Below are 57,671 nucleotides of genomic sequence, written 5' to 3' on the forward strand. Positions count from 1 at the left end.
GAGGGCGGCCTTTCTGCGGTGCAGCAGCTTACTCGGCCAGGCGCCAGGTGGTGCCGCCCTTGCCATCTTCCAGCACCACGCCCATGGCGGTGAGCTGGTCGCGGATGCGGTCGGACTCAGCCCAGTTCTTGTCGGCGCGAGCCTGCAGGCGCGCGGCGATCAACGCCTCGACTTCGGCGGTATCGACCTTGCCGGCGGCGCCGGCCTGGAGGAAGGCCTCCGGCTCCAGCTGCAGCACGCCGAGCACACCGGCCAGCTGCTTGAGCTGGGCGGCCAGGCCGGCGGCAGCCTGTTCATCCGACTCGCGCAGGCGGTTGACCTCGCGGATCATCTCGAACAGCACGGCGCAGGCTTCCGGCGAGTTGAAGTCGTCGTCCATGGCCGCGCCGAAGCGCTCGACGTATTCCTCACCGCCAGCCGGCGCCACTTCCGGCAGACCTTTCAGGCCGTTGTAGAAGCGCTCCAGGGCGCTCTTGGCTTCCTTGAGGCTGTCTTCGGAGTAGTTGATCGGGCTGCGGTAGTGGCTGGACACCAGCAGGTAGCGCACCACTTCCGGGTGGTACTTCTCCAGCACTTCGCGGATGGTGAAGAAGTTGCCCAGGCTCTTGGACATCTTCTCGCCGTCCACACGCACCGCGCCGGCGTGCATCCAGGCCTTGGCGTAGAGCTTGCCGGTGGCGGCCTCGCTCTGGGCGATCTCGTTCTCGTGGTGCGGGAACACCAGATCCGGGCCACCGCCGTGGATGTCGAAGGTTTCACCCAGGCAGCAGGTGGACATCACCGAGCACTCGATATGCCAGCCCGGCCGGCCCTTGCCCCAGGGCGAATCCCAGCTCGGCTCGCCCGGCTTGGCGCCCTTCCACAGGACGAAGTCCAGCGGGTCTTCCTTGATCTCGTCGACCTCGATGCGCGCGCCGATCTTCAGCTCGTCGATCTTGCGCCGGGACAGCTTGCCGTAACCCTCGAACTTGGTGACGCGGTAGTACACGTCGCCATTGCCCGGGGCGTAGGCGTAGCCCTTGTCGATCAGGGTCTGGATCATCTGGTGCATGCCGGCGATATGGCCGGTGGCACGCGGCTCGATATCCGGGCGCAGCACGGACAGGCGCGCCTCATCCTCGTGCATGGCGGCGATCATGCGCTCGACCAAGGCCTCGAAGGGCTCGCCGTTCTCCTGGGCGCGCTTGATGATCTTGTCGTCGATGTCGGTGATGTTGCGCACGTAGGTCACGTCATAGCCTCGCTGGCGCAGCCAGCGGGTGACCACGTCGAAGGCGACCATCACCCGGGCGTGGCCGATGTGGCAGAAGTCGTAGACGGTCATGCCGCACACGTACAGGCGCACGCTGTTGCCTTCCAGCGGCTGGAAGACATCCTTGGTCTTGCTCAGGGTGTTGTAGATGGACAACGCCATGGATCAGGCTCCCCAGGAATCGCGCAGGGTGACAGTGCGGTTGAAGACTGGAGCGCCCGGCTTGGAGTCCTTCAGGTCGGCAACGAAGTAACCTTCGCGCTCGAACTGGAAGCGCTCTTCCGGCGCGGCGTTGGCCAGCGACGGTTCGGCGCGGCAGCCGGTGAGGACGACCAGCGAATCCGGGTTGATGTTGTCGAGGAAAGTCTGGCCCTCCTCGGCCTTCTCCGGGTTGGCCGAGCGGAACAGGCGGTCGTACAGGCGCACTTCGCAATCCACGCTCTCGGCGGCCGGCACCCAGTGGATCACGCCCTTGACCTTGCGGCCTTCCGGGTTCTTGCCCAGGGTGTTCTCGTCGTAGCTGCAGTGCAGCTCGATGACGTTGCCAGCGGCGTCTTTCACGGCCTCGTCGGCACGGATCACATAGCTGCCGCGCAGGCGCACTTCGCCGCCCGGGATCAGGCGCTTGAAGCCATCCGGCGGGGTTTCCTCGAAGTCGCTGGCATCGATGTAGATCTCGCGGCTGAACGGCAGCACGCGCACGCCCATGTCCTGCTTGGGGTGGCGCGGCAGTTCGAGGTTCTCGACCTTGCCTTCCGGGTAGTTGGTGATCACCACTTTCAGCGGCTTGAGCACGCACATGGCACGGGCGGCGTTGGCGTCGAGGTCCTCGCGAATGGCGAACTCGAGCATGCCGATATCGACCACGCCGCCGGCGCGGTTGACGCCGATCATGTCGCAGAAGGTGCGGATCGAAGCCGGGGTGTAGCCACGGCGACGATAGCCGGACAGGGTCGACATGCGCGGATCGTCCCAGCCGGCCACGTGCTGTTCATCCACCAGTTGCTTGAGCTTGCGCTTGCTGGTGATGGTGTAGTTCAGGTTGAGACGGGCGAATTCGTACTGGCGCGGGGTGGCCGGCACCGGCAGGTTGGCCAGGAACCATTCGTACAGCGGGCGATGGTCCTCGAACTCCAGGGTGCAGATGGAGTGGGTGATGCCCTCGATGGCGTCGGACTGGCCGTGGGTAAAGTCGTAGCTCGGGTAGATGCACCACTTGTCGCCGGTCTGGTGATGATGTGCGTGGCGGATGCGATAGAGGATCGGGTCGCGCAGGTTGATGTTCGGCGAAGCCATGTCGATCTTGGCACGCAGCGAGCGGGCACCGTCCGGGAACTCGCCGGCCTTCATGCGGGCGAACAGGTCCAGGTTCTCTTCCACCGAGCGATCGCGGAACGGGCTGTTCTTGCCCGGCTCGGTCAGGCTGCCGCGATAGGCGCGCATCTCTTCCGCGTTAAGGTCGCAGACGAAGGCCTTGCCGGCCTTGATCAGCTCGACGGCCCAGGCATGCAGTTGATCGAAATAATTGGAGGCATAACGCTCCTCGCCGGCCCATTTGAAGCCCAGCCACTCGACATCGGCCTTGATCGCATCGATGTATTCCTGGTCTTCCTTGGCCGGGTTGGTGTCGTCGAAACGCAGGTTGCACTCGCCGCCGAATTCCTGGGCCAAGCCGAAGTTCAGACAGATGCTCTTGGCATGGCCGATGTGCAGGTAACCATTGGGCTCCGGCGGGAAGCGGGTGATGACTTTGGCGTGCTTGCCGCTGTCCAGGTCGGCCTGGACGATGGGGCGCAGGAAGTTGGCGGCTTTTTCGACGGTGGGCTTGCTCATGATGTCCTTAAGCTAAAGGCGGCGACGGCCGAGACAGTAGGCCGGTCAAGACAAAGCCCGTATGATACCCAACCCGTCAACCCCCTGACAGCCGCAAAGCGACCGGGAGTGGCCTTTTGGCGCGAATGCGCCGCCGCCCTGCCCGCTTTGCCCGAAATCGAGAGCGCACCTGCCATGATCAAGCTGCACACCAACTACGGCGTCATCACTCTGGAACTGTTCGCCGACAAGGCCCCGGAAACCGTTGCCAACTTCGAGCAGTATGTACGTGACGGCCACTACAACGGCACTGTGTTCCACCGTGTGATCAGCAACTTCATGATCCAGGGTGGCGGTTTCGAGCCGGGCATGAAGCAGAAATCCACCCGTGCCCCGATCAAGAACGAAGCCAATAACGGAGTTTCCAACAAGGTCGGCACCGTCGCCATGGCCCGCACCATGGACCCGCACTCGGCCTCCGCGCAGTTCTTCATCAACGTCGCCGACAACGGCTTCCTCGACCACACCGCGCCGACCATGCAGGGCTGGGGCTACGCCGTATTCGGCCAGGTAACCGAGGGCATGGACGTGGTCGAGAAGATCAAGGGCGTGGCCACCACCATGAAGTCCGGTCACCAGGACGTGCCGGTGGATGACGTGATCATCGAGAAAGCCGAAATCGTCGAGTGATTCGATGATCCTGCTGATCTCCGATCTGCACCTGGAAGAGAAACGCCCGGACATTACCCGGGCGTTTCTGCATTTCCTGCAGACCCGCGCCCGCCAGGCCGAGGCCCTGTACATCCTGGGTGATTTCTTCGAGGCCTGGGTGGGTGATGACGGCATGTCAGCCTTCCAGCACGACATCGCTCGCGCCCTGCGCGCACTGAGCGATGCCGGCACGCGCATCTTCCTGATGCACGGCAACCGCGACTTCATGATTGGCCGAGCCTTCTGCCGTGAGGCAGGTTGCACCCTGCTGAAAGACCCGAGCATCGCGCACTTCAATGGCGAGCCGGTGCTGCTGATGCACGGCGATAGCCTCTGTACGCTAGATGTGGGCTACATGAAGCTGCGTCGCCTGCTGCGCAACCCGCTGAGCCTGTTCATCCTGCGTAACCTGCCATTGGCTGCCCGCCGCAAGCTGGCGCGCAAGCTACGCAACGAGAGCCGCACGCAGACCCGCATGAAGGCTAGCGACATCATCGACGTGACCCCGGACGAAGTGGCACGGGTCATGGCCGAGCATGGTGTGCGCACGCTGATCCACGGCCACACCCACCGTCCTGCCGTGCATGAGCTTGAAGTCAACGGCCAACCGGCCAGGCGCATCGTCCTCGGCGACTGGGACCAGCAGGGCTGGGCCCTGCAAGTCGACGCATCCGGCTTGTACCAGGCGCCCTTCACGCTCAGCTAGAGCTCCTTGACCACATCCAGCCAATGCTGGATGTCCACCTCGTCGATCTGTTCTGGTCTGAGGAAGCGCTCACCATACTCGCGGTAAACGCCGCTGGTGAGGAACAGGCGGAACAACTCCACATCGATGTGCTGATCGCGTGCCATGAAGCTGAGGATCTTCACCGACTCGGAGAGGGTCTTCGGTGCCTTGTAGGGGCGATCAGCAGCGGTCAGTGCCTCGAAAATATCGGCAATGGCCATTACCCGCTCGGGAATACTCATGTCTTCCGCACCTACGCGCCGCGGGTAGCCGGTACCGTCCATTTTCTCGTGGTGACTACCGGCGATGGTCGGCACCCGCTTCAAGTGCTTGGGTAGCGGCAAGGTGCTGAGCATGATGATGGTCTGCACGATGTGCTCGTTGATCTTGAAGCGTTCCTCTTCACTCAGGGTGCCGCGGCGAATGCCGAGGTTGTACAGCTCACCGTAGTTATAGGCGTAGGCCGGCAGACGCATGTCGAAGCCCCACAGGTTACGTGGATCGTCCTTGACCACCGGCGGCTTGCGCTCGCCCCAGTGCACCAGGTGTTCCGGCCTATCAGCCAGTAACGGCTCTTCGACCGGCAACTGCACGTGCGGCACACCCTCGAAACGCTCGGCTTCGTCATGGGAGATGCCAATGCGATTGTCAAAATGGCGCATCCAACGGCGCTGGCCGATATGCTGCAGACGCTCGACATCCTCGTCCTTCATGAACTCGCCACCGACGTTGGCATTGGCGACAAAGGCGAACTCCTCCTGCAACTCCGCCCTGACCCGCTCCAGGGTCAACTGCAGCGCCTCCTGATCCCCCCCTGAAGCCAGCCCCTGCCAGTAGTGAATTTCGGCATCGCGCCAGAGTACCTCGAAGCGCATGCGCACCTCATGGATGCGGTTGTAGAGCGTCTCCAGCTTGGTCGCCTTATCGACCACGTATTCCGGACTGGTGACCTTACCGCAGTCGTGCAGCCAGGCGGCGATACGAAACTCGTACAGCTCCACCTCATTCATATCGAAGTTGGCATAGGGGCCTTCGCGCTTGGCCACGACCTGTTCGAGCAGCATCTGTGCCAGCTGCGGCACCCGCTCGCAATGCCCCCCGGTGTAGGGACTCTTGGCGTCGATAGCGTCGGCCAAGAGTTTGATGATGGCGTCCAGCAAGCGTTGCTGAGCCTCGATCAACTGGCGCGTTTCGATGGCCACGGCGGCGGCGCCGGACAACTCCTCGACGAAACGGCGGAACGGCTGGCGCACTTCGTCCAGCTCATGCTCTTCGTCCAGTTGCAGCACCAGGACACCGAGCAGTTCATGGCCTCGGTCATTGAGCGCCACCGCCATGCAGTGGCCGCGCAACTCCAACACCCTGGCGACTGCTGCGGCCAGGTCTTCATGACTGTCAGCAGCCAGCTGCAACTGTTGCGGATAGCCCAGTCCATGGCACTCAGCCGCCAAACGCAACACGCCGCTCTCATCATCATGTAGATAGACTGCGCCGCCGGGCACCCCGGTGGCTTCGACCAGCTGCTCCAGCACCCCACCCAGCATGCTGTCCAGCCTGGTTTCACGGCTCAGGGTCAGGGTCATCGACTGGAAGTTACGGATGGTGCCGGACATTCGCGTCAGGACATGGCCAAGCTCACTGACCTCCCTGACCCGCGAGCGCACTCCGACTTCGTGACCGAAGTTGAAATTGGCCAGGGCCTGCACCTGATCGGCCAGCATCCGCAAGGGCTGGCCAATGCGCTGCCCCAACGCCCAGCCGATCAACAGCAGTAAAGCAATCAGGGCCGCAGCCCAGAGCGTTTGCTCGAGCAACACCCTGCGAGCGCCCGCCAAAAGCTCGGCAGCCGGGATGGCAATCAGTACATGCATGTCCTGCTCGGCGAAGGTGGAAAGCGGCACACGCACGCCGTACCAGTCCTTACCGTCAGCCTGAAACAGCTGTGGTGCAGTCCCCAGACCACGCTCACCGAACATCTGCGCCAGGATGGGGACGCCCAGTTCTTCAATCTTTGACAGCCGTAAACCATCACCCTCCTCGACAATCACCCGCTGCAGATCCGGATAAGCCACCACTGAACCCTGGCCATCCAGCACAGCGATTTCAGTACCCTCGGTCATCCGTAGATCCTGGGTTTCACTGGCAAGATCATCAACAGCAGCATCCACTCCGAGCACAGCAGCACCGTCGACCGTGCGCTGAGCCAGCGTCAGACCGATCTGGCGCGTGGTGAAAAACACATAAGGACTGGTTATTACGGTGGTGGCGCGCTGCATGGCGCTTGAAAACCAGGGGCGAGTACGTGGATCAAAACGATAGTCGGGCTTGATTTCAGACTTCAGCAGGGCCAAGTCACGGTTATAGAAACGCCACTCGCCCACATAGTTGCCCGCCTCAGCCAGGGTGATGCTCTGCACCATGAAAGCAGACCCTTTGGGCGCGGCAAAGCGCTCACGCAGCGTGTCATCACGCATGCGCCGCACCAGCAGGAACTCGCCGTTGGGATAGCCAACGTATGCCGCACTGAGCATTTTGTTCGCAACCAACCCCTCCACCAACAGCGGTAAACGCTCCAGACGCTGTGGCAAATTGTCGGCTGCTGAAACTGGGTCATAGGCCAACAGGCGGATAGAGCTCTGCGCGGGATCGATCAGCCGCCTGGCCCGCTCATTGACTGATTGACTGAGCTGCTTCGCGGAATCGCCAGCCGCAGCCACCAGAGCCTGTTGAACCCCCCGATAGCCTTGCCAGGCCAGTGCACCGCCAAGGGACAGGGTGCTGATCATGATCGCCAACGCGATCAGCAACTGCAGGGGGATGCCACGTCGCTCTGCCATCATGGTGTGCCGCTCCTTTTGCTCACGTCATAACGATAGCCACTGCGCAAAAACTCTTGTTCAAGATGGGCCGGCATGTGAGTACGCACCAGGCCCGCCAGGCTTCCATCCAGACGCATAGCCTCGATGAGACGAAGCCATTCAGCCGCCTGGGCTGAATTGAAGGAGCGCCGCGATAGCATCAGACCCGCCCCCAGGGACGGCCCTGGATTTAGATCGAGGATACGAAAATCAAGACGCTCCTCAGCCGGAATCAGTTGTGCCAGGTTGATATCGTGACTGATCAGCGCCTGCACCTCGTTGCGCCGTAATGCGGCATAACGTTCGGCATCGCTGGTGAAGGCATCAACCCGCCCCATGCCGGCCAGCATGCGCACGCCCCCTTCAAAATAAGGGCCTCGCCAGTAACCGGGGATCACTCCGAGACGAAGCTCCGGCATGGCCTGAAAGTCGGCAAAACGGCTGATCTTCGGCGCCAGCTCAGCACGCACGATCAGCTTGTTGCGGTAATAGATGGTCGGGACGAAGTAGCTGAAACGCTGCCGCTCATTATTGGGAATACCGCTGGGCAGCATATCCAGAGTGCCCTCTGCAAGACGCTTCCATACTTCCCCCCGCGGCACAATCTGAGCATCGAATCGGCAACCGGTACGCTGCCGAAATTCCGCAACCAGGCCAGGATCGAACCCCTGGCCGTCACGGTACACCATGCTATTGAGCAGCCAGGCAAGGCGGATCGGTCGCTCACAACCGTAACGCTGAGCGGCGTCATTGGCCTGAGCACTCCCCAGCGCCCCGACCAGAAGCATGCCCACCAGCCAGCGCGGGCAACGCAGATAGGACCAGATCATTCCATGTGCTCCAGCCGATAAACCTGCCAAGAAGGCAGCGACAGCACATCAGTGTAATAGGCGCTGGCTAATCTGCCGGGCGATTCAAGGCGGATTCGGGTTTTCTGCGCACACAATCAGGGCTATGTGATCTGGCAAAGGGCCGATCTACGCCAGTGTTGAGCTACGGCCTCGCCAGTGTTTCCCGCTCCAATTAGAGCGACTGGAAAACCAGTGCCTTGAGCCCGGCCTCGGAGTCGATATCGGCGAACTCGGGGGGATTGTCCAGACGTTCGACGAAGCGCAGCTGCGGCGCCTCGCGGGCCATTTCCTCGATCAGGAACGCCGGGCCGATGGCCGGGTCGTTGACACAGGCCAGCACGCGGCCCCGCTCGCTCAGCAACTCCGGCAGGCGGCGCAGGACCTTGGCGTAATCCTGGGTCAGCACGAAGCTGCCCTTCTGAAAGCTCGGCGGATCAATGATCACCAGGTCGTAGGGCCCGCCCCGCTTCACCTTGCCCCAGCTCTTGAACAGCTCGTGGCCGAGAAATTCCACCCGGCCGAGGTCATGACCGTTCAGGCGGTGGTTGTCTCGACCACGGCTCAGCGCGGCGCGCGCCATGTCCAGGTTGACCACCTTGTGCGCACCGCCGGCCAGCGCCGCTACCGAGAACCCGCAGGTATAGGCGAACAGGTTGAGTACATGCTGACCCGCCGCCTGTTCACGCACCCAGTCGCGCCCCAGACGCATGTCGAGGAACAGGCCGCTGTTCTGCTTGCGGCCGAAATCAAGCTGATAGCGCAGGCCGCTCTCGACGATCTGCCAGCTGTCGATGGGCTCGCCGACCAGGTAATCGGTACCGCTGTCCGGGCGATAGCGATGCTGCAACAGCAGGTGCCGGGCGCCACTGGCCTGCCAGACATCGGTCACCACCAGGCGCAGCAGCATGGCCTGCACTGCCGCCAGGTCCTGCGGCTCGCGGAACAGGCTGACCAGCACCACGCCCGACAGCCAGTCCACGGTCACCTGCTCCAGCCCCGGCCATTGCCGGCCACGCCCATGAAACAGGCGGCGGGCCTCCTGGGGCGGCGCCTGCAGGCTCGCCGTCAGGTGCTGGTACAGGGTCTCAAGGGCAGCGGGGGTCATTGGGGCAACCGTGGCAAAAGGGGCAGGCATTCTACCCGGCGCAAAAAAAACGGCCCATCGCCGGGAGGACGTGGGCCGCAAAGCACTAAAGGTCGTACGTGGTACCCCGCGGGTAGCGGATGAGGGAATCGCCGCCGCGGGGCATCGGCAACTGGCGGGACGACCGGCCCGCCAGCGCACAGGCTCAGATATGAGCGTCCTGGTATTCCTTCTCGGCCAGGTCGAAGCGCTGCTGCATGTTCAGGCTCGGGGCGTTGCCGATGCGGCTGAACACCAGAATGGCAATGGTCGCGAGGATGAAGCCCGGGATGATTTCGTACAGGCCCAGACCGATCCAGTTCTTCCACACCACCACGGTGACGGCACCGACGATCATGCCGGCCAGAGCGCCGTTGCGGGTCATGCCCTTCCACAGCACGGACAGCAGCACCACCGGACCGAAGGCAGCACCGAAGCCGGCCCAGGCGTAGGACACCAGGCCCAGCACGCGGTTGTTCGGATCAGCGGCCAGGGCGATGGCGACCAGGGCCACCAGCAGCACCATGGCACGGCCGACCCAGACCAGTTCGGTCTGCGAAGCGCCCTTGCGCAGGAAGGCCTTGTAGAAGTCCTCGGTCAGGGCACTGGAGCACACCAGCAGCTGGCAGCTCAGGGTGGACATCACCGCGGCCAGGATGGCGGACAGCAGGATGCCGGCGATCCACGGGTTGAACAGGATCTTCGACAGCTCGATGAACACGCGCTCCGGGTTCTCGCCGACAGGGCCGGCCAGGTCCGGGTTGGCGGAGAAGTAGGCGATGCCGAAGAAGCCTACGGCCACGGCGCCGGCCAGGGTCAGGATCATCCAGGTCATGGAGATGCGACGGGCAGCCGGGATCGATTTGACCGAATCCGCAGCCATGAAGCGCGCCAGGATGTGCGGCTGGCCGAAGTAACCCAGACCCCAGGCCATCAGCGAGATTACGCCGATGAAGGTGGCGCCCTTGAGCATGTCGAAGTGGCTCGGGTCGACGGCCTCGATGGCAGTCATGGCCGGATCGAAGCCACCGGTGCCGATCAGCACGAATACCGGGGTGAGGATCAGGGCGAAGATCATCAGGGTGGCCTGCACGGTATCGGTCCAGCTCACCGCCAGGAAGCCACCGATGAAGGTGTAGGCGATGGTGGCCGCAGCGCCGGCCCACAGGGCGGTACCGTAGCTCATGCCGAAGGTGCTCTCGAACAGACGGGCACCAGCGACCACGCCGGAAGCGCAGTAGATGGTGAAGAACACCAGGATCACCACGGCGGAGAAGATGCGCAGGATACGGCTGTTGTCTTCGAAGCGGTTGGTGAAGTAGTCCGGCAGCGTCAGGGCATTGCCGTTGTGCTCGGTCTGCACACGCAGACGGCCGGCGACGAACAGCCAGTTGAGGTAAGCACCAACCACCAGGCCGATGGCGATCCAGCTTTCGGAGATACCGGCGACGAAGATGGCACCCGGCAGGCCCATCAGCAGCCAGCCGCTCATGTCGGAGGCGCCGGCGGACAGGGCGGTCACGAAGCTTCCGAGGCTACGACCACCGAGGATGTAGTCGGACAGGTTCTTGGTACGCAGGTAGGCGATTAGACCGATCAGCACCATCGCGGCGATATACACCACGAAGGTAATCAGCATGGGAGTACTGGCTGTCATGGGAGGATGCCCTCTCGTTTGTTGTTATGCGCCACGGGGATGACCCGCGACTAGGTTGGCAAATCGCCCGCTCGTGGCGGACGCTGGAAATCCCCGACCGTTCGGCTGGGGCTATGAAGACTGACGCTCGCACGCCGAGCCGCATCACGCCGCTCCAATCCGGGAACGACCTCAGGGCGCCGGGGCGCCCTGCTCCACCTGGCCAACAGCGCACCAGGCAGGCTCGCCGCCTTGCTAACGGGCGGCCACAACACTGTTCAAGCCCAGCAGCATTTCGGCATGCGCGCAACTGCGCCCGCTGTCGACATCTGCCGGGATGCAGGACTCTAGTGACAGAGGCATGACCGCTTCTTGCGGAAAACTCCGGAGTTTTTGCGAAAAACTCCGAGCCGGGGAACTTTCCGCGCCGCGCTAGCGCTCGATGATCTGCCCGCGCATCGGCGCCAACCGCGCCAGCAGGCGGTTCTGCTGGCGCACGGGTACGCCTTCGGCGTCCATGGCGTCGATCAGATCCTCGACCAGGGCGTTGAAGTCACTGCGGGTCAGGTGCTGGCCCTTGTGGCTTTCTTCCATGCTGTCGCCGGTGTACTCGCAGGGGCCACCGGCCTCGACACAGATCTGCTCCACCAGCTTGTCGCGCAGGCGTTCGATATCGATGTCCTGGAAGTGGTGGGCGATGCGCGGGTTGCGTACCGCGTTGAGCAACGTGCCCTCGACGATGCGGGTGATGCCGGCACGCTCACCCAGGCCACGATACAGACTGTCGTCCTGTGGCGGCTGGCTGGTGCAGGCGCTCAGCAGAACGAGCACAGCGGGGAACAACAGGCGGCGCATGCTCAGAAACTCCCCTGGATGGACAGATAGGCACCGTCCTGATTGTCCAGCCCGGCGATCTCGCCAAGGCGCGCGTAAGCCAGCACCACGGCCAGGTGCTTGTTGGGAAAGTAACCGAGGAACACATCGGCCCAGTCGCTCTCGCCGGCGAAACTCAGGTTGTCCGGTTTCTCGCGATATTCCACGCCCAGCGCCCAGCGCGGGTTGAGCAGCACGGCGACGGAGCCTTCCTTGAGCACCGAATGCCGGTCACGTCGGTCGCCGCCGAAGCCGAGCAGGCCCTGTTCGTTGGCCCGGCTGTAGCGCAGATTGCCGTTAAGCAGCAGGTTGTAGCCGAAGGCGCCGCCGAGGATCAGACGACTGGCGGCCAGGTAGGCCTCGGTATCCTCGTCGCGCTGGGCACCGACCAGGCTCGGCACCCGAAAGTCCTTCTGCCGTTTGTGTTCGATACCTAGCGACACCTGGGGCAGACGGTCGTAGATCAGGTCACCGAACAGGCGCAGCTTGAGGCCGAAGATATCCTGGCTGAGGCTGTTGTCCGGCAGGTTCAGGTCACGCGCCAGGGTGCCCAGGTCGAAGCGCTGGCGGGCGTAGGACAGCTCAATGCGGTTGTCGTAGGAGAATGCCGCGCCGCCCACATCGAGCCGGTAATCGCCGGTCTCGACGCGGGTGAGAAAAGTCGTGGCGCCCCACTCGCCCTGCTCGCCATAGCCGGACAGCACGGCCCAGGGCACGATGCCACCACCGGCAGCGCCGTCGATGCTGGTCGCGCCGCCCGTGGCCAGCAGGCGGCCCTGATCGGCGGCGGCCAGGCCGGGCAACAGAGCGAGAAGAGCAACGCACAGACGCTTGCGCATGGTCAGGGAACCTTTGCCAGATGGGAGCCTTGCCACTGCTGCAGCCATTGCTCGAAGGCCTGCGCCGGCAGCGGCTTGCCGATCAGGTAACCCTGGGCGATGTCGCAACCCCAGGCGGCCAACAATTCGAGGGTGGCGCGCTGCTCGATGCCCTCGGCGACCACCCGCAAGCCCAAGGCGTGGCTCATTTCGATGGTCGAACGCACGATCACTGCGTCCTCGCTGTGCGCATCCAGCTCGCGGATAAAGGCCTGGTCGATCTTCAGCTCCTGCACCGGCATGCGCTTGAGCTGGGCCAGCGAGGAATAACCGGTGCCAAAGTCGTCCACCGACAGCGACAAGCCGCGCTGGCGCAAGCGCTGCAGCACCTCCAGGGCCAGCGCCGGGTCCTGCATCACCGCGCTCTCGGTGATTTCCAGCACCAGCTGTTCGGCGGGCACCGCGTGGGCCTCCAGCAACGTCGCGATGCGTTCGGCCAGGTCCAGGCTGACCAGATCCTCGGCGGAGATATTCAGCGACACCTGCAACTTCAGGCCGCGCTGGTTCCACAGGTGCAGCTGGCGCAACGCCTCCTCGATCACCCAGGCAGTGAGCAGCTGGATGCTGCCGGTGCGTTCGGCCAGGGGGATGAACTCGCCCGGCGAAACCATGCCGTACTGCGGGTGATTCCAGCGCAGCAGGGCCTCGGCGCCATGCGCCTGGCGGCTGCGGATGTCCAGCTTGGGCTGGTAGTAGAGCAGCAGCTCGCCATTGGCGGCGGCATGGCGCAGGTCGCGCACCAGGTTGACCTGGCGTAGGTGCGCGTCGTCGCGGCCCTGTTGGTAGAGCTGCAGGCGCCCGGGCTGCCGGGCGGCGTCCTGCATGGTGATGGCCGCGCGCCGCAGCAGTTCGTCGGGGTGATTGCCATGGGCCGGAAAGGCGACGATGCCGATGCTGCAATCGAGCACCAGGTCCAGCGTGCCGACCCGTATCGGTGCCAGCAGCAGCTGATGCAAACGGTCGGCGGCGGCGATGGCGGCGTCGCTGTCGCAGTTCTCCAGCATCATCAGCATCTCGTCGGCGACCAGGCGGGCCAGGCTGTCACCGGGGCGCAACGTGGCCTGCAGACGGCGGCTGAGCTGTTGCAGGGCCAGGTCGAGCCCATCGGCACCGCAACTCTCGAGAATGCTGCGGAAGTTACCCACACCGATGTACAGCAGCGCCGTCGGCCGCTTGGCGCTGATCGCGCTGCCCAGGCGTTCCAGCGCCAGGGTGCGATTAGGCAGACCGGTAAGGCCGTCGTGCAGCGCATTGTGGGCCAGTTGCCGCTCGCGCTCGGCGATGCCCTGCTGCATGGTATTGACCGCCTTGGCCAGGCTGCCCAGCTCATCCTTGCGCTGCAGCTCGACCTGGGTCGCATAATCGCCCTGACCGATGCGCCCCGCCACTCGCGCCAGCTCGCGCACCGGCTGCGCCAGGCTGCGCGCCAGCAGCAACGCGCCCAGCAGCGACGCGCAGAACGCCGCCAGGGCGATCAGCAGAATGTCGCGGTCGAGCGGTGCAAAGGTTTCCTCCGCCTGGTCCAGGGACTTGTGCAGCAAGGCCAGCACCTGGAAGTCGCTGTCGCTGGCCAGGGTCAGCCATTCGCCCAGGTAGCGCTGGCCGGCGGCTTCCAGCATGCGGCTGCCAGTACCGTCCTGGCGCTGCGCCAGGATCTCCTCGCGCAGGCGCGCATGCAGGGCAGGCGGCAGGGTGCTGACCCAGCCATCGGCCTTGCCGTGCTCGATGGAAACCAGGGTTAGCTCCAGGTGGGTCAGCTCGCGCAGCTCCTGGGCGAAGGCCTCGTCGATGCGAAAGCCCATGACCACCCGCGCAATCGGCAGCGGCGCACTGACGGAAGCCTCCACCAGCAGATAGACCTCACCGGCCAGGGGCAGCAGAAATACCTGAGCACCACGTTGGGCCTGCTCGCGCACCTGACTGGCCATGCGTTCCACCGCCTCGCCACCGATCCTCGGGTCCGTGCTGACCTGCAGGCTGCCGTTGAGTGACAACAACAGCGCCACGCTGGCATTGATCCGCGCGCCATGGTTGGCCAGGGCCGAGGCGATGGTGTCGCGGTCGCGGCTGGCCACCGCCTCCTTGAAGCCGAAATCGGCGGCCAATACCTGCACCGCATCGCTGAGCTGGCGACCACGGACTTCCACCAGCTGCTCGAACACCCGCCCACCGACGCCCAATTCTTCGCGCAACTGCGCCTGAACGGCCACGCCGGTGGCCGCCTTGACCGCGAAATACAGCGCACCGACCACCACCAGCAGCAGCAATATCAGAACCCCGGCGATGCGCGTCTGAAAGCTATGGCTGAACATCACTGGCGGCTTTCCTGATGGCCTCACCGAAGGCACTGGGTGCGGGCTGGGTGGGCAGCGCCTGCGCGGCGTCCCCCAGTAACTGCAGGGCATAGCGCTGGCTCAGGCCCTGCTCGGGAACCTGCAGGCTGCCCGCAGCGACAGGCAACATGTCGGCCACCTGGGGGTGCCACAGGCTGGCCTGGTAGGTGCCCGCCGGCAGCTCCAGGCGAATGCGGCCGCTCTCGTCGCTCACACCGAACCAGGGGTCGTCGGTGACGTAGACATAACCGAGCATCCAGTCATGAATATTGCAGCCGAGCACCACCAGCCCGGGCTTGTCGAACACTACCGGCTCGCTCGGCGTGCCCTGGTACAGGCGCAATTCGAAGCGCTTGGCTGGCGAGAATGAGTAGACGTGATGGCGGATGTTGTCGCTATTGGGGAAAGTCACCGTAGTGCCCGTGCGCACCGCCAATACCCGTGGCAAGAACTGCTTGTCGCGCTGATCCACTACAGCATCCGTGGGGGCCGCGGCAGGCGTATCACCACGCAATGTCAGCACAGCGTTGCCCAACGGCTGCCCCTGACTGTCCAGCAGGCTGACATCGAGAGTCGCAGCGCTGGCAGACAGGCCATAGAAACCCGCGAAGGCAAAAATCAACAGCTTCATGAAATGAACTTCCGCGGTGCATGAGGCTGGTCGCCTGAGGATTAACGCCTTCCTGGCAAAATTCTGTCGCTAACGGCAGATTAGCCGACTGAAGGACCAAGTTCACGCACTAACTCCCCGGCAAAATGCCATCACCGGAGAAGCCCCCATCACCCGCGGCCATTCACGTCGATCTCCTGTAACCCGGAAGGCCGCTATCACCTCTGCAGCAGCTCTGAATGCCAACGACAAACAGCTGCCTGGAAAATCACTGCCGCTCCATCGTGCACTGCACAGGCGGATCAACGTAAGCTTCAACATCCAGCTGGCCTGTGACATGCCCGGCGCGTCTCGATGAATATCGTCATCACTCTGACGGTCTGACATGGCCAGCCGCTGACCACGATTACTGATGCACTGGGCGTACCCGGTGCCGCGACGAGCATTTCGTCCGTTACCTGAATACTTTTTCGCCTACGAGGACTCCGACATGAGCAACCGCCAAGCTGAAATCGCCGCCGCGCTGGACGTAGTGCCGCCGTTCGCCGACGAAGCCTCCCTGCTGGCACAGATCGACAAGCGTAAAGCCTTCATCAAGAACTGCCTGAAAAACTCCGGTCTCAAAGTGCTGGTACTGGGCATCAGCGGCGGCGTTGACTCGCTCACCGCCGGCCGCCTGGCCCAGCTATCGGTCGAGGAGCTTCGCGCAGAAACAGGTGACTCGGCCTACCGCTTCATCGCCGTGCGCCTGCCGCATAACAGCCAGCACGACGAACACGATGCCCAAGACTCACTGAAATTCATCCGCGCCGACGAGGAAGACACTGTCAACATCGCCGGCAGCGTGCAGGGCCTGGGCGAGCAGGTCACCCACCTGCAGAAGCTTTCCGACGCCCGCCGCGACTTCGTGGTCGGCAATATCAAGGCGCGCATCCGTATGGTCGCCCAGTTCGCCATCGCCAACGCCAATAACGGCCTGGTCATCGGCACCGACCACGCCGCCGAGGCGGTGATGGGCTTCTTCACCAAGTTCGGTGACGGTGCCTGCGACCTGGCGCCCCTCTCCGGCCTGGTAAAAAGCCAGGTGCGCGCCATCGCCAAGCACCTGGGTGCACCGCAGCATCTGGTGATGAAAACCCCGACGGCCGACCTGGAAGAACTGCGCCCGGGCAAACCCGACGAAGAAGCTCACGGCGTCAGCTATGCCGAAATCGATGCCTTCCTGCATGGCGAGAAGGTCAGCGACGAGGCCTACGCCATCATCGTGCGCACTTACGACAACACCCGTCACAAGCGTGAGCTGCCATTGGTGCCCTGAGCCCGCCCTGAGCAAGGCGGCTTGCCTGGCCAAGTAAGTCGAGCCGCCGCGGATCTGATCGGGAGTGCTGCCTGGCGCCTCCCCGGTAAATCCATGTGGGGGTAATAGCGCGCAACCTCCTGCTGCGATCTTCGGCGCGCACTGGAAAGGTGGTGATCGCTCGCCTCACTACGCTTCAGTTCACGCTCAAAAACGACAAGCAAGAACTAGAGCGACTTTGCAGCAGACTTCCATAGAGCGAACTACGCTAACTGGCGTAGCCCGCTCTAGGCGTCGGGCCACATATCCAGACTCAGGAAAGGAACCCCTCATGTCCGACCTTCCACCGATCGACCCCCGCCTCCCTCGCACACTGCTCGACACGCTGATTCGCGCCGGTCTTATCGCCACCCTGGTCGTGGCCTGCTACGAAGTGTTCCATCCCTTCCTCAGCCTTATGGCCTGGGCACTTATCCTCGCCGTAACCCTTTATCCATTGCATGGCATGCTCAAGTCACGCGTGGGGGGGCGGCGAAGGAAGAGCCGCGACCCTGTTGGTGATCATCGCCGTCGGCATTCTGTTGATCCCTGCCTACCTGCTTGGAGCGTCGCTGACCGAGTCGGTGCAGAGCGTCATTACCGTCGTCAAACAGGACGGTGTGCATATCCCGGCACCACCCGCCAGCGTGAGTGAGTGGCCGCTGATTGGTAAGCCGCTCTATGCCTTCTGGGCGCAGACCGCCGCCGATGTGAGCAGTGCCCTGCAGCAAGCGGCCCCCCACCTGAAAGGTGCAGCGCTCGGGTTGCTGGGCAAACTGGCAGGGGCCAGTGTCGGTCTGCTGGTGTTCATTGGTTCACTGATCATCGCCGGCATCATCATGGCCTATGGCAAAACAGGTCATACCAGCGCCTTGCGGATCGCCAACCGAGTCGCCGCCGAAGGCCAAGGCAAGGACATAGTCGCCCTGTGCACCGCCACCATTCGCGCGGTTGCCCAAGGCGTGATCGGCATTGCCTTCATTCAGATGCTTCTGATCGGCGCAGGCTTCATCATCAAAGGGGTGCCGGGCGCGGGGCTGCTGGCCCTGGCGGTATTGATCATCGGCATCATGCAGCTGCCTGCCACCCTGATCACGTTGCCAGTGATCGCTTACGTTTTCTTCACCGAGGGCGCCAGCCTGGCGGTCATCATCTTTGCCATCTACACCTTCGTCGCAGGTCTTGCCGATAACGTGCTCAAGCCACTGCTGCTGGGCCGCGGCGTGGACGTTCCCATGCCCGTGGTGCTGATCGGCGCGCTGGGCGGCATGGTCGTAGGCGGCATTATCGGCCTGTTCATTGGCCCGGTGCTGCTGGCCGTCGGCTACAAGCTGTTCTGGCAATGGGTGGATCAACAGCCGCCCCAGGTCAAGGATGAGGCGTGATGGCTACCGTCCCTGGGTAGTGCTGGCCGCAGCCGCTCTTGGCGGCTGCGTACGCCTGGGGCCGGACTTCCAAACGCCACGCGAAGACTGGATTGAGCACTGGCAAAGCAGCGCACTGCAGAGCGCCAGCGTGCAGCAGGAACAGGCCGCCCCTCAGCACTGGTGGAGGCTGTTCAACGACCCCGTGCTCAATCGCCTTATCGACCTGGCAGATGCCGGCAACCCCAACTTGCGTATCGCTGCCCTGCGCATCCTAGAGGCCAGGGCTCAGCTCGGCATCGCCCGCAGTGGACGCTATCCACAAGTACAGCAAGCCAGCGCCGATGCGCTGTATCTGGATCGCAACCAGTACGACGGCAACAACCCGCAGGATCTGACTGCCTGGCAATACTCCGCCGGCTTTGACATCGGCTGGGAGCTGGACTTCTGGGGGCGCTATGCGCGCGCCATTGAATCCGCCGATGCCGCCTATTTTGCCGCCCATGCCAACTATCAGGATGCATTGGTACTGCTACGCGCCCAAGTCGCGCAAAGCTACTTCAGCCTGCGTACCGCCGAAGCCCGCCTGCGCATCGCCCGTGAGAACGCCAAGCGCCAGAAGCGCAGCCTGGAAATCACCGAACGCCTGTTCAAGAGCGGCAACAGCGCCGAACTCGATCTGCAACAGGCCAAAACCCAGTGGCTGGGAACCCTCAGCAGCATCCCCGAGTTCGAAACCCAGGTCGCCCAGACCCGCAATACAATCTCGGTTCTGCTGGGGCTGCCGCCCAACGGACTGGCTGAACTGCAGGAGCAGACCGGCCTGATTCCGCTGGTCGACCATGCACTGATCAATGATGTCCCCGCGCAACTGCTGTTACGCCGGCCCGACGTCCGCGCTGCCGAATTGCAGGTCGCGGCACAGTCGGCCCTGATCGGCGTAGCGCAAACCGACCTTTACCCCTCGCTCAGCTTGCTCGGCAGCATCGGTTGGTCTGCCAGCGATCAGGCTGGCAGCTCGGACACCGTGAGCTATGGGGGCGGCCCCAGCCTGACCTGGAACCTGTTCGACCATGGCCGTCTGCGCAACAACGTGCGCGTACAGGACGCTCGCCTGCAACAGTTGATTGAGGCCTACCGAAACCGCGTGCAGCAGGCCGCCCGTGAGGCCGATGACGCCGCTACCGGGCTGCTCAAGGCCCTGGAACGCGAACGTATCCTGCGCGAGGCGGCCTCCTCGGCGAAACGTTCCCTGACCCTGGCCAGTGCTCAGTACCGCGAGGGTTATTCGGACTTCCAGCGCGTACTCGATGCCCAGCGGGCCCTGTTCGCCCAGCAGGATGGCTACCTGGTGGCCCGCAGCGCGGCCGTCGGCAACCTGATTGACCTTTACCGTGCCCTGGGTGGCGGCTGGACCACGCCACAACCCTTGCTGCCCGCCACTACCCGCGAGCAGATGAGTCAGCGCACCGACTGGGGTGAACTGCTCGACGATACCGACCGACCGGAGACCTCGCCAGATGAATGACAAGGCCAAGAATCAGCAGGCCGACCCCAGCCGCCGCGGCGTGCAGATCGTGCTCGCGCTGGTAGGCCTGAGCCTGCTCTGGTATCTGGGAGCCGACCGCTTCACCCCCTATACCCAACAGGCGCGGGTACAGGCCTATGTAGTGGGCGTAGCGCCAGAAGTCGCAGGACGCGTGACGGCCGTAAAAGTGGGCAACAACCAGATGGTCAAGGCTGGCGAGGTGCTCTTCGAGATCGACCGAGAGCCCTATGAGATTGCGGTCGCCAAGGCACGCGCCGAGCTGGAGAACATGAGGGGGCAGGTCGGCGCCAGCACTGCTGCTATCGACTCGGCTCAGGCCAACCTGCGCGCCGCGCAAGCCGGCGAACTCAAAGCACGCCAGGACCGTGACCGCCTGGAGCGCCTGTACCGAGAGGACTCCGGCACTATTTCCCTGCGCCGCCTGGAGGTATCTCGCGCCACCCTGATTCAAGCCCGCGCCCAGGTTGCTGCCGCCGAGGCCCAGGTCGAGCAGGCCCGCGAGACCGAGGGAGGCAGCGGCGAGGACAATGCCCGTCTGCGCAGCGCCGCCTCAGCCCTGGAAAAGGCTGAACTGGATCTGGCCAAGACCAAGGTCCGCGCCGCGTCCACCGGCCTGGTCACGGATTTGCGCATCGAGGCCGGGCAGTTCGCCGGTGCAGGCAGCCCGCAGCTGACATTGATCGCCCTCAATGACCTGTGGATCAACGCCGAAATGACCGAAAACAACCTCGGCCACCTGCAGCCCGGCACGCCCGTGGCCATCGTTCTGGACGCCCGCCCCGGGCATGTCTATCGAGGCAAAATCCGCAGCATCGGCTACGGCATCAGCGCCAGCCAGCCCACACCACCCGGCAGCCTGCCGAGCGTACAGAACAGCCGCGACTGGCTACGCGCCGCCCAGCGCTTTCCCGTGGTGGTGGAGTTCGAGCCGGGCGAGTTGGGCACTTACCAGGGGCTACGCGTCGGCGGCCAGGCCGAGGTAATGGCCTTCCCGAGCGAGGGAAACCCGCTCAACCTGCTCGGCCGCGCCTTTCTGCGCCTGATGAGCTGGCTGTCGTTTGCCTACTGACATGCTCGATCCCCGCCCACAACGCGCCCTGCGCCTGGCATTCGGGGTAGCCCTCGGCACCGCGCTGGGCTTTGGCCTGGCCCTGCCTATTCCCTTTCTGACTCCATTGCTGGTGCTGTTCCTGTTGATACTGCGCAACCAGCCGCTGAGCCTCAAGGCTGGGCTGGCGCTGGCCCTGGTGGTGGCACTTACCACAGGTAGCGGACTGCTACTGGCTCCCCTACTGGATCACCAACCTTTTGCCGGCGTACTGCTGGTCGCCCTGGGTCTGTTCTTCTGTTTTCGCTATGGCCTGCGTGGCGGCAACGGCCTATTGAGCAATCTGATGGTGGTTGGCCTGACCATGATCACTGCAGCCAGCACCACATCCATGGCGCTCGGCCAACTGGTGATCGAAGGGCTGCTCAAGGCGGTGCTGCTGACAACGCTGTGCGTGGCCGTCAGCCACTGGCTGTTCCCGGAGCCTAAAGGGTTGCCGCCAGCCAAGGCGGCCGCAGCGCAGCCACTGGAGCAAGCCAACTGGGTGGCTTTGCGTGCCATGCTGGTGGTGCTGCCGGCCTGGTTGCTGGCGATGATCAACCCGGCCAGCTACATGCCACTGGTGATGAAATCCGCCAGCCTGGGGCAGCAGGTCTGTGGAGTAAGCGCCCGTAACGCTGGGCGCGAACTGCTTGGTTCGACGCTGCTCGGCGGTCTGCTCGCCATTCTCTTCTGGGTCGTGCTGAGTATTTGCCCGCACCTGTGGCTGTTCTTCCTGCTGATGCTGCTGTTCGCATTGCTCCTGGCCCGGCGCCTCTACCAACTGGTCAGCAACAGCCTGACCCCGGGGTTCTGGCTCAACACCTGCGCCACCCTGATCATTCTGCTCGGCCAGTCGGTGCAGGACAGTGCCGCCGGCAAGGATGTATACAGCGCCTTTGCGCTGCGCATGGGCCTGTTCCTGCTCGTCACCCTCTATGCCTGCGCGGCGGTCTACCTACTTGACCGCCGCGCAGCCCCTAAACAAGGAATTCCCGCATGCTCATGAACCTGATGATCGGCTTGCCGGTAATGTTGCTATGCCTGTTGCTGCAGGCGCTGGTGGTGGCCATCAGCCTGCGCTATTACGTGCGCTATAAACGGCGCCACAGCGAGCCTTCGATCAGCAGGCACATCGGCATCCTCGCCCTGGTGATGCTGCTGATGCTGCTCGGCAACTTCCTGCAGATGGGGATCTGGGCCAGTTTGTTCGTGCTGCTGGACGAGTTCGAGACCTTTGCCCAGGCGCTGTACTTCTCCGGCGTAACCTTCGCCACCCTGGGCTATGGCGATGTGGTGCTGTCCCCACAATGGCAACTGCTGAGCCCACTGGAGGCAGCCAATGGCATCCTGATGTTCGGCGTGTCCACCGCGGTCATGACCGCCGCAGTCGGTGACGAGATCAAGCGCTATGCCCAGCAGCTGAGAAAAATGGGGGGATGAAGGCGCCGTATAGCGCAGCAGTGTCGGGGCCGCCAGCCCCTTCACTGCGATGAGATCACTGCCAGTCCGTGAGTGCCTGTTGTGCCACCGAGTTCATAGGCTTAGCCAGCAGCCCGGTCGGCGTCAGGCTGACGGCAAACACCGCACCATCGGCAATCGGCAGGTAGGTGACCCGCGCAGCTTCGGGGTCGAACAGAAACAGGTCACGCTGATTCAGGCGCATCCAGCGCCACAGGTCGATGCCGTAGGGGCTGCGGGCAAGTTCGACACGTGCGTGACGCGCCATCTGTTGCTGTTCGATGGCCAGGAAGCGGCCCGACAACTTCTCCAGGCGGTAACCGGACTGCAGCCCGATCAGCGCAGCCAGGCCCTTCCAGTCGAGCAGGCGTGCATCCAACTGCCACAGATCGCCCTCAAGCAATACGTCGCGTTCTTCACTTCCCTCGAGCAGGGTGACCCGATAGGCCTGATCACCTTCTGCGCGAAAACTCAGGGTGACCAGCGGCTTGCCTTCAACCAGAGCGTCATAGCTGCGCAGGTCATAGGCGATCACAACCATAAGCCCGGCCAAGGCGACGAAAGCCAGGCCCACGGTGCCACGCAGCCAGGCGAGAAACCAGTTGGGCGCGAAGAGGATGCGGGCGGCGATAAACAGCGCCAGCAGGGCCAGCAGGCCGGTGAACCAGGCCAGGCCGTCATACTGCATGGGAACGATTCCTTCTGCGTGAATTTGCCGGCATTATGCTCAGCAGCCGCTCGCCGGGCCAGCAACTGGCCCGCACATTTGAATCGACTTCGAGTTTTTTATGCCCTTCTTGCCTGAGCTGGGAATGGATCCCGGCATTGTGCTGGTGCTTGCCCTGGTCGCCTTCACGGCTGGATTCATTGACGCCATTGCTGGCGGCGGAGGATTGTTGACGATCCCCGCCCTTCTCACTGCCGGCCTCCCTCCGCATCTTGTACTGGGCACCAACAAGCTGTGCGCCACCTTCGGCTCAGCCACCGCCAGTTACACCTTCTACCGCCGCAAACTATTCAATCCGCGGGAATGGCGTAACGCTCTACTGGCGACGGCTATCGGCGCCTGCATCGGCGCCGTCATTGCCCACTGGTTACCCGCCTCCTGGCTCAACCAGATGCTACCGGCGGTGATCTTCGGCTGCGGCCTTTATTTGCTGTTCGGCAAGACGCCGCAGAATGAGGCGCAGCTAGACAGGCCCATTGCCCAGCGCAGGCAGTGGCCTCAAGGGTTGGGGCTGGGCTTCTACGACGGTGTCGCCGGCCCTGGAACCGGCGCATTCTGGACCGTCAGCACCTTGCTGCTTTACCCAATCGATCTGCTACGCGCCAGCGGCGTGGCGCGCAGCATGAACTTCGTCAGCAACGCCATGGCCCTGGTCGTTTTCATCTTTGCCGGCCAGGTCGCCTGGCTGCTCGGCATCAGCATGGGCCTGGCGCTGATGGCGGGTGCTTTCCTTGGCGCCCGGACAGCAATTCAGGGCGGCTCGAAATTCATCCGCCCGGTGTTCATTCTGGTGGTGCTGGCGTTGACGGCACGTCTGGCCTGGCAGCATTGGTTCTGATCATGCCGGGCGCCCGCGCCGGCCACAGCGGCTGAAATCAGCGATGCAGCTGAGGCTCAGGCTGGCCAAGGCGGCGAGCCACGTAGAGATCAATCAGATAGCGAGCGATGGAGCGCTGCATCGGGAGCGGTGGCAGGTTGTCGATGGGGAACCAGGCGGCGTCTTCGATTTCGTCTGCCTGCGGCACTATCTCGCCGCCGGCATATTCGGCATGGAAACCCAACATCAACGAATGCGGGAAGGGCCAGCCCTGGCTGCCTAGGTAGCGCAGGTTGTGCACCTCTATGCCCACCTCTTCGCGCACCTCACGGGCCACGCACTCTTCGGCGGACTCACCAGGTTCGACGAAACCGGCCAGGGTGCTGTAGACACCGGTGACAAAGCGTGGCGAACGCGCCAGCAGGATTTCGTCGCCCCGGGTGACCAGCACGATCATGCTGGGCGAAATACGCGCATAACTGTCCAGGCCACATTCGGGGCAACGCATGCAGCGCTCACCGGCCACCTGCTGGGTGGGCGTGCCGCAACGGCCACAGAAGCGATGATTGCTTCGCCAGGTACCCACCTGCTCGGCAAAGGCCAGCATCCGAAAAGTCGGGTAGTCGGCCTGCAACATGAACTGTCGCAGGCTCTGCCAGAAGCAGCCTTCGGGCGTGACCGGCTGATCCAGCGACAGCAGCCACACGGGCTGGTCGTCGAACTGCCCCAGCCCCTGCTCATCGCGAATTGGCAGATCCTGACGCTTCAGCCACTCGCGCGGAAACAGCACCCCGTTAGCATCGGCCAGAAAACCCTGCGGGCTGCGCACCAACGCCCAACCACCCGGCTGAGCATTGTCCAGCAAAGGTGTAGTCTGCCAGCCACGTGCCATCAGGCTGCTACCGAAAGACCAAGGGCACGGACACTCTCCTCAGCCAGATCAAGCACGCTCGGCGTGGTCTCCGGGCGCAGCACAGCGCCGGCTTCCAGGTAGTACTCCAGGCTGCTCAGGGCATCAGCAAGGGTTTCCAGCATCTGCTCGGACGGCATCTGCGGGACATCGATCATCTGCTTCTGAATGTAATCGGCACACAGACCGATCAGCCTGGCCGCTCGCTCCTGGTTAAGGAACCACATACCACCGCGCACCGCCTGCAGGCTGACGGGTACGTTAGCCAGGTGCATGCGGTCGCCGCCCGACTCCAGATAAGAGGTGATGGCGCGCTTGGCCAACGCCAGGCCACCCTGGGCTTCGTCGATCACCACAATGCGCGCCTCGATCAACTGATGGGCGGCAAAAGACTCGCCCTCGTCACCTGGAGCCACCGGCGCCGGGCGTGAACTGCGCTGCTCGCCACGCTCCAGGCTGGCCACCATGCTTTCAACGTACAGCACAGCCTCGGCCAGGCGATGTAACTCATCGGCCTGGGCTGGGTTGCTCTCGCTCCAGGCACCGACAACCGGCAGCTGCACATGTAACGCATTGGCTGCCGAACTCAGACCAACCATGCTCAGGGTCTTGGCCATTTTGCCCAGCAGGGCATGCAGGCTGCTGAAGCTGTCGGGCTGCGCCGTACCACGCTCGATCAGATCGAGCAGATCCTTGACGCTCGCCAGTTCTTCACGGATGGCCGAAGACAGGGAGCGCATAACGCCCTGCCCCGGCCCGGAAAGGCGTTGATATTCTTCATCGAGCAGATGATCGGTAAAAGGCAGCGGCGCCAGCCCGAAGGCCTCGTGCACACTTGCCGCATGCGGGCCACGGCTGTCCGCCAGCGCAACCAGATACAGCAATTCCTTGAGCAGGCTGCGTGGCAGCTCGTAGCTGCCGTTACTGGCAAGCGCCTGCTTGATTTCACGATCCAACCGGGAGAACAGCTGCTTGCGCGACTTGCGCGGCAACAGCAGGCCATCGAGCTGCGACTCCAGAGCGGCGGCGCCAACCCAGTACAAACGACCAGCAGGCTTATCGATAAACAGGCTGTCCAGGCGCGCCAGAGCCCGCAACATCAGTTTGAGGCTGGCCTGGATGTTGTCTTCACGAATGAAACCGAGCAGGCCTACCTGGTACATATGGCGCAGACGGCGAACGGCTTCGACGCTCACCGCCGCAGCCGGTACTCCAGCCGGGCGTGCATGATCGAGACGCACACTGAAGAAGAAACTTTCTGGCAAGGGCTGCTGACCGCAGGCCTGACGCAGATCGTTGATCGCCGGCAGCAGCAGTTCGGGCATTTCCTGGCGATGAGCATCCACGTTTTCCAGGTAACGGCGCAGCACATACAGCGCGTTGCTCAGAGCAGCGAGCTGACCGTCGCGCTCCTCGCCGGCTCCCGTGGGGATATCCGTCGCCTGCTGCAGCACTTCCTGAGCCAGCAACTCGGCGCCAGCCAGCTCGATCAGGTTGAGCGTGCCGCGCACCTGCTGCAGATTTTCCACAGCCTGCTGCAGCAGGCTGCCATTGTTACGCTCGGCAATGAAGTGTTCGAGACTCTGTTCGGTCTCTTCCATGGTGGTGAACAGCTCATCACGCACCAGGCTCAGGGATGTCGCTCCAGTGACCATAGGTCTGCTGAACCTCTCTAGACTGCGATCAGTCGGCGAATTCCGGCTTCTGCTTGCTCATGTGTGCAGCCATGGCCACCCGCAGATCAGCGGACTGCAGCATGGCGGCGTTCCAGTTGGCAACGTACTCCAGGCCATCGTCGACGCGGTGGTCACGCATATAGCGGATCATGTGTTTGGTGCCACGAATGGCGATGGGCGACTTCTCGGCTATCTCGCGAGCAATGGCCAACACGCCATCCAGCAGCTCTTCCTGGGTGACATAGGTGCGATTGACCAGGTTGATGCGCTGCGCTTCGGCGCCATCGATGGTGCGACCGGTATAGGCCAGTTCACGCATCATGCCGTCACCGATGATCCGCGGCAGACGCTGCAACGTGCCGACATCGGCCGCCATGCCCATGTCGATTTCCTTGATCGAGAACTGCGCATCCACCGTGCTGTAACGCATGTCGCAGGCTGAAATCAGGTCGATGGCGCCCCCCAGGCAGTAGCCCTGGATAGCGGCCAGAACCGGCTTGCGACAGTTGTCCACGGCGTTGAAGGAGGCTTGCAGCTGGAGGATCTTGCGACGCAGCGCCTCGGCATTGCGCCCTACATCCTTACCCAGCTGGCTGCCGGCCTGGGCCAGCAGCATCAGATCGATACCGGAGGAGAAGTGCTTACCGGCGCCGGACAGGACGACCGCACGTACCGCGTCCGTATCATCGATCCAGCGGAAGATCTCGATGATCTCTTCCCAGAAGTCGACGTTCATCGCATTGATTTTGTCGGGACGATTGATCTGCACATGGGCGATCTTGTCGAGCAGTTCGACGCGGAAAGCTTTGTATTCAGGCACGCAGATCATCCTCACAGGCAAAGCACGCCGGGGTGCACATAGATGTATTGTTTTGGAATATATCGGCCCACTATAACAAGCACGCGATAAAAGTCGATGCCGGCCACTGTGACGCAGAACACGCTAGCAAAGCTGAGAAGATTTCTGACTATATCCGTTAAACGCTTGATCTACTTGGAACTGAGCTGGGATGCTCGGCCTTTGACCTGGGGGAAACACAGATGCAGAGATCACTCGCCAGCGCCCTGATGCACAACTTTCTGGGCAACTCGCCGCACTGGTACAAGCTGGCCATTGTCCTGTTCCTGATCGTCAACCCCATGGTGTTGTGGAGTCTCGGCCCTGCCATCACCGGCTGGCTGCTGGTGGGCGAGTTCATCTTTACCCTGGCCATGGCGCTCAAGTGCTATCCACTGCAACCCGGTGGTCTTCTGGTGTTGCAGGCGCTGTTATTGGAGCTGGCCACTCCCAAGGCCCTGTATGAAGAACTGGTGCACAACTTCCCGGTTCTGTTACTGCTGATGTTCATGGTGGCAGGCATTTACTTCATGAAGGACCTGCTGCTGTTCATCTTCTCCCGCCTACTGCTGGGTGTGCGTTCCAAGGCCCTGCTGTCACTGCTGTTCTGCCTTTTCTCCGCCTTTCTGTCAGCCTTTCTCGATGCACTGACCGTCACCGCCGTGATTATCAGCGTCGGCGTTGGCTTCTTCTCGGTCTACCACCGGGTTGCCTCAGGCAAGAACCCCCGCGAAGAAATCGGCGTACACAGCGATCATGAAGTGGTGGAATTGCACCGTGAAGATCTTGAACAGTTTCGTGCCTTCCTGCGCAGCCTGCTCATGCATGGCGCCGTCGGCACCGCGCTGGGCGGCGTGTGCACCCTGGTAGGCGAACCGCAGAACCTGCTGATCGGGCATGAAGCGGGCTGGCACTTTGGCGAGTTCTTTAGCCGCATGGCCCCTGTGTCGATGCCGGTACTCGCCGCCGGCCTGGCGACCTGCGTGCTGCTGGAGCAACTGCGCTGGTTCGGCTACGGCACCCGCCTGCCTTCGGCTGTACGCCAGGTGCTGGCCGACCACGCTCGCGAAGACGACAACCACCGCACCCACGCCCAGCGCGCAGCCCTGCTGGTGCAGGGCGCGGCTGCGCTGATCCTGATCCTCGGCCTGGCCTTCCATGTTGCGGAAGTCGGCCTGATCGGCCTGCTGGTCATCGTGTTGATCACCGCCTTCAACGGTATTACCGACGAACACCAGATCGGCCGAGCCTTCCAGGAAGCACTACCGTTTACCGCACTATTGGTGGTGTTCTTTGCTGTGGTGGCGGTGATTCATGAACAGCACCTGTTCAGCCCCATCATCGAGTGGGTACTGGCACTGCCTAAGGAACAGCAACCGGGCATGCTATTCATCGCCAACGGCCTGCTCTCGGCCATCAGCGACAACGTATTCGTTGCCACGATCTATATCAGCGAGGTGAAGCAGGCCTTCCTGGCCGGCAACATGAGCCGCGAGCATTTCGACACCTTGGCTATCGCCATCAACACGGGCACCAATTTGCCCAGCGTGGCGACACCCAATGGCCAGGCCGCCTTCCTGTTCCTGCTGACCTCTGCCATCGCCCCGCTGATCCGCCTGTCCTATGGCCGCATGGTCTGGATGGCCATACCCTACACCATCGTCATGGGCGGTCTAGGCTGGTGGGCGGTCAGTCACTGGCTGTAACCAATGGGGCGCCTTGGCAGCGCCCCGTAAGGTATCACTCCCTGATGCAGTCTACGGTGTAGCAGCCGTCTTCCCGCTGCAGGCCGTGCACGTCGGCATCGAAGCCGGGGAACTGGCTGTCAAAGGTGCGCGCAAAGTGCAGGTAGTCGATGATAGAGCGGGTTTCCGGGGTGAAGCGCTCCCCCGGCATGATCAACGGAATCCCCGGCGGATAAGGCACCAGCATCACCGCCGCGAGACGCCCCTCCAGCTGCTCGATCGGCACCGCCTCGACCTCGCCACGGACCAGTTTGTCGTAGGCGTCGGCAGGCTTGATCGCCACCTGCGGCAGCACCGTGTACATGCGCTTGAGCGCCTTGGCCGTGGCATTCTCGCGGTAGCAGCCGTGCAGCTGGTCGCACAGGTCGCGCAGGCCCATGCCGGCGTAGCGCGCGCCGCCCTCGCGGGCGATCGACGGCAGCGCATCGAGCAGCGGCACGTTGGCATCGTACAGACGCTTGAACTCCAGTAGCTCGGTCAGCAGCGTGCTCCACTTGCCCTTGGTGATGCCCATGGAGAACAGCACCAGGAAGGAATACAGGCCGGTCTTCTCCACCACCAGGCCGCGCTCCCAGAGGAACTTGCTGACCACCGCCGCGGGTATCCCCGCCTCGGCTAGCTTGCCGTCGGCGGACAGCCCAGGCATCACCAGGGTGACCTTGATCGGGTCGAGCAGCACATAGTCCTCGGCGATATCGCCGAAGCCGTGCCAGCCAGCGTTGGGCTGCAGCAGCCAGTCGCCGGTGTGCACGCCCTCGCCACCGGCCTGCTCCGGCTGCCAGATGCTGAACCACCAGTCGTCGGCCGCCAGGTTCTGCCGCAGGTTGGCCAGGGCACGGCGGAAGCTCAGCGCCTCGTCGAAGGTCTCCTGGATCAGCGAGCGCCCGGCCGGGCCTTCCATCATTGCCGAGGCCACGTCCAGCGAGGCGATGATGCCGTACTGCGGCGAGGTGGAGATGTGCATCATGAAGGCTTCGTTGAAGCGGTCGCGGTCCAGCTGACGCTGCCCGCCATCCTGCACATGGATCATCGACGCCTGACTGAAGGCCGCCAGCAGCTTGTGCGTGGAGTGGGTGGAAAACACCAGCGGCGAGTGCGCGTCGCACTGGGTACCCATGCCGTAGCGCCCGGCGTAAAACTCGTGGAAGGCGGCGTAGGCGTACCAGGCCTCGTCGAAGTGCAGCACCTCCACCGAGTCGCCCAGGGCATGCTTGACCATCTCGGCGTTGTAGCAGAGGCCGTCGTAGGTGGAGTTGGTCACCACCGCCAGCTTGACCCTGGGCGCACGGCCCTTGGCCAACGGGCTGGCGTCGATCTTGGCCTGGATCGATTCCCTGCAGAATTCGGAGAGCGGGATCGGCCCGATGATGCCCAGCTCGTTGCGCTCCGGGCACAAGTACAGCGGGATGGCGCCGGTCATGATGATCGAATGGAGGATCGACTTGTGGCAGTTGCGATCGACCAGCACCAGGTCGTCGCGACCGACCATGGAGTGCCAGACGATCTTGTTCGCCGTCGAGGTGCCGTTGATCACGAAGAAGGTGTGGTCGGCGCCGAAGTTGCGCGCGGCGCGCGCCTCGGCTTCGGCCAGCGGGCCGGTGTGATCGAGCAGCGAACCCAGCTCCGGCACCGACACCGAGAGGTCGGAGCGCAGGGTGTTCTCGCCAAAGAACTGGTGGAACGCCTGCCCCACCGGACTCTTGCGGTAGGCCACGCCACCGCCGTGGCCAGGCGTGTGCCAGGAATAGTTGGACTGCGCGGTGTGCTGCACCAGCGCCTTGAAGAACGGCGGCAGCAGGCCGTCGAGGTAGTTGTGCGCCGCACGCGCCACCTGGCGAGCGAGGAAGGACACGGTGTCCTCGTACAGGTAGAGGATGCCGCGCAGGTGGTTGAGGTCGGCCATGGCGTCGGCCGGCGCGTTCTCGATGGTGACCTGCTCACCCAGGGCAAAGATCGGCAGCTGCGGCGCGCGCACCCGCGCCACGCGGATCAGCTCGACCATGTCCTGCAGCAGGCGGCTGTTCTCCCCCGCCCCTTCGGCGGCCACCAGAATGCAGGCCAGACCGTGGTGGGTGGAGGCGACGATACGCCCCTCGGCGGAGTTGGCGGTGGAGAGGATGGTGAAACCGTCCTTACTCAGCTCCTGAGCAATGGCACGGACGCGTTCGCCGGCGACGGTATCAGCCTTGATGTCACGGTGGACGATGAGGATGGGGAAGTTCAGGTCTTTATACATTGTGCCTTCCTGAGGGAGTGGTGCTCTGGGGCACCTATCGCCTCAGGTTAGAAGCTCGCCCGAACGGGCGGAACCCCCTGTGCGGAAGGCTGTACGAAAAGGTCGCATTGGCAGCGACCCGGACCTGATCAGGACTCTTTCGGCGCCTCCATCTGCGCCCACAGCGAAGGTCCACCGGCCGACTTCTCGATGATCGCCAGGCGCGCGGCATGAGCCGCCAGTTCCTCGTCGCTGGCGCGCAGCACACGGGTCAGGTTGCGACCCGGATCGAGACGACGGATCGGGCTGGGCAGCACACGGCCGGAGCCGTCCCCTCCCTCACCGGCCAGCGACAGGTGGGTCTGGCCACCGGTCATCGCCAGGTAGACGTCGGCGAGAATCTCGGCGTCGAGCAGTGCACCGTGCAGCTCGCGGCCGGAGTTGTCGACGCCGTAGCGCTTGCACAGGGCATCGAGGTTGTTGCGCTGGCCCGGATGGCGCTCGCGGGCCATCAGCAGGGTATCGAGTACCGAGCAATGATCGGCGATATCGCTGCGCTCGCTCTGCCCGAGCAGGGCGAACTCGTTGTTGATGAAGCCGACGTCGAACGCCGCGTTGTGGATGATCAGCTGGGCGCCGGTGATGAACTCGAAGAACTCGTCGGCCACCTCCTTGAAGCGCGGCTTGTCGGCAACGAATTCGTTGGTGATGCCGTGCACCGCGATGGCGCCCTCGTCGATCTCGCGATCAGGATTGAGGTAGACGTGGAAGTGGCGACCGGTCAGGCGCCGGCCTTCCAGCTCGACGCAGCCGATCTCGATGATGCGGTGACCATCGGTCACCGGCATCCCGGTGGTTTCGGTGTCGAGTACGACGCTACGCATGTTTCTTTGCCCTCACTTCTTCTACACCGCGGTTGGCCAGTTGATCGGCCTTCTCGTTGCCAGGGTGGCCGGTATGGCCGCGCACCCACTGCCACTCGACCTGATGGCGGCCTACCTGCTCGTCCAGCGCCTGCCACAGGTCGGCGTTCTTCACCGGCTCCTTGCTGGCGGTCTTCCAGCCGCGCTTCTTCCAGTTCGGCATCCACTCCTGGATACCTTTCATCACATACTGCGAATCGGTCACCAGACGAACCGAGCAAGGCCGGGTCAGGGCGATCAGCGCGCAGATCGCCGCCATCAGTTCCATGCGATTGTTGGTGGTGTTGGGCTCGCCGCCCCACAATTCCTTCTCCGCGCCCTTGTAGATCAGCAAGGCCCCCCAGCCACCCGGGCCGGGATTGCCCTTGCAGGCGCCGTCGGTGTAGATCTCGACTACTTCGTCACTCATTCGCTTCGTTCTTGCCAATTCTTCGATTCGCGCCGGCTGACCTTGGCCACCGGCATCGGCAGCAGCTTGCCCATGCTGGCACGCTGCACCGGCCGCAGCGGACGTAGTCCAACCACCAGCTTGCGCGCCACTAACAGATAGAAACCGCCGCCAGGCGCTTTTAACCGGGCGCCCCAGTCTTCCAGGCGCGCCAGACGCCCCTGCCAGGTTGGCGAGGAAAGCGGCGGACGATAGCACCCGAAGCGGCGTTTCTCCAGCGCGAAGCCGAGCAGGTTTAGCCAGTCGGTCAGCCGGCTGTGGGAGATGCAACGCGCCTGGCGTAGGCCATCGCGAGCGAAATAATGACGCAAGCCCCAAGTGCTCCAGGGATTGATGCCGGTGATCAGCAGGTAGCCACCGGGGCGCACACTACGTGCCGCCTCGCGCAACAGACCGTGGGGCGACAGACTGAAGTCCAGACCATGCTGCAGCACCACCACATCCGCAGCATGCTCACCCAACGGCCAGGCCTGTTCCTCACAGGCAATCTGCACGCCAGCCAGTGGCGCGCCGAGACGCACGTTGCAGCGAATCTGCGGCGCCTTCGGCGGTTCCGCTTCGGCCGGGCCGTAATGCACCAAATAACCGCCAAAGTAGTGGGCCAGCTCCTCATCCAGAGCCAGGCGCTGCTCGGTCAACAGCAGCTCACCCAGCGGCGAGGCCAACCAGTGGCGCGCGGCACAGGTCAGCTGCAGCCACTGGGCATCGGCCTGGGCAAAGGGTTGCTCGTCCATCACACCTCCATGCACACAAGAAGGGTCATGGCGCTTAAGATGCGCCAATGCTCTCTGCTTGGCGACCCACAAAATGTTTCAGATCGACGCCCTTCCCGCCTTCACCGACAACTACCTGTGGCTGCTGCAGGACACCAGTACCCAACGCTGCGCGGTGGTCGATCCCGGCGATGCCGCCCCCGTGTTGGCCTGGCTGACCGCGCACCCGGGCTGGCAACTCAGCGACATCCTGATTACCCACCATCACCCAGACCACATCGGCGGTGTAGCCCAGCTCCAGGCCCACACTGGCGCCAGAGTCTGCGGTCCCGCACGTGAATCGATACCAGCCCGCGAGCTGGCGCTGGACGAAGGTGACCGAGTCACTGTGCTCGGCCTCGACTTCCTTATATACGCGGTGCCCGGTCATACCCTGGGTCATATCGCCTACTACCAGGCCGATGAAGGCTGGCTGTTCTGTGGCGACACCCTGTTTGCCGCCGGCTGCGGTCGCCTGTTCGAAGGCACGCCGCAACAGATGCATGACTCCCTGTCGCGTCTGGCCGCACTGCCGGAGGCCACCCGGGTCTACTGCACCCACGAGTACACCTTGAGCAACCTGCACTTCGCCCGCGCCGTTGAACCCGAGAATCCGAGCATTGCCGCACGCTTGGCCGAAGTCAGCGCCTGGCGCTCGGCAGGACGCATCAGCCTGCCGTCCAGCATTGCCCTGGAGAAAGCCAGCAACCCCTTCCTGCGCTGCCAGGAAACATCCGTTAAACAAATAGTCGATGAGCGGGAAGGAACGCAGCAACGCTCTCCAGCCGAGGTATTTGCTGCCTTGCGGCGCTGGAAGGATGTCTTCAGGGCTGGCTGATACGGCCCGGCCAACTGGTGAAAACTTGACCACCCTGGGGGGCATTCCTAGAATCGCCGGAATTTTTTGCGCCGGCAGATACTAGCGACCAATGTTTTTATTACCTTCCGAGACCCTTGATTCCACGGCATTGGCACGAGCAGCAAGGGCTCTGGCGGTGATGATGTGCATGGTGATGGCTGGCTGCCAGAGCATGGGCGGCAAGGACCAGGAAGGTAGCGACACCGACCGTGCCATCAGCCTGCAGCAAGAGCCGGAATGGATTGAAGACGTGGCGCCGCAGGAACCCCAGGACATCTGGGAACGCATGCGCGAGGGCTTCGCCCTGCAGGATGAAATCGGCGTCAATCCGCGCATTGAGAACCAACGCCTGTGGTTCGTCAGCAACCCCAAGTTCCTCGAACGCGCCAGCCAGCGCGGCAGCCGCTACATCCATTACGTGGTCGAGCGCCTGGACGAACGCAACATGCCGATGGAGCTGGCGCTGCTGCCGATGATCGAGAGCGCCTACAACCCCTACGCCTATTCGCGCAGCCATGCGGTGGGCATCTGGCAGTTCATCCCCTCCACCGGTCGCTACTTCAACCTGCGCCAGACCAACTGGTATGACGGCCGCCGCGACATCACCGCTTCCACCAATGCCGCCCTCAACTACCTGAGCCGCCTGCACGACATGTTCAACGGCGACTGGCTGCTGGCCCTGGCGGCCTACAATGCCGGCGAAGGCACCGTGAGCCGAGCCATGGAACGCAACCAGAAGCTCGGCCTGCCAACCGACTACTGGAACCTGCCACTGCCCAAGGAAACCCAGGACTACGTACCCAAGCTGCTGGCACTGTCGCAGGTCGTGCTGGCCCCCGAAGCTTATGGCATCAGCCTCAACCCAATCGCCAACGAGCCCTACTTCGAGCAGGTCGCCAGCAAGCCGGGGCTGGATCTCGCCAGAGTCGCCGCCATGGTCGACATGGAAGAAGACGAACTGGAAGTGCTCAACCCGGCCTTCAAGAAAGGCATCACCATGGACGGCCCACTGCACCTGCTGGTGCCGACCGGCAAGGCCGAACTGTTCAATGCCAGTCTGGCCATGATGAAACCGCAAGAGCTGGTGAGCTGGCAGGAATACCGCGTGCGCCCCGGCGACAATCTGCACAGCATCGCCAACCGTCACCATCTGACGGTCAAGACACTCAAGGACATCAACAAGCTGAGCAGCAACCACCTGCGCGTCGGGCAGACACTGAGCATTCCCGGCCAAGCGTCCGCAGGCAAGACGGACATCGCCCTGCATCAACAAACAGCCAAGGCGAGCAGTACACAGCCGCAGCGCTATCGGGTGAAAAGTGGCGACACCCTATGGCAGATCGCCAACGCCCACCAGGTTCAACTCAAGGATCTGCAGCGCTGGAACAAGCTCGACGCACGCAGCAAGCTGCGCCTGGGCCAGGTACTGGAAATCCATGGCACCGGCGCCAGTCAACCGGTCGCAGCTACCAAGGCCGATAGCCGCAGGAATGTCACCTACTACCGAGTCAAACAGGGCGACTCGATGTACCTGATTGCTCAGCGCTTCAAGGTCGATGTCAAACGCCTGCAGAGCTGGAATCCGCGTAGCGACAGCCGCCTGCTCAAGCCTGGACAGACCCTGACGCTGTACCTCGACTGACTTCCTCCTCGCAGATGCCAGGCCCGGCCTCTGTGGAGCAGAATATTCAGCGTTTGCTCAACGCCTCCAGGCAACGCCCAGTCAGCTGGGTGAAACGCTGAAAAGCCACAAACTGCTCGTGCTTGAGCGCCCGCCCGGACACCCGGCTGTCGGCGTACAGCACGCCAATCTCGCGAGTACCTGCCAGCAAAGGCGCGATAAAGAACATGCCCTGGCCGAGCATCTGCCGCATCGGCAACGTCACCAGTTCAGCCAGGTTGTAGCTGGCCGGCACGCCCATCCAGATCGCTTCGCGGTTGCGCAAGACATAACTGAAGATATGCGGCTGCTCGCTCTGCTGCACCGGCAGCTGGAAATCCGCCAACCAGTGTTCGGTACTCTCGCCTACCGCCCGCTTGGCGCGAAAACGGCTCTGACCATCCGCCAAAACGGCCAGCATTACCCGCTCCAACCCGGCCCCCTGGTGCAGCCCCTTGAGCAAGGTATCGAGAATCAGGCCGATGTCGCCCTTCTGGCTGACCATCATGCCCAGGTCCTGCAAGGCCTGCTGCAATACCAGTAGGTTGGGCTGCAACAGGCGCGCCTTACGCTCCTGCTGCTGCAGCTTGATCTGCTCCGGGTCGGTATTGGGAATCAGCCTGCAGAGCTGACTGGCGCCAAAAGTGGCCGCAACCTCAACCGTTTCCCGGGCACTTTCCAACACCTGCTGCAAGGCATCCTCCGGGCTGACACCGGTAAAATCAGCCAGTTGCTGCACCAGCTTCTCCATGTCCGGAGAATCCCAACCCTCCAGTGCCGCCACGCTGATTTTCACGCCCAGATTGATGGCCCGCACAGCCGGATCGTGCTGATTGCCACTGCCATGGGCAAAAGCCGCCAGCTCGCCGAGATTCCAGCTCTTTACCAGGCCCTGCGTGAGCTGGCGGAAGCTGGTACCCAGCACCTGGCGAACCGCCTCCTCCTCATCCATGCCCGGCTGCTCCAGCAACTCGGCCAACTCATCGGCCTGCTCCCCCCCACAAGCCCAGAAGGCCAGCTCGCCCACGGTATGCAGCAGGGCGGCGATGAACACCTCTTCCTGGTGTTTGCTCAGCACGTAGCCGGCAATGTTGCGTGCCTGCACGGCGGCGTGAAAGGAACGGGCCAACAGGCTTTGCAGCTGCTCACGCGGCGCCTTGGCCAACAGACTGTCGATCAGGCTGACCGACATGCCGATCAGGCGCACATTGTCGAAGCCGATCAGCACGATGGCCCGCGAGATGGTTCGAATGCTTTCCTGCGAGGGGTTGTAGTAGACACTGTTGCCAACACGCAGCACCTTGGATGTCAGTGAAGCATCTCGCAACAGTACATCGGCCAGCTGTTGAACCGATGCATTATCGGCTTGCGCCAGACGATGCAGGTCTTGCACCACGGCGGCCAGAGCAGGCAATTCGGCCTGATTAAGACGATCTATCCATGCCTGTAACCCGACACTTCGTTCCACCTGGGCGCACACCTCTTTCAATTTGTTTCAGTGTAATCAAAATGCTGGCACCTGCCTTGGGAGAGCACTCTTTTTCCTGCGGATACAAGCTGTTACTGTACCGGCAAACCAACGAACGGGAGGCACAGCCTGCCGTCAGAAAGCCCCATGGACTGGACCTCGCCTCTAATGCGTCCCCTGCTCTCGCTGATTCTCGGCCTGGCCATGAGCTTTCCTGCTTTCGCAACCCTGATCGAAAGCCATGGCTATGCCCAGTTCGGGACTCTCAAGTACCCGGCCAGCTTCACCCACTTCGACTGGGTCAACCCCGAGGCGCCCAAAGGCGGCACTCTGCGGGTCATGGCCTACGGCACCTTCGATACCCTAAACCCCTACAGTTTCAAGGGCAGCAGCCCTGCGGCCGCACCCAATTTCCTGCAGTACGGGGTCAGCGAGTTCAACGAGCCGCTGATGGTGGGCACAGGCCCCTACGATCCCTCGGGCGATGAGCCCGCCTCCAGCTACGGGCTGATCGCCAAGAGTGTGGAGTACAGCGAGGATCGCAGCTGGGTGGTGTTCAATCTGCGCGAAGAAGCGCGCTTTCATGATGGCAAGCCGATTACCGCCTTCGATGTGGCCTTTTCCTACCGCACCCTCGTCAGGGACGGGCACCCGCAGTACCGCACGGCCCTGCAGGAGGTCAAGCGGGTCGACATCCTCAATCGCCATCGCATTCGTTTTGTGCTCAAACGCAGCAACAATCCCCTGCTGATCCTGCGCCTGGGCGAATTGCCGGTGCTGCCCCAGCACTACTGGAAGAATCGGGACTTCAAAACCACCAGCTTCGAAGTACCACTGGGAAGCGGTCCTTACCGCATCAGCAAAGTGGAGCCTGGCCGCAGCCTGGTGTTCGAACGGGTCAAGGACTGGTGGGGCGAGCAACTACCGGTCAATCGCGGCAAATACAACTTCGATCGGGTGGAAGTCGACTTCTACCGCGACAGCAGCGTCGCCTTCGAGGCTTTCAAGGCCGGCGAATTCGACTTCTATATCGAGCACCAGGCGAAGAACTGGGCCAATGCTTACCGCTTTCCGGCCATCGCCCGTGGCGAAGTGATCCGCGCCGAGATCCCGCACCAGATTCCGACCCAGAGCCAGGCACTGTTCATGAACACGCGCCGCGCGATCTTCGCCGAGCGCAAGGTGCGCGAAGCTCTGGGCCTGATGTTCGATTTCGAATGGACCAATCGAGCACTGTTCAATAGTGCCTACAAACGCAGCACCAGCTACTACCCGAACAGCGAATTCGCTGCAACCGGCATCCCCGAGGGCGCCGAATGGCTGCTGCTCTCGCCCTATCGCAAACAGCTACCGAGCAAAGTGTTTACTCAACCATTCGCCCTGCCCGTCACCGATGGCCGCGGCATTCCTCGCGACACACTGCGCAAGGCCCTCGGCCTGCTGGCCGAGGCCGGTTGGAAACCTTCCGGCGGCAGGCTGGTCAACGCCAAAGGTGAGCCACTGCGCTTCGAGATCCTGCTGGTCAACCCGAACCTTGAACGCATCCTTCAGCCCTACACCGAGAACCTTGCCAGCATCGGCATCGATGCCGTACTGCGCACCGTCGACCGCGCTCAGTACAAACAGCGCCTGGACCACTTCGATTACGACATGATCCTCATGACCCTGGCGCAAAGCCTCAGCCCCGGCCTGGAACAGTGGCTCTACTTCCACTCCAGCCAGGCCGAGGTGAAAGGCAGCAAGAACTATGCAGGCGTGCGCCATCCCGTGATTGACGCCATGCTGGAAAAACTGCTCTCGGCGCAGACCCGCGAGCAACAAGTGGCCGCCACACGCGCCCTGGATCGCATCCTGCTCTGGCAGCACTACAGCATCCCCAACTGGTACATCAATCACCATCGTCTGGCGTACCGCAACCGGTTCGCCTTCGTCACCACCCCACCCTACACCCTGGGGCTGCGGGCCTGGTGGCTGAAGCCCACGGAGACCGCTCGATGACTTTCCCCTTGCGCACCCTCGGCGCTGCCCTTGTACTGCTGGCCAGCGCGACCCAGGCCGAGCCGCGCCACGCCGCAACCCTGTACGACGAGCCCCCAAAATACCCGGCAGATTTCCAGCACTTCGACTACGTCAACCCAGATGCCCCCAAGGGCGGCCTGCTGCGCCAGCGCGGCGTCGGCACCTTTGACAGCTTCAACCCCTTCATTCCCAAAGGCACACCGGCCAACATCGGCCTGATCTACGACAGCCTCACTTACCAATCTCAAGACGAGCCCTTGACCGTCTATGGCCTGGTCGCCGAGAAAATCGACAAGGCGCCCGACAACAGCTATGTGCGCTTCCTGCTCAACTCCAAGGCCCGCTTTCACGACGGCACACCAATCACCGCCGACGACGTGATTTTCACCTTCAACATCCTGCTGGAGAAAGGCGACCCGCTCTACCGCCATTACTATGCCGATGTGGCGCAGGTGGTGGCCGAGGACAAGCTCAGCGTGCGCTTCGACTTCAAGCACAAGGACAACCGCGAGCTACCGATGATCCTCGGCCAGTTGGCCGTACTGCCCAAGCACTGGTGGGCCAGCCGCGACTTCGGCAAGGGTAGCCTCGAGCCGCCCCTGGGCAGCGGCCCCTACAAGATCAGCAAGGTATCGCCAGGCAGCAGCCTGGAGCTTGAGCGGGTCAAGGACTGGTGGGCCAAGGATCTTCCGGTAAGCCGTGGCCTCTACAACTTCGACCGAATCCGCACTGAGTACTACCGCGACAGCCAAGTCGCCCTGGAAGCCTTCAAGGCCGGTCACTTCGACGTCAACGAAGAGTATTCGGCCAAGGATTGGAACACCGGCTATGACTCCCCAGCACTGCGCGCGGGCAAGTTCGTCCAGGTTTCCATCCAGAAAGGCATCCCGGCTGGCATGCAGGGCTACGTGTTCAACCTGCGCCGCCCGATCTTCCAGGATCGCCGCGTGCGCGAGGCCATCGCCCAGCTGTTCGACTTCGAATGGGCCAAGAAGCAGATTTTCTACGGTGACTACAAACGCACCCACAGCTATTTCGAGAACTCCGAACTGGCCGCTACCGGCTTGCCGTCCGAGGCTGAGCTGAAACTGCTGGAACCGCTACGTGACAAGCTGCCCCCGGAAGTTTTCAACCTCGAATTCCAGCCACCGGTGAGCGACGGCAGCGGCATCATCCGCGAACAAAGCCGTCGCGCCTTCCAGCTGCTGACCGAGGCCGGCTACCGCATCGAAGATGACAAGATGATCGGGCCGGATGGCAAGCAGCTGGCTTTCGAGTTCCTCAACTTTCAGCCCAACCTCGAACGCGTGGTGCTGCCGTTCAAGCGCAACCTCGCCGAGCTGGGCATCGACCTGCAGATCCGCCGGGTCGACGTCTCGCAGTACATCAATCGCCTGCGCGAATGGGACTACGACATGACCTCGGCGGTCTGGCCGCAGTCCAACTCCCCCGGTAACGAGCAGCTGGACATGTGGCACTCCAGCAGCGCCGACAAGCGCGGCAGCCAGAACTATATCGGCCTGCGCGACCCGGCCATCGACCAACTGGTCGAGAGCCTGATCCGCGCCGACTCGCGCCAGGCGCTGGTCACCCATGCCCGCGCCCTGGATCGCGCCCTGCTCTGGGGCCACTACGTGGTGCCCAACTATTACGTCGACGCCTGGCGCGTGGCCTACTGGAAGCGCTTCGGCCGCCCGGCCATTACGCCACAGTCGGGCTTCGGCCTGATGACCTGGTGGGAAGAACAACCGCTGCATGCTCCGCAGCAGCCAGCGCCCACCCCTGACGCCCAGCAGGAAGCCCAGTAATGCTGGCCTATATCATCCGCCGCCTGCTGCTGATCATTCCGACCCTGCTCGGCATCCTGCTGATCAACTTCATCATCGTCCAGGCCGCGCCCGGCGGACCGGTGGAGCAGATGATCGCCAAGCTGGAAGGCTTCGACGCCGCATCCGGCGGCGCCACCGCACGGATCTCCGGCGGCGGTGGAGAGGTTTCCATGGCGGGGTCCAACTATCGAGGCTCGCAAGGTCTGGATCCCAAGCTGGTGGAAGAAATCGAGAAGATGTACGGCTTCGACAAGTCCGCCCCGGAGCGTTTCTGGCTGATGCTCAGCAGCTACGCCCAGCTCGACTTCGGCGAAAGTTTCTTCCGCGATGCCACGGTAATCGAGCTGATCCTGGAAAAGATGCCGGTATCGATTTCCCTCGGCCTGTGGAGCACCCTGATCACCTACCTGATCTCCATCCCGCTGGGCATTGCCAAAGCCACCCGCCACGGCAGCGCCTTCGATGTCTGGACCAGCTCGGCGATCATCGTCGGCTACGCCATCCCGGCGTTCCTCTTCGCCATCCTGCTGATCGTGCTGTTCGCCGGTGGCAGTTACTGGGACTGGTTCCCCCTGCGCGGCCTGACTTCGAGCAACTTCGACCAGCTCAGCCTCGGCGGCAAGATACTCGACTACTTCTGGCACCTGGCCCTGCCGGTGACGGCCCTGGTAATCGGCAGCTTCGCCACCCTGACCCTGTTGACCAAGAACAGCTTCCTCGACGAGATCGGCAAGCAATACGTGGTCACCGCCCGCGCCAAGGGCCTGACCGATCACCGCGTGCTCTATGGCCACGTGTTTCGCAACGCCATGCTGATCGTGGTGGCCGGTTTCCCGGCAGCCTTCCTCGGCATCTTCTTTGCGGGCTCCATGCTGATCGAGGTGATCTTCTCTCTCGATGGTCTTGGCCTGCTGGGCTTTGAATCCATCGTCAACCGCGATTACCCGGTGGTCTTCGGTACCCTGTTCATCTTTTCCCTGTTCGGCCTGCTGGCCAAACTGTTGAGCGACCTGATGTACACCCTGATCGACCCACGCATCGACTTCGAAACCCGGGAGCACTGATCATGGCGCTCTCCCCCCTCAACCAACGTCGCCTTGCCCTGTTCAAGGCGCACAAACGTGGCTGGTGGTCGCTCTGGCTGTTCCTCGGCCTGTTCGTGCTGAGCCTGGGCGCCGAACTGATCGCCAACGACAAGCCGCTGGTAGTGCATTACGACGGCGAACTCTATTTCCCGGTACTCAAGCGCTACCCGGAAACCACCTTCGGCGGCGAATTTCCTCTGCAGGCCAACTACAAAAGTCCCTACATCCAGGAGCTGATCGCGGAAAAGGACGGCTGGATGATCTGGCCGCCGATTCCCTTCAACTACTCCAGCATCAACTACGAACTGCAGGTACCGGCCCCGGCACCGCCTTCGGCACAGAACTGGCTGGGCACTGACGACCAGGGCCGCGACGTGCTGGCGCGGGTGATCTACGGCTTTCGTGTGTCAGTGCTGTTCGCCCTGGCGCTGACCATTGCCAGCTCCATCATCGGCGTATTCGCTGGCGCCCTGCAGGGCTACTACGGCGGCTGGGTCGACCTGGCCGGCCAGCGCTTCCTCGAGGTCTGGTCGGGCCTGCCGGTGCTCTATCTGCTGATCATCCTGGCCAGTTTCGTGCAGCCCAATTTCTGGTGGCTGCTGGGCATCATGCTGCTGTTCTCGTGGATGAGCCTGGTCGACGTAGTACGCGCCGAGTTCCTGCGTGGTCGTAACCTGGAATATGTACGCGCGGCTCGGGCCCTGGGCATGGGTAACGGCGGCATCATGTTCCACCACATCCTGCCCAATGCCATGGTTTCGACCATGACCTTCATGCCCTTTATCCTCACCGGCGCGATCGGCACCCTGACTTCTCTGGACTTCCTTGGATTCGGCCTGCCGGCCGGCGAGCCATCGCTGGGCGAACTGGTGGCCCAGGGCAAGGCCAACCTGCAGGCCCCTTGGCTGGGCATCAGTGCCTTTGCCGTATTGGCCCTGATGCTCAGCCTGCTGGTGTTCATCGGCGAAGCCGCCCGCGATGCCTTCGACCCGAGGAAATGACATGACCGACTCGAACAACCTCATCGAAGTGCGCGACCTGGCCGTCGAGTTCGTCACCGGCAACCAGGCCCAGCGGGTGATCGAAGGTGTCAGTTTCGAGATCCGTAAGGGCGAGACCCTGGCCCTGGTCGGCGAAAGCGGCTCCGGCAAATCGGTCACCGCCCACTCCATCCTGCGCCTGCTACCCTACCCGCTCGCCCGCCATCCGGCGGGCAGCATCCAGTATGGCGATCAAGACCTGCTCAAACTGGCCCCGGACAAGCTGCGCGGTATCCGTGGCAACCGTATCGCCATGGTCTTCCAGGAACCCATGACATCGCTCAACCCGCTGCACAGCATCGGCAAGCAGATCGGCGAAGTGCTGGCCTGGCACAAGGGACTGCGTGGAGAAGCCGCCCAGGCACGTATCATCGAACTGCTGGAGTTGGTCGGTATTCCCGACCCGGCCACGCGCCTCAAGGCCTACCCGCATGAGCTGTCCGGCGGCCAGCGCCAGCGGGTGATGATCGCCATGGCCCTGGCCAATGAGCCCGAACTGCTGATCGCCGACGAGCCGACCACAGCCCTCGACGTCACCGTGCAGCTGAAAATCCTCGATCTGCTCAAGGATCTGCAGGCGCGCTTAGGGATGGCCATGCTGCTGATCACCCACGACCTCAACCTGGTACGACGAATCGCCCATCGCGTATGTGTCATGCAGCGCGGATGCATCGTCGAACAGGCGTCGTGTGATGAATTGTTCCGCGCTCCGCAGCATCCCTATACCCGGGAACTGCTTGGCGCCGAGCCCAGCGGCGAGCCTGCGGCCAACCCTGCCGGCGCGCCACTATTGGAAGCGGAAGACCTGCGCGTGTGGTTCCCGATCAAAAAGGGAGTGTTGCGACGCACCGTCGATCACGTAAAGGCAGTGGACGGCATCGACTTCAGCCTGCCCCAGGGCCAAACCCTGGGCATCGTAGGCGAAAGCGGCTCCGGCAAATCCACCCTCGGCATGGCGATCCTGCGGCTGCTCGGCAGCCGGGGCACCATCCGCTTTCAGGGCCAGGCGCTGGATGGGCTGTCGCAGCAAGCCGTAAGGCCGCTACGACGGCAAATGCAGGTGGTCTTCCAGGACCCCTTCGGCAGTCTCAGTCCACGCATGTGCGTGAGCCAGATTGTTGGCGAAGGCCTGCGCATTCACGGGATCGGCACTGCCGAGGAGCAGGAACAGGCCGTCATCGACGCGCTCAAGGAAGTAGGACTGGATCCGGACACCCGGCACCGCTACCCCCATGAGTTTTCCGGCGGGCAACGGCAGCGGATTGCCATTGCCCGGGCACTGGTGCTGAAACCGGCGCTGATACTGCTCGACGAGCCCACCTCGGCGCTCGATCGCACCGTACAGCGTCAAGTGGTGGAACTCCTGCGCTCGCTGCAGGCCAAGTACAACCTGACGTACCTGTTCATCAGCCATGATCTGGCGGTGGTCAGGGCCCTGAGCCACCAGCTGATGGTGGTCAAGCAGGGCAAGGTGGTTGAGCAAGGGCCGGCCGAGCGGATTTTCGCCGCGCCGCAGCACCCTTACACCCAGCAGTTGCTGGAAGCCGCATTCATGGCTCCGGCAGCCGCCGATTAACCAGAAGAGGAACAACGCACATGGGTTTTCTCGCCGGTAAGCGCGTACTGATCGTTGGCGTGGCCAGCAAGCTGTCGATTGCCTCGGGCATCGCCGCCGCCATGCATCGCGAGGGCGCCGAGCTCGCCTTCACCTACCAGAACGACAAGCTCAAGGGCCGTGTCGAAGAATTCGCCGCCGGCTGGGGCTCCAACCCCGAGCTGTGCTTCCCCTGCGACGTAGCCAACGACGAGGAGATAGCCAAGGTCTTCGAGGCGCTGAGCAAGAAGTGGGACGGCCTGGACTGCATCGTCCACTCCGTGGGCTTCGCCCCAGGTGACCAGCTGGACGGCGACTTCACCGAAGTCACCACCCGCGAGGGCTTCAAGATCGCCCACGACATCAGCGCCTACAGCCTGGTCGCTCTGGCCAAGGCCGGTCGCCCAATGATGCAGGGCCGTAACGGCAGCATCCTCACCCTCTCCTACCTGGGTGCCGAACGCACCATGCCCAACTACAACGTCATGGGCATGGCCAAGGCAAGCCTGGAAGCAGGTGTACGCTACCTGGCCGGCAGCCTCGGCCCGGAAGGCACTCGCGTCAACGCCATCTCCGCTGGCCCGATCCGCACCCTGGCCGCTTCCGGCATCAAGAGCTTCCGCAAGATGCTCGCCGCCAATGAGAAGCAGACCCCGCTGCGCCGCAACGTGACCATCGAGGAAGTCGGCAACGCCGGTGCCTTCCTCTGCTCTGATCTGGCCTCAGGTATTAGCGGCGAGATCCTCTATGTCGACGGCGGTTTCAACACCACCGCCATGGGTAACATCGAAGACTGATGTAACCCAGAAATGAAAAAGGCCGCGCATGCGGCCTTTTTCATGGAAGCGGGATAGCGATCAGAAACGCTCGATATCCGCTTTTTCCTTCAGCTGCTCACGATAGGCAGCAAAGTCCTGCTGACCACTGCGCGAAGCGAGGAAGCGGCGATAACTCACCTTCTCCTCGGCACTCAGCTCTGCCTTGGCCTGACTGACACCTTCCAGACGCAGAACCACAAAGTCGCCATTGTTCAGGCTGACACCGGCATAGCTAGGCTTGCCCTCAGCCGGCTTGGTCATACGGAACAGCGCCTGCAGCACCAGGGGATCAACTCCTTCCTGGCTACGATTGGCCGCTTCAATCTTGGTCCAGTCACCATCAGCGCTCTCTCCCTGCTTCAGACTCGCCAGCAAAGCCTCACCCTCGGCCTTCGCAGCCTCACGCGACTTCTTCTGGGCCAGGGTCTGGCGAATACCTGCAGCAACCTGTTCAAACGGTAGCAACTCGGGTTTCTTGTGCTCTTTGACGCGCAGTACCAGGGTGGTATCCGGATCAAGCTCGATAGCATTGCTGTTGCCACCGTCCTCGAGAACTTCCGGCGCATAGGCGGCCTGCACGACCTGGCGATTGGCAGTGACGCCTTCCCCACCTTCACGACCGAAAGGCGCACTGGTCTGCACTTGCAGGCCAAGTTCTTGGGCAGGCTGAGTCAGATCGGATGCCTCGAAACTCGCTTCCTCCAGCTGTTTCACCGCTTCGACAAAGCGCTGTTCGACCTGCTGAGCCTTGAGGTCATGCTCAAGCTTGTCCTTCAGACTGGCGAAGCTCGGCACCTCAGGCGCCTGGACGTCCAGCAGCTTGATCAGATGCCAGCCAAACTCGCTGCGCACAGGTTCAGAAACCTCGCCCGGCTTCAGAGCATAAAGACTCTGTTCGAAGGCCGGGTCGTACACACCCGGACCGGCGAATCCGAGATCACCACCATTACTGGCCGAACCCGGATCCTGGGAGACTTCCTTGGCAAGAGCAGCAAACTCCTCTCCCTTGTCCAGGCGCTGCTTGACCTCTTCCAGCTTGGCCTTGGCCTGTTCGTCGGTGAGCTTGTCATTGACTTCCAACAGGATATGCGCGGCGTTGCGCTGCTCGGCCAGATTGGCGATTTCCTTGTTGTAGAGCTCTTGTAGCTGATCATCGCTAACCTCGACCTGATCAAAGAAGGACTCCTTCTTCAACTCGAGATAATCGATGACGACCTGCTCCGCACTCATGTACTGATCAGGGTGCTCGTCATAATAGGCCTTGACTTCATCGTCCTTGACCTCAACCGTAGTCACATCCGCTTTGAGGGTACGGCTGGAGAAGTCGCGCGTCTGCTTGTCCAGACTAACGAAGGCATCGACTTCGGCATCGGTCACAAAGCTGCTGCCGACTAGCGCTGCCTGAAGCTGGCTGACCAATACATCCTGCTTCAGTCGCTCGCGAAACTGCATTCGGGTGAAGCCCTGTTGCTGCAGAACCTGATCGAAACGCGATGCATCGAACTTGCCTTCGATCTGGAATACCGGCATCTGCAGAATCAGCTGATCAAGGGAGGCATCGGAAATCACCATACCGGCATCACCGGCTCCTTGCAGCAGCAGAGTACGCTCAACCAGGCCATCGAGTGCCGATTGACGCAGCAGCTTGTCATCAAGCAGGGAGGCATCGAAATCCTTGCCGAACTGCTGAATCAGTTGTCGGCGCTGCATATCGACTGCAGCATTGAGGCTGTCCAGAGTAATCTCTTCCCCGTTTACCTCCGCAGCAGTGCGACTGTTGCTAGTGGACTGGATGATGGCATCGAAACCGGTCAGAGCCAGCAAGACGATGATCACACCGATGATGGTCTTGGCAATCCAGCCTTGGGAGTTGTCCCTGATGTTCTGCAGCATGCTTCCCCCGAAACGCTCACATCAGGCCGATGGCCATGCAGCGTGGGTATTGGAATCCGGATAAAAGAAAGGCGCATCCGAGGATGCGCCTTCTCATAACTGTTGGAGTGCTTTCGCAACTCCGTGCCGGTTGAGACGATCTCAACGTGGCAGGGGCTAAGCCCGAGAGACGCTTAGTTGACGGCGTCTTTCAGGGCTTTACCAGCTTTGAAACCTGGGATCTTGGCAGCAGCAATGCTGATCGGCTTACCAGTTTGCGGGTTGCGACCAGTACGGGCAGCACGCTCTTTGACAGCGAAAGTACCGAAGCCAACCAGCACCACCGAGTCACCGGCTTTCAGAGCGCCAGTGACGGATTCGATTACTGCATCCAGCGCACGGCCAGCAACAGCTTTCGGGATATCAGCGGATGCGGCGATGGCATCAATCAGTTCCGACTTGTTCACTCTTAAGTCCCCTTATTTCCGTTGAGTTGTTTCTTAGTTGTTTGGTGTAAGCAAAGCGGGTGTCGAAAGGCCTGATGACACATAAGAGCCGTTTTATAACAAGGGCCCGAAAATAGTGTCAAGGAAGCCTTCCGGCTAATGCGTGCTGATTCGCTCCTTGGAATCAGTCTCGCGAGACTCATCCTTTGCAACCATCTCGGGAGCCGCATCAGGCAAGGGCTCCGGGGCGTATTGCAGCGCAATTTGCAGGACCTCGTCAATCCATTTAACCGGCTTAATGGTCAGGTCTTGCTTAATATTTTCGGGAATTTCCTTCAAGTCGCGCACATTCTCTTCCGGGATGATCACGGTCTTGATTCCACCGCGATGGGCCGCCAGCAGTTTCTCTTTGAGCCCACCGATGGCCAACACCTGACCACGCAAGGTGATCTCACCAGTCATGGCCACATCAGCCCGAACCGGGATCTGCGTGAGCGAGGAAACCAGGGCAGTACACAGGCCGATACCAGCACTAGGCCCATCCTTCGGCGTCGCCCCTTCCGGCATATGGATGTGAACATCGCGCTTCTCATGGAAGTCTGGAGCGATCCCCAGACTCTTCGCACGACTGCGCACCACAGTCAGCGCCGCCGTCATCGACTCGGCCATCACATCGCCCAATGAACCCGTCTTGATCAACTGCCCCTTGCCGGGCACCACAGCGGTCTCAATGGTTAGTAGCTCACCGCCAACCTGCGTCCAGGCAAGACCGGTAACCTGTCCAACCTGATCCTGCTGCTCGGCAAGCCCAAAGCGATAGCGACGCACACCGAGATAATGCTCAAGCGACTCGGCACTCACTACCACCTTGATACGCTTATCCTTGGCATGCTCCTTCACTACCTTACGGCAGACTTTGGATACCTGACGCTCCAGACTGCGCACGCCAGCCTCACGGGTGTAGTAGCGGATTATGTCGCGGATAGCGCCTTCGTCGAACTCTAGCTCACCCTTCTTGAGGCCATTAGCCAATACCTGCTTGGGCGTCAGATACTTGATGGCAATGTTGACCTTTTCATCCTCGGTATAGCCCGGCAGACGGATGACCTCCATCCGATCCAGCAGAGGCCCCGGAATATTCATGGAGTTGGCCGTGCAGATAAACATCACATCCGATAGGTCGTAATCGACCTCTAGGTAGTGATCGTTAAAATTGTGGTTCTGTTCGGGATCCAGTACTTCAAGCAAGGCAGACGCGGGGTCGCCCCGCATATCGCTGCCCATCTTGTCGATCTCATCAAGCAAAAACAGCGGATTGCGCACACCAACCTTGGTCAGTTTCTGAATCAGTCGACCTGGCATGGAGCCGATATAGGTGCGGCGGTGCCCACGGATCTCGGCCTCGTCGCGAACGCCACCAAGCGCCATGCGCACAAACTTACGATTGGTCGCACGAGCAATAGACTCAGCCAGCGACGTCTTGCCCACACCCGGCGGACCAACCAAGCAGAGCACCGGCCCCTTGAGCTTCTTCACTCGCTTCTGCACGGCGAGATATTCGAGGATGCGCTCCTTAACTTCCTCAAGGCCAAAATGGTCGGCCTCCAAGATGTCCTCGGCCTTGGCCAAGTCAAGACGCACCTTGCTTTCGGCCTTCCACGGCACGTTGGTTAGCCAGTCGATGTAGGAGCGCACCACAGTGGCCTCAGCCGACATCGGCGACATTTGCTTGAGCTTGTTAAGCTCAGCAATGGCCTTAGTGTGAGCTTCTTTGGTCAAGCCCGCATTCTCGATGCGCTTCTTAAGCTCATCGACTTCGTTGTGCCCCTCATCAATATCGCCAAGCTCTTTCTGAATGGCCTTCATCTGCTCATTCAGGTAGTACTCGCGCTGGCTGCGCTCCATCTGTTTCTTCACTCGACCGCGGATGCGCTTCTCGACCTGCAGCAGATCAATTTCGGCATCCAGCAACGCCAGCACATGCTCGACACGTTCGGCCAAGCCAGTAATCTCAAGAATTTCCTGCTTCTGCTCGATCTTCAGGACCATATGCGCGGCCATGGTGTCGACCAAACGAGCAGGCTCATCAATACCGTTCAGCGAAGAGAGAACCTCGGCAGGAACTTTTTTACCCAACTGCACGTACTGCTCGAACTGACTCAGCAAGCTACGTGTGAAAACCTCCGATTCGCGCTCGGCTACGTCCTGCTCGTCAAGCAGCTGCACCTCAGCACGACAATGGCCATCGACCTCGATGAACTTCTCAATGGAACCACGCTGCTCACCTTCGACGAGAACCTTGACCGTACCATCCGGAAGCTTGAGCAACTGCAGCACGGTAGCCACCGTACCCATACGATAAAGCGCATCCTCAGCAGGATCATCGTCAGCAGGGTTGCGCTGGGCCAGCAAGAGGATCTGCTTGTCACTCGACATGGCAGCTTCAAGGGCCTCGATGGACTTTTCACGCCCAACAAACAGCGGAATGACCATATGCGGATAGACCACAACATCACGCAGCGGCAAGAGAGGCAGTTCGATGGTTGTCTTCATGTTTTCAGCTCTACGGCGGCCATCAGGCCGTAAACGGACGGGATACCCTTGCCCCTAAGATGGGGCCACCCCTAGGAAAAAACAAGCAAGAAAGACGTAAATGCAAAGGGCCCCGCAGGGCCCTTTGTTACATCATCATGCGTCAGGCGCGGCCTTTGCAGGCGGTTCACTGTTCTCATAGATGAGCAATGGCTGAGAATTACCCTCAATGACACTTTCGTCGATCACCACCTTGCTGACCTCGGACTGCGAAGGGATCTCATACATGGTGTCGAGCAGCACGCCTTCAAGAATAGAACGCAGACCACGCGCGCCAGTCTTGCGCTCCAGAGCCTTGTGCGCGACAGCTTTCAGCGCATCAGCACGGAACTCAAGATCGACGCCTTCCATCTCGAACAGCTTGGCGTATTGCTTAGTCAAGGCATTCTTAGGCTCGGTCAGAATCTGCATCAGTGCAGCTTCATCCAACTCATCAAGGGTAGCGATGACTGGCAGACGTCCAACGAACTCGGGAATCAGACCGAACTTGACCAGGTCGTCAGGCTCGACTTCGCGTAGCGCCTCGCCTACCTTCTTACCCAGATCCTGGCTGCGCACTTCGGCATTGAAGCCGATACCGCCCTTGGTGGAGCGAGACTGGATAACCTTCTCCAGGCCAGCAAATGCACCACCGCAGATGAACAGGATGTTGCGAGTATCGACCTGCAAAAACTCCTGCTGCGGGTGCTTGCGGCCACCCTGAGGCGGAACCGAGGCCACAGTCCCCTCAATAAGCTTGAGAAGCGCCTGCTGCACTCCCTCACCCGAAACATCACGAGTGATAGATGGGTTGTCCGACTTGCGTGAAATCTTGTCGATTTCATCGATATAGACAATACCCATCTGGGCTTTTTCTACGTCGTAGTCGCACTTCTGCAGAAGCTTCTGAATGATGTTCTCGACGTCCTCGCCTACATAACCGGCTTCGGTCAGGGTGGTGGCGTCAGCGATGGTGAAAGGTACATTGAGCAAGCGGGCCAGCGTTTCGGCCAGCAACGTCTTACCGGAACCAGTTGGGCCGATCAGCAGGATATTGCTCTTACCAAGCTCTACGTCGTCCTTTTTCTCACGCTGATTCAGGCGCTTGTAGTGGTTGTACACAGCAACGGAGAGCACCTTTTTGGCACGCTCCTGACCGATCACGTACTGATCCAGAATACCGCTGATTTCCTTGGGCGCAGGCAATTTGTGAGCACTGCTTTCGGCCTGGGCTTCCTGCACCTCCTCGCGGATGATGTCGTTGCACAGGTCGACGCACTCGTCGCAGATAAAGACCGAGGGCCCGGCGATTAGCTTTCGCACTTCATGCTGGCTTTTGCCGCAGAAGGAGCAGTAGAGCAGCTTGCCGTTGTCCTCGCCATTGCGGGTGTCAGTCATTCGATCGATCCAATACGGTAGGCATGAAACACAAGATGAAGGCAATTGCAGGCATTTTCAAGCCTGCAGGATGGTCGGACGCTACCGACCACCGTGCGAGGATGCCGATTAGACGGCCAGCTGGCGACGACTCAGAACCTGATCGATCAGGCCGTACTTGACTGCCTCATCGCCACTCATGAAGTTGTCGCGGTCGGTGTCCTTGGCGATCACGTCGATCGGCTGCTTGCAGTGATCCGCCAGGATCTTGTTCAGGCGCTCGCGGATGGTCAGTATTTCGCGGGCATGGATTTCGATATCCGAGGCCTGCCCCTGGAAGCCGCCCAGCGGTTGATGAATCATCATGCGCGAATGCGGCAGGCAGTAACGCTTACCTGCGGCACCACCTGCCAGCAGCAGGGCACCCATGCTGCAGGCCTGACCGATACAGATGGTCGACACATCAGGCTTGATGAACTGCATGGTGTCGTAGATCGACATACCGGCAGTGACGGAGCCACCCGGCGAATTGATGTAGAGGTGAATATCCTTGTCCGGATTCTCCGCCTCAAGGAACAACAACTGAGCCACCACCAGGTTGGCCATATAGTCCTCTACCTGGCCAACCAGGAAGATCACGCGCTCCTTCAACAGGCGCGAATAGATGTCGTAAGCGCGCTCACCGCGGGCGGACTGCTCAATCACCATCGGCACGAGGCCGCCGGCAGCTTGGATGTCAGGCATGGAATTCATCAAGGAATGGTGCGACATGTCTAGCGATCTCTCCCTAATAGTCATGTCTCTAAAGACGCATAAGCCAGCACGAAGGCTGGCTTATGGGTGTGCTCAAACGAGGCGAGGGATCAGGCAGCTTGCGGGGCTTCCGCCGGCTTGACCGCTTCTTCGTAGGAGACCGCTTTATCGGTCACTTTGGCCTTCTGCAGAACAGTATCTACAACTTGCTCTTCCAGTACAACCGAACGCACTTCGTTCAGCTGCTGGTCGTTCTTGTAGTACCAAGCCACAACCTGCTGCGGCTCCTGATACGCGGAAGCCATTTCCTCGATCAGCTCGCGAACACGCGCTTCATCAGCCTTGAGCTCGCTCTGCTTGACCACTTCAGCCACGATCAGCCCCAGCACCACACGACGCTTGGCCTGCTCTTCGAACAGCTCGGCCGGCAGTTGATCCGGCTTGATGTTGCCACCGAACTGCTGAACGGCCTGCACACGCAGACGATTCACTTCGTTGCCGATCAGCGCCTTAGGCACTTCAACCGGGTTGGCAGCCAGCAGACCTTCCATCACCTGGTTCTTGACCTTGGACTTGATGGCCTGGCGCAGCTCGCGCTCCATGTTCTTGCGCACTTCGGCGCGGAAGCCTTCCATGCCGCCTTCCTTGACGCCGAACAGGGCGAAGAAGTCGTCATTCAGTTCCGGCAGTTGCGGAGCGGAAACACTGTTAACGGTAACGGTGAACTCGGCAGCTTTACCGGCCAGATCCAAATTCTGGTAATCCTCCGGGAAAGTCGGATTGATTACGCGCTCCTCGCCAGCCTTCACACCAACCAGTGCATCTTCGAAGCCGGGGATCATACGACCGGAACCCAGCACCAGAGCAGTCCCCTTGGCGCTGCCGCCAGCGAAAGCTTCGCCATCGATCTTGCCAACGAAGTCGATATTCAGCTGATCACCATTCTCTGCAGCGCGCTCGACAGCCTCGAAGCGAGTGTTCTGCTTGCGCAGAATTTCCAGCATATTGTCGACGTCGCTGTCGGCAACCTCAGCCTGCAGACGCTCGACGGCAATGCCATCGAAACCGGCCAGCTGAATTTCCGGGAACACCTCGAAAGTAGCGACGTACTCGAGATCCTTACCCTTCTCGAAGGTTTTCGGCTCGACGGACGGCGCGCCCGCCGGATTCAGCTTCTGCTCGACGATGGCCTCATAGAAGGTCGCCTGGATCAGGTCGCCCAGCGCTTCCTGGCGAGCAGAGTCTTCATAACGCTGGCGAATGACGTTCATCGGCACTTTGCCAGGGCGGAAACCAGCAACCTTGGCACGACGCGCAGTCTGTTGCAGACGCTTGGTCACTTCAGTCTCGATGCGCTCGGCCGGCACGCCGATGGTCATGCGACGCTCAAGAGCGGAGGTGCTTTCAACAGAAACTTGCATGGATATTCCTCGTTGCACAGACATAAGCCGGCCGTTCCGGCCCCAAATCAAAGGCGAGCATTCTAGTGGCTCGAATAGCAGAAGTCACCTGCACAATCGAGCACAAAAACCGGCGGGATATAAAAGGAAGGAAGAAAGAAGATGGTGCGGACGGAGAGACTCGAACTCTCACACCTTGCGGCGCCAGAACCTAAATCTGGTGTGTCTACCAATTTCACCACGTCCGCGTGGTAACGCTTTAAACAAAAACGCCAGGCTGTGTGCCTGGCGCTCTCTCGAATATGGGGTGGACGATGGGAATCGAACCCACGACACCAGGAGCCACAATCCTGTGCTCTACCAACTGAGCTACGCCCACCATATTGCAATGCTTGAGCCCGATTCGCCAATGGCGCACCCGGCAGGACTCGAACCTGCGACCATCCGCTTAGAAGGCGGATGCTCTATCCAGCTGAGCTACGGGCGCTTAATCATCTGCGAACAGACTTTAAAGCTACAGCTACAGTCATCACTGACTGCCGCCTTCTTACCCAGCGACTGGCTGTGCTCGACAAGCGGGGCGAATCTTATAGAGCCACCACACATGCGTCAACACGAATTTCAAAAAATTTCTTAGAGATAAAGGAGTTACAGGAAAGGACAGCGCATGCGCCTTTGCCCCACCGACCACCCATGAGAGAATGCGACACCCTTTTCTCATCCTTCCTCAGGGTTAAAGCACGCGTCATGACCGCACAACTGATCGATGGCAAAGCCATTGCCGCCAAGCTCCGCCAGGAGATCGCCCAACGTGTCACCGAGCGTCGCCAGCAAGGGCTACGCGCACCCGGCCTGGCCGTCATTCTGGTAGGCAGTGACCCGGCCTCGCAGGTGTATGTCTCGCACAAACGCAAAGATTGCGAGGAAGTCGGCTTTGTATCCGTAGCCCACGATCTCCCCGCCAGCACCACTCAGGGCGAGTTGCTGGGGCTGATCGACCAACTTAACCGCGATAACGCCATTGACGGCATCCTGGTGCAACTGCCGCTCCCCGCGCACCTGGACGCCTCGCAGCTGCTAGAGCGCATCAGCCCAGACAAGGACGTGGATGGCTTCCACCCCTTCAACGTCGGCCGACTGTCGCAGCGCATGCCTCTGCTGCGCCCCTGCACCCCGAAGGGCATCATGACCTTACTGGAAAGTACCGGCGTTGACCTGCATGGCCAGCATGCGGTCATCGTCGGCGCCTCCAACATCGTTGGTCGGCCGATGGCTCTTGAACTGTTGCTGGCCGGCAGCACCGTGACAGTGACCCACCGCTTCACCAAGGATCTTCCTGGCCACCTGGCCCAGGCCGATATCGTGGTCGTGGCTGCTGGCAAGCCGGGCCTGGTCAAAGGCGAGTGGATCAAACCGGGCGCCATCGTCATTGACGTCGGCATCAACCGTCAGGCCGATGGCAAGCTGGTGGGCGATGTTGAATATGACGCCGCCGCCGAACGCGCCAGCTGGATTACCCCGGTACCTGGCGGTGTAGGCCCGATGACCCGAGCCTGCCTGCTGGAAAACACCTTGTACGCAGCGGAACATCTTCACGCCTGACTCGCCCGCACCTCTAATGGCCGACCCGTCAGAGATTTCCCGGCCTACTGGTGAGCCAGCCCGAAGGCTCTACAGCCAAACCGACTGGATGACCGAGGCACCATCCAGGTTGTGAGGCTGTGGAGCCCGCTCATCACTGGCGACCACGGCGTAGAAGTCGCCCTTCAGGAATAAACGAATCACTGCAATGAGCACGAGATGAGCAACGAACTGAAGATCGAAGACCTACAGACTGGAACCGGCAAGGCAGTCATCAAAGGCGCCTTGATCACCACCCAGTACAGGGGCTGGCTGGAAGATGGCAGCGAGTTCGACTCATCCTACGCGCGCGGCAAACCATTCCAGTGCGTCATCGGCACCCGAAGAGTTATCCAAGGCTGGGACCAGGGTCTGATGGGCATGAAAGTGGGCGGTAAACGCAAGCTTTGGGTGCCCGCTCACCTGGGCTACGGAGATCGCCAAATGGCCGCCATTCCACCCAACTCCAACCTGATCTTCGAGATCGAGCTGCTGGAAGTTCTGACTCGCGACGACTGAAGCGCACAATTAGCGGCTGGCGAAGGCTGCCCGAGCTCCATCAGGCGACCAGTTAACGCCACGCAACACAGAAAAACAGCGCCTAGCCGCGCTCTGCGGCTGCCGGTGCGATTTCGAACGGACTGGCACTGCGCCGTTGATTACGATCCTCGCGAGGCGTAGCGCCAAAAAAGTTGCGATAGGCGCTGGAGAAGTGCGGCCCGGAGGAGAAGCCACAGGAGAGGCCGATCTGGATGATCGACTTACTGGTCTGCATCAGCAGCTGGCGTGCCTTGTTCAGGCGCAGCTCCAGGTAGTACTGGCTCGGCACACGATTGAGATACTGCTTGAAGATGCGCTCCAGCTGCCGGCGCGACACACAGACGTGCTGGGCGATCTCGTCGGTGGTCAGCGGCTCCTCGATGTTGGCCTCCATCAGCAGCACCGCCTGGGTCAGCTTGGGATGGCTGGAGCCGATGCGGTTCTGCAGCGGAATGCGCTGGCGCTCGCCGCCCTCGCGGATGCGCTCGACTACCAACTCCTCGCTGACCGCACCGGCTAGTTCGGCGCCATGGTCACGGGCCAACACGGCCAGCAACAGGTCGAGCACGGCCAGGCCGCCGCAGGCACTGAGGCGATCACGATCCCAATCGAACAGGTGGCTGGTGGCGATGACCTTGGGGAAGCGCTCGGTGAAATCATCCTGCCAACGCCAGTGCACGGCAGCGCGGTAGCCGTCGAGCAGGCCCAGCTGGGCCAAGGGATAGACGCCGGCCGACAGCGCACCGATGCTGATGCCGCTACGGGCCAGCTGCTTGAGCGCAGACGCCAACACTGGAGCCACCTGTGCCGGCGGCTCGTCGGCCAGCAGAAAGACGCGCTGGCAGCCCTCCAGGCGTCCGGCCCAGGGCTCGCCCGGCAGACGCCACTGCCCTTCGACCGATGGCTCGGCCTGAAGAAAGCGCAGCTCGTAGGACACGTCCGGGTGCACGCGCTGCGCCACGCGCAGGGCTTCCTCGGCCAGCGCCAGAGTCGTGGGCCTGGTTTCGGGCCAGATCAGAAAGGCAATTACGTGGGCAGTGGCTGTCATGCTGGGAGTCTAGTGCCTACTTCAGGCTGCCGGAAAGAAACTGCTTCAGGCGCTCGGACTGCGGGTTGACCAGCACCTCTTTCGGGCAGCCGGTTTCCTCCACCAACCCCTTGTGCAGGAAGATCAACTGGTTGGACACCTCGCGGGCGAAGCCCATCTC

46 protein-coding genes, 3 tRNA genes and 1 pseudogene (1 of these 50 running past the window's edge) are annotated in these 57,671 nt (G+C 61.9%); 20 read left to right on the forward strand and 30 right to left on the reverse strand.

Annotated elements, in window-relative coordinates:
- Positions 1–28 precede the first annotated feature (28 nt).
- Complete coding sequence (gene cysS, locus ACF8C6_RS11600) at positions 29–1,414, reverse strand: cysteine--tRNA ligase (RefSeq protein ID WP_392499427.1); 1,386 nt, start codon at positions 1,412–1,414, stop codon at positions 29–31.
- A gap of 3 nt (positions 1,415–1,417) precedes the next feature.
- A complete protein-coding gene (locus ACF8C6_RS11605; protein WP_392499428.1) occupies positions 1,418–3,085 on the reverse strand; it encodes a glutamine--tRNA ligase/YqeY domain fusion protein in 1,668 nt (555 codons plus the stop codon).
- Between the two features lie 174 nt (positions 3,086–3,259).
- On the opposite strand from ACF8C6_RS11605, the gene ACF8C6_RS11610 reads away from it, so the two are divergent.
- Both ACF8C6_RS11610 and lpxH read left to right on the forward strand, forming a co-directional pair.
- Positions 3,260–3,754 (forward strand): peptidylprolyl isomerase, encoded by a 495-nt coding sequence (locus ACF8C6_RS11610; RefSeq protein ID WP_392499429.1) that lies wholly within the window; start codon positions 3,260–3,262, stop codon positions 3,752–3,754.
- 4 nt (positions 3,755–3,758) lie between these two features.
- Complete coding sequence (gene lpxH, locus ACF8C6_RS11615) at positions 3,759–4,481, forward strand: UDP-2,3-diacylglucosamine diphosphatase (RefSeq protein WP_392499430.1); 723 nt, start codon at positions 3,759–3,761, stop codon at positions 4,479–4,481.
- On the opposite strand, the gene ACF8C6_RS11620 is transcribed toward lpxH, so the two are convergent.
- From ACF8C6_RS11620 to ACF8C6_RS11655, 8 genes are all read right to left on the reverse strand, one after another.
- The gene (locus tag ACF8C6_RS11620) at positions 4,478–7,342 is read right to left on the reverse strand and encodes an HD domain-containing phosphohydrolase (protein ID WP_392499431.1); all 2,865 of its coding nucleotides are present in this window, start codon (positions 7,340–7,342) and stop codon (positions 4,478–4,480) included. The two genes, lpxH and ACF8C6_RS11620, sit on opposite strands and share 4 nt — an antisense overlap.
- The gene (locus ACF8C6_RS11625; RefSeq protein WP_392499432.1) at positions 7,339–8,190 is read right to left on the reverse strand and encodes a substrate-binding periplasmic protein; all 852 of its coding nucleotides are present in this window, start codon (positions 8,188–8,190) and stop codon (positions 7,339–7,341) included. The genes ACF8C6_RS11620 and ACF8C6_RS11625 overlap by 4 nt, the downstream gene beginning before the upstream one ends.
- Positions 8,191–8,383: 193 nt before the next feature.
- Positions 8,384–9,316 carry a class I SAM-dependent methyltransferase gene (locus ACF8C6_RS11630; protein WP_392499433.1) on the reverse strand — a complete coding sequence of 311 codons (933 nt, stop codon included), beginning with the start codon at positions 9,314–9,316 and terminating at the stop codon, positions 8,384–8,386.
- Positions 9,317–9,500: 184 nt separating this feature from the next.
- On the reverse strand, positions 9,501–10,991 hold the full coding sequence (gene putP / locus ACF8C6_RS11635) for a sodium/proline symporter PutP (protein WP_392499434.1): 1,491 nt from the start codon (positions 10,989–10,991) through the stop codon (positions 9,501–9,503).
- A gap of 411 nt (positions 10,992–11,402) precedes the next feature.
- Positions 11,403–11,825 (reverse strand): group 1 truncated hemoglobin, encoded by a 423-nt coding sequence (locus ACF8C6_RS11640; RefSeq protein ID WP_392499435.1) that lies wholly within the window; start codon positions 11,823–11,825, stop codon positions 11,403–11,405.
- A gap of 2 nt (positions 11,826–11,827) precedes the next feature.
- Positions 11,828–12,682, reverse strand: coding sequence for a DUF3034 family protein (locus ACF8C6_RS11645; protein WP_392499436.1), 855 nt, complete (start codon positions 12,680–12,682; stop codon positions 11,828–11,830).
- 2 nt (positions 12,683–12,684) lie between these two features.
- Positions 12,685–15,033 (reverse strand): putative bifunctional diguanylate cyclase/phosphodiesterase, encoded by a 2,349-nt coding sequence (locus tag ACF8C6_RS11650; protein WP_392499437.1) that lies wholly within the window; start codon positions 15,031–15,033, stop codon positions 12,685–12,687.
- Positions 15,020–15,685 (reverse strand): methylamine utilization protein, encoded by a 666-nt coding sequence (locus tag ACF8C6_RS11655; protein ID WP_392499438.1) that lies wholly within the window; start codon positions 15,683–15,685, stop codon positions 15,020–15,022. Before ACF8C6_RS11655 ends, ACF8C6_RS11650 begins: the two co-directional genes overlap by 14 nt.
- A 469-nt stretch (positions 15,686–16,154) precedes the next feature.
- Here ACF8C6_RS11655 and nadE point away from each other — a divergent pair, with 469 nt between their 5' ends.
- The 6 genes and pseudogenes from nadE (at position 16,155) to ACF8C6_RS11685 (ending at position 22,443) form a co-directional block, all read left to right on the forward strand.
- Positions 16,155–16,982, forward strand: coding sequence for an ammonia-dependent NAD(+) synthetase (gene nadE / locus ACF8C6_RS11660; protein WP_392499439.1), 828 nt, complete (start codon positions 16,155–16,157; stop codon positions 16,980–16,982).
- 310 nt (positions 16,983–17,292) lie between these two features.
- Positions 17,293–18,385 (forward strand): annotated as a pseudogene (locus ACF8C6_RS11665) (AI-2E family transporter).
- Positions 18,375–19,892, forward strand: coding sequence for an efflux transporter outer membrane subunit (locus tag ACF8C6_RS11670; protein ID WP_392499440.1), 1,518 nt, complete (start codon positions 18,375–18,377; stop codon positions 19,890–19,892). The pseudogene ACF8C6_RS11665 and the gene ACF8C6_RS11670 overlap by 11 nt, the downstream one beginning before the upstream one ends.
- Positions 19,885–20,982, forward strand: a complete 1,098-nt coding sequence (locus ACF8C6_RS11675; protein ID WP_392499441.1) for an HlyD family secretion protein — start codon at positions 19,885–19,887, stop codon at positions 20,980–20,982. The genes ACF8C6_RS11670 and ACF8C6_RS11675 overlap by 8 nt, the downstream gene beginning before the upstream one ends.
- Before the next feature lies 1 nt (position 20,983).
- Positions 20,984–22,009: a DUF2955 domain-containing protein gene (locus ACF8C6_RS11680; protein WP_392499442.1), complete on the forward strand. Its 1,026-nt coding sequence runs from the start codon at positions 20,984–20,986 to the stop codon at positions 22,007–22,009.
- Positions 22,000–22,443, forward strand: a complete 444-nt coding sequence (locus tag ACF8C6_RS11685) for a potassium channel family protein (RefSeq protein WP_277691138.1) — start codon at positions 22,000–22,002, stop codon at positions 22,441–22,443. The genes ACF8C6_RS11680 and ACF8C6_RS11685 overlap by 10 nt, the downstream gene beginning before the upstream one ends.
- Before the next feature lie 55 nt (positions 22,444–22,498).
- Here ACF8C6_RS11685 and ACF8C6_RS11690 read toward each other — a convergent pair whose 3' ends face one another.
- Positions 22,499–23,149: a hypothetical protein gene (locus ACF8C6_RS11690; RefSeq protein WP_392499443.1), complete on the reverse strand. Its 651-nt coding sequence runs from the start codon at positions 23,147–23,149 to the stop codon at positions 22,499–22,501.
- A 100-nt stretch (positions 23,150–23,249) separates the two neighbouring features.
- On the opposite strand from ACF8C6_RS11690, the gene ACF8C6_RS11695 reads away from it, so the two are divergent.
- Positions 23,250–24,026, forward strand: a complete 777-nt coding sequence (locus ACF8C6_RS11695; RefSeq protein WP_392499444.1) for a TSUP family transporter — start codon at positions 23,250–23,252, stop codon at positions 24,024–24,026.
- A 37-nt stretch (positions 24,027–24,063) separates the two neighbouring features.
- Here ACF8C6_RS11695 and nudC read toward each other — a convergent pair whose 3' ends face one another.
- Genes nudC through ACF8C6_RS11710 form a run of 3 tightly spaced genes read right to left on the reverse strand, consistent with a single transcriptional unit; the run spans position 24,064 to position 27,411 of the window.
- Entirely contained in the window at positions 24,064–24,897 is an 834-nt protein-coding gene (gene nudC, locus ACF8C6_RS11700) for an NAD(+) diphosphatase (protein WP_392499445.1), read from the reverse strand.
- Positions 24,897–26,570 carry a ferrous iron transporter B gene (locus ACF8C6_RS11705; RefSeq protein ID WP_392499446.1) on the reverse strand — a complete coding sequence of 558 codons (1,674 nt, stop codon included), beginning with the start codon at positions 26,568–26,570 and terminating at the stop codon, positions 24,897–24,899. Before ACF8C6_RS11705 ends, nudC begins: the two co-directional genes overlap by 1 nt.
- A gap of 28 nt (positions 26,571–26,598) precedes the next feature.
- A complete protein-coding gene (locus ACF8C6_RS11710; RefSeq protein WP_392499447.1) occupies positions 26,599–27,411 on the reverse strand; it encodes a crotonase/enoyl-CoA hydratase family protein in 813 nt (270 codons plus the stop codon).
- Positions 27,412–27,632: 221 nt separating this feature from the next.
- Between ACF8C6_RS11710 and nhaB the strand changes: the two genes are divergently transcribed.
- A complete protein-coding gene (gene nhaB, locus ACF8C6_RS11715) occupies positions 27,633–29,135 on the forward strand; it encodes a sodium/proton antiporter NhaB (protein ID WP_392499449.1) in 1,503 nt (500 codons plus the stop codon).
- Positions 29,136–29,169: 34 nt separating this feature from the next.
- Here the strand turns inward: nhaB and ACF8C6_RS11720 are convergent, their stop codons facing one another.
- From ACF8C6_RS11720 to ACF8C6_RS11735, 4 genes are all read right to left on the reverse strand, one after another.
- Complete coding sequence (locus tag ACF8C6_RS11720; RefSeq protein ID WP_392499450.1) at positions 29,170–31,410, reverse strand: Orn/Lys/Arg decarboxylase N-terminal domain-containing protein; 2,241 nt, start codon at positions 31,408–31,410, stop codon at positions 29,170–29,172.
- Between the two features lie 128 nt (positions 31,411–31,538).
- Positions 31,539–32,273, reverse strand: a complete 735-nt coding sequence (gene dnaQ, locus ACF8C6_RS11725) for a DNA polymerase III subunit epsilon (protein WP_392499451.1) — start codon at positions 32,271–32,273, stop codon at positions 31,539–31,541.
- Positions 32,266–32,721 carry a ribonuclease HI gene (gene rnhA / locus ACF8C6_RS11730; protein ID WP_392499452.1) on the reverse strand — a complete coding sequence of 152 codons (456 nt, stop codon included), beginning with the start codon at positions 32,719–32,721 and terminating at the stop codon, positions 32,266–32,268. Before rnhA ends, dnaQ begins: the two co-directional genes overlap by 8 nt.
- Complete coding sequence (locus ACF8C6_RS11735; RefSeq protein ID WP_392499453.1) at positions 32,718–33,494, reverse strand: class I SAM-dependent methyltransferase; 777 nt, start codon at positions 33,492–33,494, stop codon at positions 32,718–32,720. Before ACF8C6_RS11735 ends, rnhA begins: the two co-directional genes overlap by 4 nt.
- A gap of 73 nt (positions 33,495–33,567) precedes the next feature.
- On the opposite strand from ACF8C6_RS11735, the gene gloB reads away from it, so the two are divergent.
- The gene (gene gloB, locus ACF8C6_RS11740; protein ID WP_392499454.1) at positions 33,568–34,350 is read left to right on the forward strand and encodes a hydroxyacylglutathione hydrolase; all 783 of its coding nucleotides are present in this window, start codon (positions 33,568–33,570) and stop codon (positions 34,348–34,350) included.
- A 91-nt stretch (positions 34,351–34,441) separates the two neighbouring features.
- Positions 34,442–36,013, forward strand: coding sequence for a LysM peptidoglycan-binding domain-containing protein (locus tag ACF8C6_RS11745; protein WP_392499455.1), 1,572 nt, complete (start codon positions 34,442–34,444; stop codon positions 36,011–36,013).
- A 46-nt stretch (positions 36,014–36,059) separates the two neighbouring features.
- Here ACF8C6_RS11745 and ACF8C6_RS11750 read toward each other — a convergent pair whose 3' ends face one another.
- Positions 36,060–37,499, reverse strand: coding sequence for an HDOD domain-containing protein (locus ACF8C6_RS11750; protein WP_392499456.1), 1,440 nt, complete (start codon positions 37,497–37,499; stop codon positions 36,060–36,062).
- Between the two features lie 168 nt (positions 37,500–37,667).
- On the opposite strand from ACF8C6_RS11750, the gene ACF8C6_RS11755 reads away from it, so the two are divergent.
- Genes ACF8C6_RS11755 through fabI form a run of 6 tightly spaced genes read left to right on the forward strand, consistent with a single transcriptional unit; the run spans position 37,668 to position 45,863 of the window.
- Entirely contained in the window at positions 37,668–39,497 is a 1,830-nt protein-coding gene (locus tag ACF8C6_RS11755; RefSeq protein ID WP_392499457.1) for an extracellular solute-binding protein, read from the forward strand.
- Positions 39,494–41,326, forward strand: coding sequence for an extracellular solute-binding protein (locus ACF8C6_RS11760; protein WP_392499458.1), 1,833 nt, complete (start codon positions 39,494–39,496; stop codon positions 41,324–41,326). Before ACF8C6_RS11755 ends, ACF8C6_RS11760 begins: the two co-directional genes overlap by 4 nt.
- Positions 41,326–42,411, forward strand: coding sequence for a microcin C ABC transporter permease YejB (locus tag ACF8C6_RS11765; RefSeq protein WP_277691357.1), 1,086 nt, complete (start codon positions 41,326–41,328; stop codon positions 42,409–42,411). The genes ACF8C6_RS11760 and ACF8C6_RS11765 overlap by 1 nt, the downstream gene beginning before the upstream one ends.
- A 2-nt stretch (positions 42,412–42,413) precedes the next feature.
- Positions 42,414–43,433 (forward strand): ABC transporter permease, encoded by a 1,020-nt coding sequence (locus ACF8C6_RS11770; RefSeq protein WP_392499459.1) that lies wholly within the window; start codon positions 42,414–42,416, stop codon positions 43,431–43,433.
- 1 nt (position 43,434) lies between these two features.
- A complete protein-coding gene (locus ACF8C6_RS11775) occupies positions 43,435–45,048 on the forward strand; it encodes an ABC transporter ATP-binding protein (RefSeq protein WP_392499460.1) in 1,614 nt (537 codons plus the stop codon).
- Between the two features lie 20 nt (positions 45,049–45,068).
- Positions 45,069–45,863: an enoyl-ACP reductase FabI gene (gene fabI, locus ACF8C6_RS11780; RefSeq protein WP_392499462.1), complete on the forward strand. Its 795-nt coding sequence runs from the start codon at positions 45,069–45,071 to the stop codon at positions 45,861–45,863.
- A gap of 60 nt (positions 45,864–45,923) precedes the next feature.
- On the opposite strand, the gene ACF8C6_RS11785 is transcribed toward fabI, so the two are convergent.
- From ACF8C6_RS11785 to ACF8C6_RS11825, 9 genes are all read right to left on the reverse strand, one after another.
- Positions 45,924–47,777, reverse strand: a complete 1,854-nt coding sequence (locus ACF8C6_RS11785) for a SurA N-terminal domain-containing protein (RefSeq protein WP_392499463.1) — start codon at positions 47,775–47,777, stop codon at positions 45,924–45,926.
- A 173-nt stretch (positions 47,778–47,950) separates the two neighbouring features.
- Positions 47,951–48,223: a nucleoid-associated protein HU-beta gene (gene hupB, locus ACF8C6_RS11790; protein ID WP_003239952.1), complete on the reverse strand. Its 273-nt coding sequence runs from the start codon at positions 48,221–48,223 to the stop codon at positions 47,951–47,953.
- 135 nt (positions 48,224–48,358) lie between these two features.
- Positions 48,359–50,755: an endopeptidase La gene (lon, locus tag ACF8C6_RS11795; protein ID WP_392499464.1), complete on the reverse strand. Its 2,397-nt coding sequence runs from the start codon at positions 50,753–50,755 to the stop codon at positions 48,359–48,361.
- Positions 50,756–50,890: 135 nt separating this feature from the next.
- On the reverse strand, positions 50,891–52,171 hold the full coding sequence (clpX, locus tag ACF8C6_RS11800; protein ID WP_068826115.1) for an ATP-dependent Clp protease ATP-binding subunit ClpX: 1,281 nt from the start codon (positions 52,169–52,171) through the stop codon (positions 50,891–50,893).
- Positions 52,172–52,279: 108 nt separating this feature from the next.
- Positions 52,280–52,921: an ATP-dependent Clp endopeptidase proteolytic subunit ClpP gene (clpP, locus tag ACF8C6_RS11805; RefSeq protein WP_277691373.1), complete on the reverse strand. Its 642-nt coding sequence runs from the start codon at positions 52,919–52,921 to the stop codon at positions 52,280–52,282.
- A 92-nt stretch (positions 52,922–53,013) separates the two neighbouring features.
- Entirely contained in the window at positions 53,014–54,324 is a 1,311-nt protein-coding gene (tig, locus tag ACF8C6_RS11810; RefSeq protein ID WP_392499465.1) for a trigger factor, read from the reverse strand.
- 142 nt (positions 54,325–54,466) lie between these two features.
- Positions 54,467–54,551 (reverse strand) — tRNA-Leu (locus ACF8C6_RS11815).
- Between the two features lie 55 nt (positions 54,552–54,606).
- Positions 54,607–54,682: transfer RNA gene (locus ACF8C6_RS11820), tRNA-His, on the reverse strand.
- A 31-nt stretch (positions 54,683–54,713) separates the two neighbouring features.
- Positions 54,714–54,790, reverse strand: a tRNA-Arg gene (locus ACF8C6_RS11825).
- Positions 54,791–55,050: 260 nt separating this feature from the next.
- Here ACF8C6_RS11825 and folD point away from each other — a divergent pair.
- Together folD and ACF8C6_RS11835 are read left to right on the forward strand one after the other, a co-directional pair.
- A complete protein-coding gene (gene folD / locus ACF8C6_RS11830; RefSeq protein ID WP_341692824.1) occupies positions 55,051–55,905 on the forward strand; it encodes a bifunctional methylenetetrahydrofolate dehydrogenase/methenyltetrahydrofolate cyclohydrolase FolD in 855 nt (284 codons plus the stop codon).
- Between the two features lie 198 nt (positions 55,906–56,103).
- Positions 56,104–56,442 (forward strand): FKBP-type peptidyl-prolyl cis-trans isomerase, encoded by a 339-nt coding sequence (locus tag ACF8C6_RS11835; RefSeq protein WP_392499467.1) that lies wholly within the window; start codon positions 56,104–56,106, stop codon positions 56,440–56,442.
- An 82-nt stretch (positions 56,443–56,524) separates the two neighbouring features.
- Here ACF8C6_RS11835 and argR read toward each other — a convergent pair whose 3' ends face one another.
- Positions 56,525–57,511, reverse strand: coding sequence for a transcriptional regulator ArgR (argR, locus tag ACF8C6_RS11840; RefSeq protein WP_392499468.1), 987 nt, complete (start codon positions 57,509–57,511; stop codon positions 56,525–56,527).
- A 16-nt stretch (positions 57,512–57,527) separates the two neighbouring features.
- Positions 57,528–57,671 carry the final stretch of an arginine/ornithine transport ATP-binding protein AotP gene (gene aotP / locus ACF8C6_RS11845; RefSeq protein WP_392499469.1) on the reverse strand. It continues 621 nt past the right edge of the window, so 144 of the gene's 765 nt are visible here — the last part of the coding sequence; its start codon lies off the right edge, out of view; the stop codon is at positions 57,528–57,530.

Origin of the sequence: Pseudomonas sp. zbq_18, assembly GCF_043102245.1 — a bacterium.
Classification (GTDB): domain Bacteria; phylum Pseudomonadota; class Gammaproteobacteria; order Pseudomonadales; family Pseudomonadaceae; genus Aquipseudomonas.

Excerpts from the sequence above, each read along its gene's own strand:
- clpX (WP_068826115.1), bottom strand. The coding sequence starts at position 52,171 with ATGACTGACACCCGCAATGGCGAGGACAACGGCAAGCTGCTCTACTGC.
- ACF8C6_RS11650 (WP_392499437.1), bottom strand. The coding sequence starts at position 15,033 with ATGTTCAGCCATAGCTTTCAGACGCGCATCGCCGGGGTTCTGATATTG.
- ACF8C6_RS11625 (WP_392499432.1), bottom strand. The coding sequence starts at position 8,190 with ATGATCTGGTCCTATCTGCGTTGCCCGCGCTGGCTGGTGGGCATGCTT.
- lpxH (WP_392499430.1), top strand. The coding sequence starts at position 3,759 with ATGATCCTGCTGATCTCCGATCTGCACCTGGAAGAGAAACGCCCGGAC.
- cysS (WP_392499427.1), bottom strand. The coding sequence starts at position 1,414 with ATGGCGTTGTCCATCTACAACACCCTGAGCAAGACCAAGGATGTCTTC.
- ACF8C6_RS11630 (WP_392499433.1), bottom strand. The coding sequence starts at position 9,316 with ATGACCCCCGCTGCCCTTGAGACCCTGTACCAGCACCTGACGGCGAGC.
- ACF8C6_RS11670 (WP_392499440.1), top strand. The coding sequence starts at position 18,375 with ATGAGGCGTGATGGCTACCGTCCCTGGGTAGTGCTGGCCGCAGCCGCT.
- ACF8C6_RS11775 (WP_392499460.1), top strand. The coding sequence starts at position 43,435 with ATGACCGACTCGAACAACCTCATCGAAGTGCGCGACCTGGCCGTCGAG.
- ACF8C6_RS11720 (WP_392499450.1), bottom strand. The coding sequence starts at position 31,410 with ATGTATAAAGACCTGAACTTCCCCATCCTCATCGTCCACCGTGACATC.
- dnaQ (WP_392499451.1), bottom strand. The coding sequence starts at position 32,273 with ATGCGTAGCGTCGTACTCGACACCGAAACCACCGGGATGCCGGTGACC.
- putP (WP_392499434.1), bottom strand. The coding sequence starts at position 10,991 with ATGACAGCCAGTACTCCCATGCTGATTACCTTCGTGGTGTATATCGCC.
- lon (WP_392499464.1), bottom strand. The coding sequence starts at position 50,755 with ATGAAGACAACCATCGAACTGCCTCTCTTGCCGCTGCGTGATGTTGTG.
- ACF8C6_RS11610 (WP_392499429.1), top strand. The coding sequence starts at position 3,260 with ATGATCAAGCTGCACACCAACTACGGCGTCATCACTCTGGAACTGTTC.
- ACF8C6_RS11705 (WP_392499446.1), bottom strand. The coding sequence starts at position 26,570 with ATGGTCACTGGAGCGACATCCCTGAGCCTGGTGCGTGATGAGCTGTTC.
- ACF8C6_RS11735 (WP_392499453.1), bottom strand. The coding sequence starts at position 33,494 with ATGGACGAGCAACCCTTTGCCCAGGCCGATGCCCAGTGGCTGCAGCTG.
- ACF8C6_RS11690 (WP_392499443.1), bottom strand. The coding sequence starts at position 23,149 with ATGCAGTATGACGGCCTGGCCTGGTTCACCGGCCTGCTGGCCCTGCTG.
- ACF8C6_RS11620 (WP_392499431.1), bottom strand. The coding sequence starts at position 7,342 with ATGATGGCAGAGCGACGTGGCATCCCCCTGCAGTTGCTGATCGCGTTG.
- tig (WP_392499465.1), bottom strand. The coding sequence starts at position 54,324 with ATGCAAGTTTCTGTTGAAAGCACCTCCGCTCTTGAGCGTCGCATGACC.
- nadE (WP_392499439.1), top strand. The coding sequence starts at position 16,155 with ATGAGCAACCGCCAAGCTGAAATCGCCGCCGCGCTGGACGTAGTGCCG.
- folD (WP_341692824.1), top strand. The coding sequence starts at position 55,051 with ATGACCGCACAACTGATCGATGGCAAAGCCATTGCCGCCAAGCTCCGC.
- ACF8C6_RS11785 (WP_392499463.1), bottom strand. The coding sequence starts at position 47,777 with ATGCTGCAGAACATCAGGGACAACTCCCAAGGCTGGATTGCCAAGACC.
- ACF8C6_RS11760 (WP_392499458.1), top strand. The coding sequence starts at position 39,494 with ATGACTTTCCCCTTGCGCACCCTCGGCGCTGCCCTTGTACTGCTGGCC.
- ACF8C6_RS11765 (WP_277691357.1), top strand. The coding sequence starts at position 41,326 with ATGCTGGCCTATATCATCCGCCGCCTGCTGCTGATCATTCCGACCCTG.
- clpP (WP_277691373.1), bottom strand. The coding sequence starts at position 52,921 with ATGTCGCACCATTCCTTGATGAATTCCATGCCTGACATCCAAGCTGCC.
- ACF8C6_RS11835 (WP_392499467.1), top strand. The coding sequence starts at position 56,104 with ATGAGCAACGAACTGAAGATCGAAGACCTACAGACTGGAACCGGCAAG.
- ACF8C6_RS11640 (WP_392499435.1), bottom strand. The coding sequence starts at position 11,825 with ATGCGCCGCCTGTTGTTCCCCGCTGTGCTCGTTCTGCTGAGCGCCTGC.
- argR (WP_392499468.1), bottom strand. The coding sequence starts at position 57,511 with ATGACAGCCACTGCCCACGTAATTGCCTTTCTGATCTGGCCCGAAACC.
- rnhA (WP_392499452.1), bottom strand. The coding sequence starts at position 32,721 with ATGAGTGACGAAGTAGTCGAGATCTACACCGACGGCGCCTGCAAGGGC.
- ACF8C6_RS11680 (WP_392499442.1), top strand. The coding sequence starts at position 20,984 with ATGCTCGATCCCCGCCCACAACGCGCCCTGCGCCTGGCATTCGGGGTA.
- ACF8C6_RS11770 (WP_392499459.1), top strand. The coding sequence starts at position 42,414 with ATGGCGCTCTCCCCCCTCAACCAACGTCGCCTTGCCCTGTTCAAGGCG.
- nudC (WP_392499445.1), bottom strand. The coding sequence starts at position 24,897 with ATGGCACGTGGCTGGCAGACTACACCTTTGCTGGACAATGCTCAGCCG.
- fabI (WP_392499462.1), top strand. The coding sequence starts at position 45,069 with ATGGGTTTTCTCGCCGGTAAGCGCGTACTGATCGTTGGCGTGGCCAGC.
- ACF8C6_RS11745 (WP_392499455.1), top strand. The coding sequence starts at position 34,442 with ATGTTTTTATTACCTTCCGAGACCCTTGATTCCACGGCATTGGCACGA.
- ACF8C6_RS11655 (WP_392499438.1), bottom strand. The coding sequence starts at position 15,685 with ATGAAGCTGTTGATTTTTGCCTTCGCGGGTTTCTATGGCCTGTCTGCC.
- ACF8C6_RS11755 (WP_392499457.1), top strand. The coding sequence starts at position 37,668 with ATGCGTCCCCTGCTCTCGCTGATTCTCGGCCTGGCCATGAGCTTTCCT.
- ACF8C6_RS11695 (WP_392499444.1), top strand. The coding sequence starts at position 23,250 with ATGCCCTTCTTGCCTGAGCTGGGAATGGATCCCGGCATTGTGCTGGTG.
- ACF8C6_RS11605 (WP_392499428.1), bottom strand. The coding sequence starts at position 3,085 with ATGAGCAAGCCCACCGTCGAAAAAGCCGCCAACTTCCTGCGCCCCATC.
- ACF8C6_RS11645 (WP_392499436.1), bottom strand. The coding sequence starts at position 12,682 with ATGCGCAAGCGTCTGTGCGTTGCTCTTCTCGCTCTGTTGCCCGGCCTG.
- nhaB (WP_392499449.1), top strand. The coding sequence starts at position 27,633 with ATGCAGAGATCACTCGCCAGCGCCCTGATGCACAACTTTCTGGGCAAC.
- ACF8C6_RS11675 (WP_392499441.1), top strand. The coding sequence starts at position 19,885 with ATGAATGACAAGGCCAAGAATCAGCAGGCCGACCCCAGCCGCCGCGGC.
- gloB (WP_392499454.1), top strand. The coding sequence starts at position 33,568 with ATGTTTCAGATCGACGCCCTTCCCGCCTTCACCGACAACTACCTGTGG.
- ACF8C6_RS11685 (WP_277691138.1), top strand. The coding sequence starts at position 22,000 with ATGCTCATGAACCTGATGATCGGCTTGCCGGTAATGTTGCTATGCCTG.